The organism is Burkholderia sp. YHN3-13, from assembly GCF_055810675.1.
Map to the genome: position 1 here is coordinate 112,500 of NZ_JBVVNQ010000015.1, position 55,037 is coordinate 167,536.

Below are 55,037 nucleotides of genomic sequence, written 5' to 3' on the forward strand. Positions count from 1 at the left end.
GGGCGCGGCGAGCCGGGTCGCGACGAACGCGTCGGCGACGGCCGCCGGCGCGTCGCGGCGCAGCAGGCACGCCTGCGCGACAAGCGCGAGCCGCTGCGCGAACACGCGGGCCGATGCTTCGAGCGTGTCGGCCGGCGCGGCGAGCATCGCGCGCAGCGCGTCGAGCGCCGCGCGGATGCGCGGTTCGCCCGCGCCTAGGTCGGCGAGTTCGTCGAACAGCGCGGCGGCCGCGTCGGGCTCGCGCGACACCGCGCGCAGCACGTCGAGGCACATCACGTTGCCCGAGCCCTCCCAGATCGAGTTGACGGGCGCCTCGCAGAACAGCCGCGCGATCGGGCCGTCGTCGACGTAGCCGTTGCCGCCGAACACTTCCATCACCTCGCCGGTCAACTCGACCGCGCGCTTGCAGACCCAGAATTTCGCGGCGGGCGTGACGATCCGCTTCCATGCGCGCTCGCGCGGCGAGTCGTCGCGTTCGAACGCGTCGGCCAGACGCATCGCGAGCGACAGCGCGGCTTCGCTTTCGAGCGCGAGATCGGCGAGCACGGTGCGCATCAGCGGCTGCTCGGCGAGCGCGCGGCCGAACGCGTGGCGCTGGCGCGTGTACGCGATCGCCTGCACGACGCCCTGACGCAGCATCGCCGCGCTGCCGAGCACGCAGTTCAGCCGCGTGTAGGTGGCCATCTCGATGATGGTCGGAATGCCGCGGCCTTCGTCGCCGAGCATGATGCCCCACGCGTCGTTCAGCTCGATCTCGCTGCTGGCGTTGCTGCGGTTGCCGACCTTGTTCTTCAGCCGCTGGATCTCGACCGCGTTCTTCGTGCCGTCCGGCCGCCAGCGCGGCACGTAGAAGCACGACGGGCTGCCGGCCTCGGTGCGTGCGACGACGAGGTGCGCGTCGCACATCGGCGCGGAGAAGAACCACTTGTGGCCGCGCAACCGGTATTCGGCGCCGCGCCCGCCCGCGCCAACCGGCGTGGCGAGCGTCGTGTTCGCGCGCACGTCGGAGCCGCCCTGTTTCTCGGTCATGCCCATGCCGAACCAGATCGAGCGCTTGTCGGCGACCGGCACGTCGCGCGGATCGTAATCGTCGTTATAGAGCTTGTCGCGCAGCAGGCCCCACAGCGCCGGTTCCTTCTGCAGCACGGGAATCGCGGCCTGCGTCATCGTGGCCGGGCATAGCGTGCCGGCCTCGATCTGGCCGTGCAGGTAGAAGCCGGCGGCGGTCGCGGCCCAGCGGCCGCGGCGCGACTCGCGGAACGCGAGCGACACGAAGCCTTCGTGGCGGTACTGGCCGAGCAGCGCGTGCCAGGCCGGGTGGAAATCGACGCGGTCGATGCGGCGGCCGCGCCGGTCGAACGTGTTCAGTTCCGGCCCGTGGCGGTTCGCTTCGTCGGCGAGCCGCGCGGTGTCGGCGCGGCCGAGCCACGCGCCGTACGCGTCGAGCTGCGGCATGGCCCAGTCGGCGCCTGCCCGGGCGAGCGCGTCGCGTAGCGCGAGATCCGTCGCGAAGAGGTTATAGTCGACCAGTTCGTCGACCTGGTTCGTGACGGCGTGAGTCGATTCGGTCATCGCGTGTGTCTCCGGTCTCATGCTTCGCGGGCAGCCGGCGCCATGCCGCGCGGCGCGCGCTTCGGCACGGCTTCGGGCGCCCGGTAAAACGTATTCCCTGCCGATTTCAGAGTAGCAAATATGCCGCCGCGACATGTTCAGGTTCCGGCGCCGCCCGGCCAGCCGGCGGCGCAACCCGCGCCCGCATTGCGCCGCCGGCCGCGCCAGTCGCGCGCGCAGGCGAGCTCCGATGCGCTGCAGCAGGCGTTCGTTCAGCTTTTGCTCGAACGCGGCTATGCAAAGGCGACGATCCGCGAGATCGCGGCCGTCGCGGGCGTGAGCATCGGCACCTTCTACGAGTATTTCGGCGACAAGCAGAGCCTTGCGGCGCTCTGCATCCACCGTCGCGTGCAGGCGCTGGCCGACCGGCTGCGCGATGCGGCCGAGCGGCTGCGCGGCGCGCCGCGGGCCGAACTCGCCGCCGCGCTGGTCGACCTGCAGGTCGACGCGATCGCCGCCGATGCGGCGCTGTGGGGCGCGCTGTTCGTGCTGGAGCGGCAGGTGTCGCCGCTGGCCGCGTACCGCCGGCATTACGACGCGTATGTCGCGCTGTGGCGCGACGCGCTGGCCCAGGCGGCCGATCCGCCGCCGGCCGCGCGGCTCGACGGGCTCGCGCGGATGGCCCAGACGATCTGCTACGGCGGGCTGTCGCAGGCCTTGCTGACGCTCGGGCCCGCGCTCGATTTCGCCGCGCAGCGCCGCGAACTGCGGGCCGTGCTGCTCGCGTACCTGGCGGCGGCGGATGCGTAGCGCCACGGGAAATGCCTGATTCGCATGTCGGGCCCGCCCACCAGCCTTGCCGTTGCGTGCTTCTCCCGGTGAGCCATGAGGAAAATGCATGGACGCCATGACGAACTTTCGATTGTCCGCCGATATTGGCTCGGGCTAAATCATGCGGCAGACGGAGGGCCGCGCGTGACGCGGGCCCGCCCGAAGGACATCAGAAGGAGGAGTCATGCGAAGCGCCACCGCGCCCCGTTCGAAACTGCCCGACGTCGGGACGACGATCTTCACGGTGATCGGCCAACTGGCTGCCCAACACGACGCGTTGAACCTGTCGCAGGGCGCGCCGAATTTCGCGCCCGATCCGGCGCTCGTCGAAGGCGTCGCGCGCGCGATGCGCGACGGGCACAACCAGTACGCGCCGATGGCCGGCGTGATGGCGCTGCGCGAGCGGCTCGCCGAGAAGACGGAAGCGCTGTACGGCGCGCGCTACGACCCGGCGACCGAGGTCACGGTGATCGCGAGCGCGAGCGAGGGGCTCTACGCGGCGATCAGCGCGCTCGTGCATCCGGGCGACGAGGTGATCTACTTCGAGCCGTCGTTCGACAGTTATGCGCCGATCGTGCGGCTGCAGGGCGCGACACCGGTCGCGATCAAGCTGTCGCCCGAGCATTTCCGCGTGAACTGGGACGAAGTGGCTGCCGCGATCACGCCGCGCACGCGGATGATCATCGTCAACACGCCGCACAACCCGACCGCGACCGTGTTCTCGGCCGACGATCTCGACCGGCTCGCGCAGCTCACGCGCGATACGGGCATCGTCGTGCTGTCCGACGAGGTCTACGAGCACGTCGTGTTCGACGGCGCGCAGCACCAGAGCGTCGCGCGCCACCGCGAGCTGGCCGAGCGCAGCGTGATCGTGTCGTCGTTCGGCAAGTCGTTCCACGTGACCGGCTGGCGGGTCGGCCATTGCCTCGCGCCGGCCGAACTGATGGACGAGATCCGCAAGGTCCACCAGTTCATGGTGTTCTCGGCCGACACGCCGATGCAGGTCGCGTTCGCGGAGATCCTCGCGCGGCCGGACAGCTATCTCGGCCTGTCGGCGTTCTACCAGGCCAAGCGCGACCTGCTCGCGCGCGAGCTGGCCGGTTCGCGTTTCGAACTGCTGCCGAGCGAAGGCTCGTTCTTCATGCTCGCGCGCTTCCGTCACTTCTCGGACGAAAGCGACAGCGATTTCGTGCTGCGCCTGATCCGCGACGCGCGTGTCGCGACGATTCCGCTGTCGGCGTTCTACACCGACGGCACCGATGCCGGCGTGATCCGGCTCAGTTTTTCGAAGGACGACGCGACGCTGGTCGAAGGCGCGCGGCGGCTGCGTTCGCTGTAGGAAAACCGGCGACGGGCACCCGGCGACGGGCCCGTCGCATCGACCAGACACTGGAGATCACGATGAAGCACACGGCCACCCTGAAACTCGCGTTCGCACTTGCTTGCGCAATCGGCTCCGGCGCGGCGCTCGCCGACGCGCAGACGCTGCGTTTCGGCCTTGAAGCGCAATACCCGCCGTTCGAATCGAAAGCGCCGAACGGCGACCTGCAGGGCTTCGACATCGACGTCGGCAATGCCGTCTGCCAGACGGCGAAGCTGTCGTGCAAATGGGTCGAGACGTCGTTCGACGGGCTGATTCCCGCACTGAAGGGCCGCAAGTTCGACGCGATCAATTCGGCGATGAACGCGACCGAGCAGCGGCGCCAGGCGATCGACTTCACGACGATCATCTATCGCGTGCCGACCCAGCTGATCGCGCGCACCGGCAGCGGCCTGCTGCCGACGCCCGAATCGCTGAAGGGCAAGCGCGTCGGCGTGCTGCAGGCATCGATCCAGGAAACCTTCGCGAAGGCGCACTGGGAACCGGCGGGCGTCGCGATCGTCGCGTACCAGGACCAGAACCAGGCGTACGCGGATCTCGTGGCGGGCCGCCTCGACGCGACGCTCGTGCTCGCACCGTCCGGCCAGCGCGGCTTCCTGTCGCGCCCGGACGGCAAGGGCTTCTCGTTCGTCGGCCAGCCGGTGCACGACGACAGGATCCTCGGCAGCGGGATCGCATTCGGCCTGCGCAAGGGCGACGACGCACTGAAGGCGAAGCTCGACGCGGCGATCGACAAGCTGAAGGCGGACGGCACGGTGAAGTCGCTCGGCCTGAAGTATTTCGGCGATATCGACATTTCGACCAAGTAAGCGGGCCGCACGATGCAGAACCGGGAGACGGCGGCCGCGGGCGGCGAACCGCGCGGCGGCGCGCAGCCGGGCGAGGCGCCCGACGCCGTGCTCGTCGCGGAACTGGGCGATGCGCTGGTTACGCGTTCCGCCGAGATCGATCCGCGTTACTTCACCGCGTACAACGAGCCGGCCGGCGTGCGGCCGCGCGTGCTGGTGCGCCCGCGCAGCGTCGACGACGTGTCGCGCACGCTCGCGCTGTGCACGCGGCTCGGGCTGCCGGTCGTGCCGCAGGGCGGACTGACCGGGCTCGCGCGTGGCGCGGTCGCGCTCGGCGGCGAGGTCGTGCTGTCGATGGAGCGGTTTGCCGGTATCGAAGCGATCGACGCGGCGTCCGGCACGATGACCGTGCGCGCCGGGACGCCGCTGCAGACGGTGCAGGAAGCCGCGGAAGCAGCGGGCTTCACGTTCGGCGTCGATCTCGGCGCGCGGGGTTCATGCCAGATCGGCGGCATGCTCGCGACCAATGCGGGCGGCACGCGCGCGATCCGCTACGGGATGATGCGCGAGCAGGTGCTCGGGCTCGAAGCCGTGCTCGCGGACGGCACGATCGTCTCGTCGATGAACCGCATGCTGAAGAACAACGCGGGTTATGACCTGAAGCAGCTGTTCATCGGCAGCGAGGGGACGCTCGGCGTCGTCACGCGCGCGGTGTTGCGGCTGCACCCGCTGCTCGCGGCGCCGGCCACCGCGCTGTGCCGCGTGCGCGACTACGACGCGGTGGTCGAGCTGTGGAACCGCGTGCGCACGCTGCCGGAAGTCGTCAGCTTCGAGGCGATGTGGCCGGCGTTCTACGACTACGTCGCGCGTCACACGCCGGACGTCACGGCGCCGTTCGCGGGCGAAGGCGGCTTCGCGGTGCTGATCGAATGCGCGACGAGCGCGCCGGGCGGCGATGCGCGCCAGGCGCTGGAATCGGGCCTCGCGGCGGGGTTCGACGCGGGGCTGGTGGACGACGCGGTGCTCGCGATGTCGGAGCGGCAGGCGCGCGACCTGTGGACGTTGCGCGAAGGCCTGGCGATCGATGCGCTGCCGCATCTCGTCAATTTCGACGTGAGCTTGCCGACGGGCGAGCTCGGCACGTTCGCCGGGCGCTGCGAGGCGGCGCTGCGGGCGCGCTGGCCGGACGTCACGTGCCTGTTCTTCGGTCATGTCGGCGACGGCAACGTGCATATCGGCGTATCGCTGGCCGGGATGACCGCGGCGGACCTCGAGGCGCTCGATCACGGCGTGTACGCGGTGGTGCGCGACATGGGCGGCTCGGTATCGGCCGAGCACGGGATCGGCGTGCTCAAGCGCGCTTATCTCGCGCATACGCGCAGCGACGCGGAAATCGGGCTGATGCGGCGCCTGAAGGCCGCGCTGGACCCGCACGGCCTCCTCAATCCCGGCAAGGTGCTTTGACGCGGTCGATTCCCGTGACCGACGGGAAGCGACCGGCGAGATAGGTACGTCAGCCGTCCACCCAGCGCAGCGCGCCGATCTTCAGGTGTTCGACGACGCTGCGCGTCCAGTCGAGCTCCGCATTGAGCAACACCAGCGCATGTTCGTTCTGCAGCAGGAACAGGCGCGGCACCTGGTCGGCCTGCGCGGTGGCCCGCAGCCCTTCCAGCCGTTCGCGCTCGGCGTCGAGCCGCGCGATCCGCAGCTCGAGCTGGTGGCGCGCGTCGTCGGCGTCGAGCAGCGGCAGGAACGCGAGACCGGCGCCGAACACCGGGAATTCGCGCGCGGGCTCCGCGAGCAGCGCATGCAGCCACGCCTGCCCCGCCGTGTGCCCGGCTTCGGTCAGCGCATACAGCGTGCGTTCCGGAAATGCCCCGTCGCGCTCGGTGTCGTGCACGGCGATCAGCCCGTCGCGCAGCAGCCGGTCGATCGTCTGGTAGAGGCTCGTGCGCTGCCGCACGTTGACGACTTCGTCGTATCCGCGGGCCTTCAGTTGCTGCAGCATCCCGTACGGATGCATCGGCGTTTCGGTGAGCGTCGCAAGGACGGCCAGCGCGAGCGGGGACGGACGACTCGTAGACATGAATAGTTCATTTATATCTAGTCAGAATATAACTATTCTCAACCAGACTATCTTATTTCACAAGGGTTTCAGCCGAGGTGCGATCGCTTCGCGGCCGGCGCGACGGTTTCCATCGTCGCGAGACCATGCACGATGCCGCAATCCTCGACCGAATGTTCGCCGACGCACTGGCGGCGCAATTCGGTGAGCTGGTCGCGCAGATGCGTGAGTTCCGCGAGGCGCGCATCGACGTGTCCGATGTGATCGTCGAGCAGCGAATTGATCGAATCGCAGCGGTCGGCCGGCGTGTCGGTGAGCCGCAGCAGCGCGCGGATTTCGTCGTGCGCCATGTCGAGCGCGCGGCAGTTGCGGATGAAGCGCAGCCGTTCGACGTGCACGTCGGTGTAGTTGCGGTAGTTCGAGTCGGTGCGCTCCGCATCCGGCATCAGCCCCTCTTTTTCGTAGAAACGGATCGTCTCGGGGGTGCAGCGGGCCGCTTTGGCCAGTTCGCCAATCTTCATGCCTTTCTCCCGTGTAAGGGTTGACCTTGTAGTGGCTTCAGGGTGTTAACTGTACTCCGTCAAGCCATTGAAAGCTATTGAGGAGGTTGTCATGACCGACGCCCAGCGTACCCGCGACCCGCGACACCGTCATGCCGGCGGCGCCGATGCATGCTGCGCCGACCCGCGCGACACGCAGACGGCGACCGTTGCCGATGCGGCGCCGGCGGCCGGCGAGCGCGCGCACGGCGAGGTTGCCTCGCGCGGCCGCGACCATGATCACGATCATTCGCACGACGACGCGCATCAGCACGGCGCGACGTGTTCGCACGACCACGCCGCGCATGACCATGCCGGTCACGACCACGACCACGACCACGACCACGCGGCCGGCGACTGCTGCGCGCCTGCCGCGCTGACGCTCGCGCCGCTGCCGGTCGCGCAGGCGACCGCGTCGGGTCATGTGCGCTCCGCGTTCCGGATCATGCAGATGGACTGCCCGACCGAGGAAACGCTGATCCGCAAGAAGCTCGGCGGGATGGACGAGGTGTCGGCGCTCGAATTCAACCTGATGCAGCGGATGCTGACCGTCGAGCACGTGCCCGGCGCGCAGCCGGCGATCGAAAGCGCGATCCGCACGCTCGGGATGACGCCCGAGGCCGCGACGGCCGGCGCACCGGCGCCGCGCGTCGCCGACGCGCCCGCGAAGCCGTGGTGGCCGCTGGCGCTGGCCGGCGTCGCCGCGATCGCATCCGAAGGCGCGACGTGGGCCGGGCTGCCGGTATGGCTCGCGGCGGTGCTCGCGCTCGCCGCGGTGCTCGCGTGCGGGCTCACCACGTACAAGAAGGGCTGGATCGCGATCCGCAACGGCAACCTGAACATCAACGCGCTGATGAGCATCGCGGTGACGGGCGCGATGGCGATCGGCCAGTGGCCGGAAGCCGCGATGGTGATGGTGCTGTTCACGATCGCCGAATTGATCGAGGCGAAGTCGCTCGACCGCGCGCGCAACGCGATCCAGGGCCTGATGCAGCTCGCGCCGGACACCGCGACCGTGCGGCAGGCCGACGGCGCGTGGCGCACGATCGAGGCCGCGCAGGTTGCGCTCGGCGCGGTCGTCCGCGTGAAGCCGGGCGAGCGGATCGGGCTGGACGGCGAGGTCGTCGCGGGCCGCTCGACGGTCAACCAGGCGCCGATCACCGGCGAGAGCCTGCCCGTCGAAAAGGCGACCGGCGACGCCGTGTACGCGGGCACGATCAACGAATCGGGCTCGTTCGAATACCGCGTGACGGCCATCGCGGCGAACTCGACGCTCGCGCGGATCATCCACGCGGTCGAGGAAGCGCAGGGCGCGAAGGCGCCGACGCAGCGCTTCGTCGACCAGTTCGCGCGCGTCTACACGCCGATCGTGTTCGCGGTTGCATTGCTGGTCGCGGTGGTGCCGCCGATCGTCATGGGCGGTGCGTGGCAGGACTGGATCTACCGCGCGCTGGTGCTGCTCGTGATCGCGTGCCCGTGCGCGCTGGTGATCTCGACGCCGGTGACGATCGTGTCGGGGCTCGCGGCGGCCGCGCGGCGCGGGATTCTCGTGAAGGGCGGCGTCTACCTGGAAGAAGGGCGCAAGCTCGCGTGGCTCGCGCTCGACAAGACCGGCACGATCACGCACGGCAAGCCGGTGCAGACCGACTTCGACCTGCATGCGGACGACGCCGATGCGGCGCGCGTGCGGCATCTCGGCGCGAGCCTCGCGGCGCGCTCCGATCACCCGGTGTCGCAGGCGATCGCGGCCGCGGCGCGCGATGCCGGCACGACGGCCTTCGCCGATGTGCAGGACTTCGAAGCGATCGTCGGGCGCGGCGTGCGCGGCACGATCGACGGCACGCGCTACTGGCTCGGCAACCATCGGCTCGTCGAGGAGCTGGAGCGTTGCTCGACGGCCCTCGAAGCGAAGCTCGACGCGCTGGAGCGCCAGGGCAAGAGCGTCGTGGTGCTGGTCGACGACGTGCGCGTGCTCGGCATCTTCGCGGTGGCCGACACGATCAAGGACACGAGCCGCGAAGCGATCGCCGATCTGCACGCGCTCGGCATCCGCACCGCGATGCTGACGGGCGACAACCCGCACACCGCGCAGGCGATCGCGCAGGAGGCCGGCATCGACGACGCGCGCGGCAACCAGTTGCCGGAAGACAAGCTCGCGGCGGTCGAGGCGCTGTCGGCCGGCGGCGCGGGCGCGGTCGGGATGGTCGGCGACGGGATCAACGATGCGCCGGCGCTCGCGCGTGCCGACATCGGCTTCGCGATGGGCGCGATGGGCACGGACACCGCGATCGAGACGGCCGACGTCGCGCTGATGGACGACGACCTGCGCAAGATTCCCGCATTCGTGCGGCTGTCGCGTGCGACGCACCGCGTGCTGGTGCAGAACATCGGCTTCGCGCTCGGCGTGAAGGTCGTGTTCCTCGGCCTCACGGTCGCGGGGCTCGGCACGATGTGGATGGCGGTCTTTGCCGACGCGGGCGCGAGCCTGATCGTCGTGGCCAACGGCTTGCGGCTGCTGTCGTCCTCCGGGGCGTTCGGCGGCGCACCGGCCAAGCGTTGAGGAGCGGGCGATGAGCTTTCTGAAACGGATCCTGGGCGGCCACGGCAGTGGTCATGGCGGCGGGCACGGCAGCGGTGGCCACGGCGGCGGGCATCACGGCGACCAGCGTCGTGACGGGCACGGCGGCCACGATGCACGCGGCCGGGATCGCCACGGCTGGGGCTGGCAGGCGGCCGATGCGACCAACGGCGGCCAGGGCGGCCAGGGCGGCAACCTGCCGCTGAGCCAGCTCGCGTGCGCGGGCTGCGGCGCGCTGAATGCGGCCGATGCGCGCTTCTGCGCGCAGTGCGGCGCGGCCCAACGCAGCCGGGCCTGCAGCCGTTGCCACACGGCGCTGGCGGCCGACGCGCGTTTCTGTTCCGGGTGCGGGACGCAGGCGACTTAACACGCCTGCGCGCATGATCGTCGGCCGGCGCGCGTCGTTTCACGGCGGGCCCGGCGGCCTGTCGATCAGCGCAACGGCAGGTAGATCTCGGTGCGCAGGTCGGCCGGCGCCGCATCCATCGGCGTGTTGAGGTACAGCTCGAACGGCGGCGCGTCGGCGGCTTCGCGGCCCGAGTGACGCAGCCAGTCGCCGTAGAGCCACTGGTAGGCAGTCTTCAGGTCCGCATACGGCCCCGTATGCAGCAGCACCGCGTACTCGCCGCCGGCCACTGTCGCGCGTTCGACCGGCGGCGCGGGCTCGACGTCCGGCGCGCCGTCGGCCGGCATGAAGCACGCCTTCGCGCGCAACTGCGCCTCGGGCGTCGTGTCCGGGTCGTCGTAGAAAATGCCGATCATCTTCGCGCCCGGGCCGATCAGCCCGTGCTGCGCGACCCATGCGCCGATCCGCCCGAACGCATCGCCGACCTTCAGGTAAGCGCCGGTGTGCGCGACCGCGTAGCCACGCAGTTCCGGCAGGCGCCGGATCTCGACCTCATGCTTGAACATGTCTTCCTCTCCTCTCTGTAGCGGGTAGATCGGCCGGTGCTGCGCGGGCGCCACGCCGTAGGCGTCGCGGAATGCCCGCGCGAACGCGTGCGCCGAACCGTAGCCCGCGCGCCGCGCGATCTCGTCGATCGGCCGCGCGGTGCACACGAGATCCTCGGACGCGCGCACGATGCGCATCCGCCGTACCGTCAGCACGATCGACTCGCCGTACAGCGCGCGGTACACGCGTTGCCAGTGATACGGCGACAGGCACGCGACTTCGGCGAGCCGGTTCAGGTCGAGCGGGCCATCGAGGTGCGCGAGGATGGTTTCGTGAACGCGCGCCACGCTTGCCGCATAGCGGCGCCACGCGGGGCGGTCGGTTTTCGTTTCGGCTGTCATCGACGGGTCCGGGGCGAGAACGGAAACCACGGTAGCACGGGCGCGATGGACAAATCTTGCGGAAATGCGTAGCCGCCCTGAATCCGCCCCTTTTTATTTTCGCCGAAATGGGGTCTTGCCCCTCCGCAATCAATGACTAAAGTTAAAGACGGTGAAATCGGGTGATCGCGTCATTTTTCTCGGGTAAGTTGCTCAGACAGGGCCGCACGCTTTTCGAAGTACGCAGGTAGTTCGTCGATGTTCAATCGCAACACCACGTTTTCGGGAGAAGAAGAAATGGATGCTTCCAGCTTCATCACGTCGCTGCAGAGCACGCTAGGCGGATACCTGCCCAAGATCGCCGGCGCGATCGGCATCCTGGTGATCGGCTGGCTGATCGCGGTGGTGGTGCGGGCCGGCGCGCTGCGCCTGCTCAGCGCGCTGAAGGTCGACAAGCGGATCAGCGACAGCACCGGCCAGGGCGCGTGCGTCGAGCGCATCATCGCCGGCGGGCTGTTCTGGCTCGTGCTGCTCGTCACCGCGGTGGGCATCTTCAACGTGCTCAACCTGTATGCGGTTTCCAATCCGTTCTCGCTGCTCGTCACGCACATCGTCAACTACCTGCCGAACCTGATCGGCGGCGCGGCGCTGACGCTGATCGCGTGGCTCATCGCGTCGCTGCTGCGCAGCCTCGCGAACCGCGCGCTGAAGGCCAGCCGGATCGACGACAAGCTGTCCGAAGGCGCCGGCATGCAGCCGATGAGCGGCTATCTCGGCGATGTGCTGTTCTGGCTCGTGATCCTGATGTTCCTGCCGGCGATCCTCGCGTCGTTCGCGCTGTCGGGGCTGCTGTCGCCGGTGCAGGGGATGGTCGACAAGCTGCTCGCGATCGTGCCGAACCTGTTCGCGGCCGCGGTGATCGGCTTCGTCGGCTGGGTCGTCGCGCGCGTGCTGCGCGGCCTCGTGACGAACCTGCTGGTCGCCGCCGGCGCCGATCGCCTCACGCAGCGCCTCGACAGCCCGACGCCCGTGCGCGTGTCGAGCCTGATCGGCACGATCGTCTACGTGTTCGTGTTCGTGCCGACGTTGATCTCCGCGCTCGACGCGCTGAAGATCGAGGCGATCTCGATTCCCGCGACCAACATGCTGAACCAGTTCCTCGGCGCGGTGCCGGACATCGTCGCGGCGATCGTGATCGTGGTCGTCACGTTCTACTTCGCGCGCTTCGTCGCGTCGCTCGCGCAGAAGCTGCTCGAAGCCGCGGGCGCCGACGGGCTGCCGGCGGTGCTCGGCGTCGAGCGCGTGTTCTCGGGCATCCTGCAGCCGTCGGTGCTGGTCGCGCGGCTCATCGTGTTCTTCGCGATGCTGTTCGCGTCGGTCGAAGCCGCGAACCGGCTCGGTTTCTCGCAGGTGCGCGACGTCGTCACGCTGTTCATCGAATTCGGCGGCCACGTGCTGATGGGCGGCGTGATCCTCGTGATCGGCGTGTGGCTCGCGGGCCTCGCGCGCCGCGTGCTCGAGCAGGCCGACCGCGAACACAGCGTGCTGTTCGCGCGCATCGCGCAATTCGCGATCCTCGGCCTCGTGTTCGCGATGGGGCTGCGCGCGATGGGCATCGCGAACGAGATCGTCCAGCTCGCGTTCGGCCTCGTGCTCGGCGCGATCGCGGTGGCCGTGGCGCTGTCGTTCGGCCTCGGCGGCCGCGAGGCGGCCGGCAAGCTGCTCGACCGCTGGTTCAACCAGCGCGGCGGCGGCCAGTAAGCACGGGCGATCCGGCCCGCGTCGTGCGGCCGGATCGCCGTTGCAACCCGCGCGGCCGGCGTTTCCGTCAGCGAAATGTCAGCCGCGATCTTTGCCGAATTTCGATAACACGTCGTTTAATGACTCTCTAGCATCGATTCTCAGTCGCGCGGGCCGGCAAGGCCCGGCGCCCTTGAGGAGAATGTCCGATGAAAGCAGAGTCGAATGGCCGGCCCGCCGCCGGCGCCAAGTCCGGCCAGCCCGCGCTGCAGCAGACGCTCGGGACCTGGCAACTGTGGGGCATCGCGGTCGGCCTCGTGATTTCCGGCGAATACTTCGGCTGGAGCTATGGCTGGGCGAGCGCCGGCACGCTGGGCTTCGTCATCACCGCACTGTTCGTCGCGGCGATGTACACGACCTTCATCTTCAGTTTCACCGAGCTGACGACGTCGATCCCGCATGCCGGCGGCCCGTTCGCCTATGCGCGCCGCGCGTTCGGCCCGACCGGCGGTTATCTCGCCGGCGCCGCGACGCTCGTCGAGTTCGTCTTCGCGCCGCCCGCGATCGCGCTCGCGATCGGCGCGTACCTGCACGTGCAGTTCCCCGGCCTCGAGCCGAAGCACGCGGCGATGGGCGCGTATCTCGTGTTCATGGCGCTGAACATCGTCGGCGTGCAGATCGCGGCGACCTTCGAGCTCGTCGTCACGCTGCTCGCGATCTTCGAGCTGCTGGTGTTCATGGGCGTCGTGTCGCCGGGCTTCGCGTGGAGCAACTTCGCGAAGGGCGGCTGGTCGGGCGCCGATCATTTCAGCGTGGGCGCGTTCCACGGGATGTTCGCGGCGATCCCGTTCGCGATCTGGTTCTTCCTCGCGATCGAAGGCGTCGCGATGGCCGCCGAGGAAGCGAAGAACCCGAAGCGCTCGATTCCGATCGCGTACGTCGCCGGGATCCTGACGCTCGTTGCGCTCGCGATCGGCGTGATGGTGTTCGCCGGCGGCGCGGGCGACTGGACCAAGCTCGCGAACATCAACGATCCGCTGCCGCAGGCGATGAAGTACATCGTTGGCGCGAACAGCGGCTGGATGCACATGCTCGTGTGGCTCGGGCTGTTCGGGCTCGTCGCGTCGTTCCACGGGATCATCCTCGGTTATTCGCGCCAGATCTTCGCGCTGGCCCGCGAGGGCTACCTGCCCGAATGGCTCGGCAAGGTCCATCCGCGCTTCAAGACCCCGCATCGCGCGATTCTCGCGGGCGGCGTGGTCGGCATCGCGGCGATCTACAGCGACGAGCTGATCCAGTTCGGCGGGCAGACGCTGACCGCGAACATCGTGACGATGTCGGTATTCGGCGCGATCGTGATGTATATCGTGAGCATGGCGTCGCTGTTCAAGCTGCGCCGCACGCAGCCGAACATGGCGCGGCCGTTCCGCGCGCCGATGTACCCGATCTTCCCGGCGTTCGCGATCCTGGCCGCGCTCGTCTGTCTCGGCACGATGGTGTATTTCAACGGGCTGGTCGCGCTGGTGTTCGTCGGCTTCCTCGCGGTCGGCTACGCGTACTTCCTCGCGACGCGTTCGCAGCGGGCGAGTGCGCCGGGCGACGCGCTGCTGGAGGAGTGAGCAGCGTGAAGATGGCAGGCCGTTTCTGACGGCATCCGGCGCGCCCCGTCGAACGGGCGCGCCGTCGGCTTTTGGCAAGGATGGGCAAGGAGGCTCGCAGATGTCCTATACGGAGACGATCGGTCCGCGCACGTACCGCTTCGCGGACCTGAAGACGCTGCTCGCGAAGGCGAGCCCGCTGCGTTCCGGCGACCAGCTCGCCGGCGTCGCGGCGGCGAGCGAGGAGGAGCGCGTGGCCGCGAAGATCGCGCTCGCGGGCGTGCCGCTGAAGGCGTTCCTGAACGAGGCGGTGATTCCGTACGAAGACGACGAGGTCACGCGCCTGATCATCGACGATCACGACGCGCAGGCGTTCGCGGAAATCTCGCACCTCACCGTCGGCGATTTCCGCAACTGGCTGCTGTCGCCCGCGGCCGACGGCGCGGCGCTCGAACGGATCGCGCCGGGCCTCACGCCCGAGATGGTCGCGGCCGTGTCGAAGCTGATGCGCAACCAGGACCTGATCGCGGCCGCGCGCAAGCGCCGCGTCGTCACGCGCTTTCGCAACACGGTCGGGCTGGCCGGCCGGATGTCGGTGCGGCTGCAGCCGAACCACCCGACCGACGACGTGAAGGGCATCGCCGCGTCGATGCTCGACGGGCTGATGTACGGCTGCGGCGACGCGATGATCGGCATCAACCCGGCCACCGACAGCCTCGCGGCGATCGTCAAGCTGCTCGCGATGATCGACGCGTTCCGCGAACGCTACGGCGTGCCGACCCAGTCGTGCGTGCTCACGCACGTGACCAACACGATCGCGGCGATCGAGAAGGGCGCGCCGGTCGATCTCGTGTTCCAGTCGATCGCGGGCACGGAGAAAGCGAACGCGAGCTTCGGCATCTCGCTGGCCCTGCTCGGCGAAGCGCGCGAGGCCGCGTTGTCGCTGAAGCGCGGCACCGTCGGCAACAATCTGATGTATTTCGAGACGGGCCAGGGCAGCGCGCTGTCGGCGAACGCGCACTTCGGCGTCGACCAGCAGACCTGCGAAGTGCGCGCGTATGCGGTCGCGCGCAAGTTCGAGCCGTTCCTCGTGAACACGGTGGTCGGCTTCATCGGCCCCGAATACCTGTACGACGGCAAGCAGATCATCCGCGCGGGGCTCGAGGATCACTTCTGCGGGAAGCTGCTCGGCGTGCCGATGGGTTGCGACATCTGCTACACGAACCACGCGGAAGCCGACCAGGACGACATGGACACGCTGCTGACGCTGCTCGGGGCGGCCGGCATCAACTTCATCATGGGGATCCCGGGCGCGGACGACGTGATGCTGAACTACCAGAGCACGTCGTTCCACGACCAGCTCTACGTGCGCGAGGTGCTCGGGCTGCGCCGCGCGCCGGAATTCGAGGAATGGCTGGAGACGATGGAGATCGCCGACGCGCACGGCGTGCTGCGCACGGCGACGGCACGCGTGCCGCTGCTCGCGGGGGCGAACGACTGGATGGGGGTGTCCGCATGAGCGACGCCGTCGAGAAGAATCCGTGGGCGCAGCTGAAGTCGTTCACGAACGCGCGGATCGCGCTCGGCCGCGCGGGCAACAGCCTGCCGACCGCGCCGCTGCTGGCCTTCAACCTGTCGCATGCGCAGGCGCGCGACGCGGTGCACCAGCCGCTCGATGCGGACGCGCTGCGGCGCGAGATCGAGGCGGCCGGCCTGCTGCCGACGCTCGGCGTGCAGAGCGCCGCGCCGGATCGCGACCATTACCTGCGCCGGCCCGATCTCGGCCGCAAGCTGTCGGACGACAGCCGCGGGTTGCTGGCCGGCTACGGCGCGGCGCTCGACGAGGCGCCGGACGTCGTGTTCGTGGTCGGCGACGGGCTGTCGGCGTTCGCGGCCGCGAAGCAGGCGCTGCCGCTGCTGCAGGCCGTGCGGCCGCGGCTCGACGCGGACGGCTGGCGCGTCGGGCCGGTGGTGGTCGCGAAGCAGGCGCGCGTCGCGCTCGGCGACGAGATCGGCGAGCTGCTGCGCGCGAAGGTCGTCGCGATGCTGATCGGCGAACGGCCGGGGCTCAGTTCACCGGACAGCCTCGGCGTGTACCTGACGTGGGCGCCGAAAGTCGGCTGCCACGATGCGCTGCGCAACTGCATCTCGAACGTGCGGCCCGAAGGGCTGCCGCATGCGGCAGCCGCGCACAAGCTGCATTACCTGATGACGCATGCGCGCCGCCTCGGGCTCACCGGCGTGGGGCTGAAGGACGACAGCGATGCGCTGCCGCCGCCGGCGGAAGCCGGGCGGATCGGCGCGGCGTGACTACCTGAACAGCCGCTCGCACAGGAAATCGACGAACACGCGCAGCTTCGGCGACAGTTGCCGGCTCGACGGCCACACGATCGAGAACTGCCCCGGCGCGATCCGGTAGTCGTCGAGCACGGTGACGAGCGCGCCGTGTTCGAGTGCGTCGCGCGCGAGGAAGTCGGGCATGTAGCCGATGCCGAGCCCCGCGAGCACGGTGCCGCGCAACGCCTCCATGTTGTTGCAGGTCATCGCGGTGCGCAGCTTCAGCGGCGTGCCGTCGTCGGCCGCGAGCGCCCAGTCCTGCAGCTTGCCGGTGGTCGGGAAGCAGTAGCGTATGCAGTCGTGCGCCTCGAGGTCGCGCGGCGTGCGCGGCGTGCCGGCCTGCGCGAGATACGCGGGCGTCGCGCACAGCACGAACGCGAACGGGCCGAGCCGCCGCGACATCAGGCTCGAATCGGACAGCGGGCCGCTGCGGATCACCGCGTCGAACCCGCCCTCGACGACGTCGACCATCCGGTCGTTGAAATCGAGATCGAGCTCGACGTCCGGATAGCGCTGCCGGAATTCCGGCAGCACGGGCAGCAGGAAGCGGTAGCCGATCACCGGCAGGCTCACGCGCAGCCTGCCGCGCGGGCGCTGCGCGGACGCCGTCACGGCCGCTTCCGCATCGCGGAAATCCTCGAGGATCCGCTGGCAGCGTTCGTAGAAGTGTCGTCCCTCGTCGGTGAGCGTGACGCGTCGCGTCGTGCGGTTGAACAGGCGCACGCCGAGCGACTGTTCGAGTTTCGCGATCGTCTTGCCGACCGCCGACGCCGAAATGCCGAGCGCACGGCCGGCCGCGACGAAGCTCAACGCTTCGGCGGTGCGGACGAACGCGACGATGCCGGAGAGGTTTTCCATCGTTCCATCGAATCGAAGGGCACAAGACGACGCTCGCGCCACGGGAATTACGGAATTTTAGTCCGTTATATGCGGAGCTTTGCGTAGTTTTTCGCGGATTGAATCGGATTTATCTTCTGTCGCTCTGACGGCGCAGCCGCGCCGGCTTTTCGAGGAGCGATGATGGATCACCCTGTATCAGCCGTTTCGGCCCAGTCGGCGCGCCGGCGCGCATGGGTGCTGGCCGCCGTCTGCATGGCCGCCGTCGCGCTGCCGCTGTCGTTTTCGGGCGGCGCGGTCGCGACGCCGGCCATCGGCCGCGATCTGCACGGCAGCCCGGTCGCGATGAACTGGATCACCAACGCGTTCATGCTCGCGTTCGGCAGCTTCCTGATGGCGTCGGGCGCGCTCGCCGACCAGTTCGGGCGCAAGCGCGTGTTCGCGATCGGCGTCGGCGGCTTCACGCTGATGTCGGTCGCGCTCGCGTTCGCGCCGTCGATGCTCGCGGTCGACCTGCTGCGCGCCGCGCAGGGGCTCGCGGCCGCCGCGGCGCTCGCCGGCGGTACCGCCGCGCTCGCGCAGGAGTTCGACGGCGCGGCGCGCACGCGTGCGTTCAGCCTGCTCGGCACGACCTTCGGCATCGGGCTCGCGTTCGGGCCCGTGCTCGCCGGCGGCCTGATCGGGCACTACGGCTGGCGCGCGATCTTCATGACGAGCGCGGTGGCCGGCGTGTTGTCGCTCGTGTTCGGCCTGCCGCGCATGCACGAGTCGCGCGACCCGCACGCGACGGGGCTCGACTGGCCGGGCACGGCCGCGTTCACGGCCGCGCTGACGCTGTTCACGTTCGGCGTCATCGAGGCGCCCGCGCGCGGCGGGTCGAGCGCGCTCGTGATCGCGCTGCTGGCCGGGGCGGCGCTTGGCGCGGCTGCGTTCGTGACGATCGAGACGCGTGTCGCGCGGCCGATGCTCGACCTGTCGCTGTTTCGCATCGCGCGCTTCGTCGGCGTGCAGGTGCTGCCGGTGTCGACCTGCTGCTGCTACATCGTGTTGCTCGTCGTGCTGCCGCTGCGCTTCATCGGCATCGACGGCTTCAGCGAGATCGACGCCGGCTGGCTGATGCTCGCGATCTCCGCGCCGATGCTGGTCGTGCCGTTCGTCGCGGCGACGCTCACGCGCTGGCTGTCGGCCGGCGTGATCTCGGGGCTCGGGCTCCTCGTCGCGGCGGCCGGGCTCGTGTGGCTGGGCATCGCGTTGCGCGGCGGCGCGGGGCCCGCAGCGATCGCGCCGATGCTCGCGATCGGCGTCGGCGCCGGCATGCCGTGGGGGCTGATGGACGGGCTGTCGGTGAGCGTCGTGCCGAAGGAGCGCGCGGGGATGGCGACGGGCATTTTCAGCACGACGCGGGTGGCCGGCGAGGGGATCGCGCTGGCGATCGTCGGCGCGGTGCTGGCCGCGCTCGCGCGGACCGGGCTGACGCAGGCGGCGGGCGCGGCCGGCACGCCGGACGCGACGCTGCGGGCGGCCGCACGGCTCGCGACCGGCGATCTCGCGGGCGCGGCCGCCGCGTTGCCGGGCGTCGGGCACGCGGCGTTGATCGCGAGCTACGCGCATGCGTTCGACCGGCTGCTGACCGGGCTGGCCGTCGTTACCGTGTTGTGTGCCGCCGTGGTGTTCGCGTTTCTCGGCGGGCGGCCTGCCGTGGCTGAAACGCCTGAAGCGGATGACGGCGCCGGCGCGCCAGTGCGCGGCCGGATCGAACCGGCCTGCGCGGAAACGCACGGACGTTGAGCGTTGCGTCGTCGTCGCGCGTGGCGGTGCGGATGACGGCAAGCCGCGCGCCGGCCTATTCCGTCGCGCGTGGATCACACGCGACGCGTCATGCGAGCACGAGCGGCGGCAGCGCCGCATCGGCCCGCGCCTGTGCCCGTTCCACGTCGACCACCACATAGCGCAATGCATCGGGCCACAGGTGCGCGCGGCTTCCCGCATCCTCGTCGATCGTCGCGCGTCCCTGCACGAGCCAGGTCGTCTGGCGCACGAAATCGACGAACAGCAGCGCGATCGCGGGATTCACGAGCAGGTTGCCGATCGTATTGAAGAGGTTGTTGCCCGCGAAGTCGGGCAGCACGAGCGTGCGGCGGTCGGGCAGGTGGACGAGCGGCTCGAACGAGCCGTCGCCGCGCGGCTGGCGGCCGCGGTACGAGCAGTCGCCGTTGCCGGCCGCGTCGGCGGTCGCGACGATCAGGAAGGCCTGCTCGCGGATGAACGCGATGGCGTCGTCGGTCAGCGGGCACGGGTCGTTCATGGTGTCGGGCGGTGCGAAGGCCGTTGCGTATCGATCGTCGGGTTGCACGCAAGCGACATGCCACGCGGCGCGGCCCGCATCCGCGTGCAACGCCGTGCCGCGCACTGTGGAAATTTCGAACACCGGCCGCGCCGCTGCGCAATCGCGGTGTTCAGAATCGGCGCACCGGTCGTGCTTCACGCGTGAACACCGCACGGTGCGCACACGGGCCGGCGGTGATCGACGTGGTCATGTCCTGTTTGGCACGCATGTTGCGTAAACGGATGCAGCGCATTCCAACCGGCGCTGCATCCACACAAAGCACGATGAACAGGAGACATGTATGAACCCGTTTGACCTGAAGCAACTGGGCCTCGACGTCGAATACCCGTACCGTCAGCAGTACGACAACTACATCGGCGGCAAGTGGGTCGCGCCGGTGAAGGGCGAGTATTTCGAGAACGTGTCGCCGATCAACGGCCAGCCGTTCTGCCGCGTGCCGCGCTCGGGCGCCGACGACATCGAACTGGCGCTCGACGCCGCGCACGCCGCGCGCCGCAAGTGGGGCAAGACGTCCGTGGCCGAGCGCGCGAACCTGCTGCTCGCCGCCGCCGACCGGATGGAAAAGAACCTGAAGCTGCTGGCCGTGGCCGAGACGATCGACAACGGCAAGCCGCTGCGCGAGACGATGGCCGCCGACCTGCCGCTCGCGATCGACCACTTCCGCTACTTCGCGGGCTGCATCCGCGCGCAAGAGGGCGGCATCTCCGAGATCGACGACAACACCGTCGCGTACCACTTCCATGAACCGCTCGGCGTGGTCGGCCAGATCATCCCGTGGAACTTCCCGCTGCTGATGGCCGCGTGGAAGCTCGCGCCGGCGCTCGCGGCCGGCTGCTGCGTCGTGATGAAGCCGGCCGAGCAGACGCCCGCGTCGGTACTGGTGCTGATGGAGCTGATCGGCGACCTGTTCCCGGCCGGCACGATCAACATCGTGAACGGCTTCGGCAAGGAAGCGGGCGAAGCGCTCGCGACCAGCAAGCGGATCGCGAAGATCGCGTTCACGGGCTCGACGCCGGTCGGCAAGCACATCCTGCGCGCCGCGGCCGAGAGCCTGATCCCGTCGACGGTCGAACTGGGCGGCAAGAGCCCGAACATCTTCTTCGCCGACGTGCTCGACCAGGACGACGCGTTCCTCGACAAGGCGCTCGAAGGGCTCGCGATGTTCGCGCTGAACCAGGGCGAAGTGTGCACGTGCCCGTCGCGGATCCTGATCCAGGAATCGATCTACGAACGCTTCATCGAGAAGGCCGTCGCGCGCGTCGAACGCATCAAGGCCGGCCACCCGCTCGACCTGCAGACGATGATCGGCGCGCAGGCGTCGCAGCAGCAGCTCGACAAGATCCTGTCGTACATCGACATCGGCCGCGGCGAAGGCGCGCAATGCCTGACGGGCGGCGAGCGCACGGCGCCGGCCGCGGAACTCGGCACGGGCTACTACGTGAAGCCGACGATGCTGCTCGGCAACAACAAGATGCGCGTGTTCCAGGAAGAGATCTTCGGGCCGGTCGCGTCGGTGATGACGTTCAAGGACGAGCAGGAAGCGATCGAACTCGCGAACGACACGTTCTACGGGCTCGGCGCCGGTGTGTGGACGCGCAACGGCACGCGTGCGTACCGGATGGGCCGCGAGGTCGAGGCCGGCCGCGTGTGGACCAACTGCTATCACCTGTACCCCGCGCATGCGGCGTTCGGCGGCTACAAGCAGTCGGGGATCGGCCGCGAGACGCACAAGATGGCGCTGTCGAACTATCAGCAGACGAAGTGCCTGCTGGTGAGCTATCAGGCCGAGGCGCTCGGGTTCTTCTGATCGCCGACACGGGGGCAAGCGCCGGGACGCACCGGCCGGCAGCGCAACGCCGGCCGGTGCGGTTGCCGGTCTTTCACGGCGACGCGCGCAGCGCATACGGTGCCGGGCGCGCTCGCGCGGCGCCTGGCCCGTTTCGATTTCGACATTCGGCGCCGGCGCTGCATCGTCGCATCCGGCACCGGAGACGACACCGGCGGCCGCCCGTTCGCGGCGGCACGGTGCGCTCACGCGCTTAACAAGAACCAGCATGGCAGAACCGCCCCGATCCTTTCCGCGTCACCCGGTATTTCATGCGGGTGAACTCGACGCGCAGCACCGCTTCGGCGTCGCCGACGAAGCCGAGCGGATGAGCGACGTCGTGACGACGCGCCTGAGCATCGGCGTGCGGCAGTTCGTCGAATCGCAGCCGTTCATGTTCGTCGGCGCAGCGGGCGGCACCGGCGGTGTCGTGACCTGCGACATCGTGCAGAGCCTGCGCGATGCGAACGGCGATCTGCTGCCCGTCGTTCGCGTGATCGACACGAAGACGCTGCGGTTCGCGTTGGCCGCACATGACGGCGGCGGCCGGATCGCGTCGGCCGTGTACGACGGCAGCGGTGTCGGGTTGCTGTTCGTCGATTTCGTGCGCGGGATCCGGTACCGGATCAACGGCCGCGCCACGTTGCGGGCCGATCAGCCCGAAGCGGACGCGGCGCCGTGGGCGGCGGGCAGCACGATCGTCGAGCTGGCGGTCGCGCAGGCGTACGGCAACTGCGGCACGCGGGTCGTGCGGCTGAAGCCGGCCGGCTAGCCGGTGTGCGGGAGCCGGTCGCGGCACGGATGCGCGGTCGCGGCGCATGTTGCACCGCGTATCGCACCGGCGGCGTGCGCGCGCCGCCGCCTTCGGGTGCGCCCGCATGGCGCGTATCGGCCGGACAGCGTGCAATGGCGGGCGATTCGCCGGGCCATGCGGTTCGGCACGGGACTTGCGTGACAGGCGCGGTTCCGCGCAGGTGAGGGAGGACACGATGGATCAATACGTGGCGTGCAGGGAAGAACCGACCGCCGAAGACACGCGGCGCAATGCGCAGGGCGACGATGCGCTGGCCGGGCAGGCGGTCGTCAGCGTCGCGCACGATGCGGACGAGCAGGCGCGCAACCTGATCGGCTGGCGGCAGACCTACGACCAGCTCGCGGCCGGCCGCTTCGTCGGCACGCTGACCGAGCTGCCGCTCGACACGATGAAGCTGTTTCGCGAATCGACGAGCCACCTGCTGCGTCAGGCGTGCGAAGTGCGCGGCGACGCGTACTGGTTCGGCATTCCGCTCGTGTCCGACGGCACGGCGCGCGTCGATGCGTGCCGCATCGGGCCAGGTGCGCTCGCGTTCCGGCCCGGCAACGTCGAATTCGAACTGGTGACGCCCGCGCAGTTCTCGATCTACGGCGTCGTCGTGCGCGGCGACGTGCTGCGCCGCTACGCGCAGGAGGTCGAACGCCGTGCGCTCGACGAGCGGCTGTTCACGCAGTGCGTGATGCAGGTCGGCGGTGCGCGGCTCGCGCGCCTGTGCGCGCTGCTCGGCCGCCGCCTCGACGGTGCGGTGGCAATGGCCGGCCCGCTGCCCGATGCGCAGCGCGACGACCTGCAGGCCGACGTGCTGGCCGCGCTGTTCGACGTGTGCGCGCACCCGGCCGACGACGGCAGCGGCGCCGCGCCGTCGACGCGGCGCTGGATCGTCGATCAGGCGCGCGACTACGTGCTCGCGCACCGCACGCGCCCGGTCGGCGTGCCGGAATTGTGCGAGCAGTTGCACGTGAGCCGGCGCACGCTGCAGTACTGCTTCCAGGACGTGCTCGGGATGGCGCCCGCGACCTACCTGCGCACGCTGCGGCTGAACGGCGCGCGGCGCGACCTGTGCGGCCGCGCGGCCGGCTCGGTGCAGGATGTCGCGGAGGCATGGGGCTTCTGGCACCTGAGCCAGTTCGCGACCGATTACCGGCGCCTGTTCGGCAAGCGGCCGTCGGAGACGCTGCGCGATCGCGCGGTGCGAGTCGGCGCGGGGTGACGAAGGCGGCGGGGGCGACGTCCCGACTCGCTGCCGCGCCCGGGTTCCTTATCCGGTGGCCGCCGCCGCATCGCGCGGTGCGGGCCACGGCAGCCCATCCCAGTCGACGTTCCGGTAAGCGGCTTCGACCGCCGCGAGATCGTCCGGCCGCTCGCTGCGGTGCAGCCCGCGCAATTCGGCCGGCAATTCGAGTTCGACCGGTACGCAATGCGGATAGTCGCGCACGCGCAGCGCCGGCCCGATCGTCGTGAAGCACGCGAGCGTCGGCACGTCGAAACCGTCGGCGAGATGCAAGGCGGCCGTGTCGGGCGCGAACAGCAGGCGGGCGCCCTTGACCCACGAGATGAAGCGCGCGGTGTCGGTGGCGTCGCCGCTCACGTCGACGTAGTCGGGATGCGCGACCGGGCCGAAACCGGCCACCGGCAGCCCGTAGCGCTGCACGAGCCGATCCACGAATGCCGCGCGCAGCGCGGGCGGCACGCTGCGCACGGCGGTGCTCGCGTTCGGGCAGAACAGGACGTACGGCCGCTGCCACGCGGCCGGCAGCGCGGGCAGCGGCAGCCGGGCGAGCCAGCGGTTGCGCTTCGCGGCGGCCGGTACGGCGGCCGGGTCGACGCCGAGCGCATCCAGGAAGAAATCGATCATCGGCAGCCGCGCGAATGCGGGCCAGTACAGGTGATTGCCGACGTCGATGCATGGCGCATCGGCGGGCAGCGCGTCGACCGGGCACGGCAGCGTGCGCGACGGCGCGACGACGTCGGCCGCGAGCGCATACAGCGTGTCGACATAGCGCGGCGCGCGGGCCGGCCGGTACAGCGTGAAACGCAGGCCCGGGTGGGCCGCGCGCAGCGCGGCGACGGCCGTCAGCCCGATCACCGAATCGCCGAGCGTGACGCCCATTCCGTTGATCACATGCACGTGCCGCGCGTCGTCGTAATCGAGCCGGAACGGCCGATGCGCGGCGTGCAGCAGGCCGAGCGCGGGCGCGGCCGGCACGTGGCCGTCGGCACGCAGGTTGCCGGACTCGAGGTCGTACGGCGCGACGAGCGCGCCGTCGGGCGCGAGCAGCGTGCCGGGGCAGGCCAGCGCGTCCTCATGCGACAGCCCGGCGCCGGGCGGCGCGGTGTGCGTGTCCACCGTCACCCGCCGCGCGCCCGGCGGCCTTGCTCGCGGATCTGTTCGAGCGTCGCGGCCGGCGTGCTGGCGTCCTGCGGGATGCGGATCTCGATCACCGCGGGCAACCCGCAGGTCAGCGCGCGCTCGAGCGCGGGCGCGAATTCGGCGGTGCGCTCGACCGTCTCGCCATGCGCGCCGAATGCACGCGCATAGGCAGCGAAATCGGGATTCGTGAGCCCCGTGCCGTGCACGCGGCCCGGATAGTTGCGCTCCTGATGCATGCGGATCGTGCCGAAATGCCCGTTGTTGACGACGATCGCGACGATGTTCAGCCCGTACTGCATCGCGGTCGCGAGTTCGTTGCCGGCCATCATGAAGCAGCCGTCGCCCGCCAGCGCGACGACCGCGCGCGACGGGTACAGCGACTTCGCGGCGAGCGCGGCCGGCAGCCCGTAGCCCATCGCGCCGCTGGTCGGCGCGAGCTGCGAACGGAAGTGCCGGTACGCGAAGTGGCGATGCAGCCAGATCGCATAGTTGCCGGCGCCGTTGGTCAGGATCGCGTCGTGCGGCAGGCGCTCGCGCAACTGCACCATCACGTCGCCGAGCTGGACGTCGCCGGGCATCGGCAGCGGCGCATGCCATTCGCGGTACGCGCGATGGGCGTCGGCGGCCGCGCCGGCCCATGCCGGACGGGCGGGCGGCTCGAGCGCGGCAAGCGGCGCGGCGATCTCGGGCATTCCCGACACGATCGGCAGGTCGGCCGCATACACGCGGCCGAGTTCGTCGGCGCCCTGGTGCACGTGGATCAGCGTCTGGCGCGTTTTCGGGATGTCGAGCAGCGTATAGCCGCCGGTCGTGGCTTCGCCGAGGCGTGGCCCGATCACGAGCAGCAGGTCGGCGTCGCGGATGCGCTTCGCGAGCGCAGGGTTGATCCCGAGGCCGACGTCGCCCGCGTAGTTCGGGTGCGCGTTGTCGATCGTGTCCTGGAAGCGGAACGCGCACGCGACCGGCAGTTGCCAGCGTTCGACGAAGGTGCGCAGGTTCGCGCACGCGTCGGGCGTCCAGCCGCTGCCGCCGACGATCGCGAACGGCCGCTGCGCGCGCGCGAGCCGCTCGCGCAGCTCGTCGAGCTGCGCGGCCGACGGCGCGGCCGCGACGCGTTTCGCGGCCGGCACGACGGGTTGGGACGCGCACGCTTCGGACAGCACGTCCTCCGGCAGCGCGAGCACGACCGGGCCGGGCCGGCCCGACGTCGCGACGTGAAACGCATGGCTCAGGTATTCGGGGAGGCGGCGCGGGTCGTCGATCTGCGCGACCCATTTCGCCATCTGGCCGAACATCCGGCGGTAGTCGATTTCCTGGAAGGCTTCGCGGTCGAGGTGCTCGCGTGCGCACTGGCCGACGAACAGGATCATCGGCGTCGAATCCTGGAACGCGGTGTGCACGCCGATCGACGCATGGGTCGCGCCGGGCCCGCGCGTGACGAATGCGATGCCGGGACGGCCGGTCAGCTTGCCGACCGCTTCGGCCATGTTCGCGGCGGCCGCCTCGTGTCGGCAGACGACCGTCTGGATGCGCGCGGTGTCGTCCGCCAGCGCATCGAGTACGGCGAGGAAGCTTTCGCCCGGCACGCAGAAGACGCGTTCGACGTGATTGGCGAGCAACGCATCGACGAGCAGTCGCGCACCGGTGGTGGCGCGCGGCTCGAGATCCTTGGCATGCGACATGGGCTGCCGTCTCCCTGGGTAGCGGGACGTACAGCTTACGCCCGTTTGCCGGGCGCTGAAAAGTGCCGCGGGCAAGCGGGGTGGCGCTGCTTGACCCTCGCGCTGTACTGGAATCCCAAGGCGCGCGAGGATCGCGCCGCGATCATGGACCATATCGGCCAGGACGATCCGCTGGCCGCGCTCGAACTGGACGAACTGCTGGAGGAGAAGGCAGCGGCGTTGCCGGCGCGCGCGGAACTGTATCGGCGAGGGCGCGTGGCAAGTACGCGCGAACTGGTGATTGCGCCGAACCATGTGCTCGTCTATCGCATTCGACCCACCGAGCACATCGTGGCAATTCTTCGCGTGTTGCATGCGCGACGGCAGTGGCCGTGATGGCGTCATGCGGATACCTGGCTTGCATCGAGCCTGTCGCGGTGTGCATGAACCCCGCCCGCGAGCGGAAGAAGATCATCCCGACAAACCGATCGCCGCTCACGCTGTGCCGCTCGACGTCGTGCTCGTGACCCACAACGAGCGGGACTTCGCCGGTTATCCGGGCTTGCGGCTCGAGAGCGGGTTGAACGACTGATGCACGCCCGTTAGCGCCCGGCGGCCATGCGGGACATCGTGACCCGCGTGGCCGCCGGAACCCGCATCAGCACTCGACGATGTTCACCGCCAGCCCGCCGCGCGACGTTTCCTTGTATTTCGTCTTCATGTCGGCGCCGGTCTCGCGCATCGTCTTGATCACGGAGTCGAGCGACACGTAGTGCGAGCCGTCGCCGCGCAGCGCCATGCGCGCCGCATTGACGGCCTTCACCGACGCCATCGCGTTGCGCTCGATGCACGGGATCTGCACCATCCCGCCGACCGGGTCGCAGGTGAGGCCGAGGTTGTGTTCCATGCCGATCTCGGCCGCGTTCTCGACCTGCTGCGGCGTGCCGCCGAGCACGGCCGCGAGCGCGCCGGCCGCCATCGAGCACGCGACACCCACTTCGCCCTGGCAGCCGACTTCCGCGCCCGAGATCGACGCGTTGAGCTTGTACAGAATGCCGATCGCGGCGGCCGTCAGCAGGAAGTCGATCACGCCTTGCTCGTTCGCGCCGGGCGTGAAGCGCGTGTAGTAGTGCAGCACGGCCGGGATGATGCCGGCCGCACCGTTGGTCGGCGCGGTGACCACGCGGCCGCCGGCCGCGTTTTCCTCGTTGACCGCGATCGCATACAGGTTGATCCAGTCGATCATCGACAGCGGATCCTGCAGCGCGCGCTCCGGGCTGCCGGTCAGCGTGCGGTACAGTTGCGGCGCGCGGCGCTTGACCTGGAACGGGCCGGGCAGGTTGCCGTCGGCGTCGGGGTTGCCGATCCCGCAGCCGCGCGACACGCACGATTGCATCACGGCCCAGATCTTCAGCAGCCCGTCGCGCGTTTCTTCCTCGGTGTGCCACGCGCGCTCGTTTTCCCACATCAGCTGCGCGATCGACTTGCCGGTCGATGCGGTAAGCGCGAGCAGCTCGGCGCCGGTGCGGAACGGGTGCGTCATCTGCTCGGCCGCACTCAGCACCTTCGTGTTCGGCGCGCCGGCCGTCACGACGAAGCCGCCGCCGACCGACAGGTAGGTGCGCTCGACCAGTACCGCGCCGTTCGCGTCGCTCGCGCGCAGCTTCATCCCGTTCGGATGCTCGGGCAGCGCCTGGCGGTAGAACGCGATGTTCTCCTTCAGCACGAACGGCACCGGATGCGTGCCGAGCAGCGCGAGTTTCTTCGACTGGCGGACGTCTTCCAGCCGCGCGTCGATCGTGTCGGGATCGACGGTGTCGGGCGCGTCGCCGAGCAGGCCGAGCATCACGCCGCGGTCGGTGCCGTGGCCCTTGCCGGTCGCGCCGAGCGAGCCGTACAGCTCGACCTTCACGTGGGTCGTCGCGTCGAGCAGCCCGTCGCGCTCGAGGCCCTGGACGAACATCAGCGCCGCGCGCATCGGCCCGACCGTGTGCGAACTGGACGGACCGATGCCGATCTTGAAGAGGTCAAACACGCTGACTGCCATTTCGATACCTGCCTTGCTTTAAGAGTAGTGCTAGCGCGCCTGCAATGGCAGGCACGCGGCGAGCCATGCGGGCGGCGTTGGGGAAAGCTGCTGCGCGACGCGGGCATAGCGCCCGTCGAGCCGCGCGGCCAGATGGAAGAGTTCGGTGGCGTTTTTCGGGTCCCACTGCCCCGTGTAGCCCGGCAAGCCGGCCTCGCGGCGCTTCGCGTCGAACGGCACCGGCGAATTCACGAATTCCTCGTGGGTTTTCTCGCCGAGCGCGTACGGCACGAGCCAGTCGAGCGCCGCCGCGAGCGTCGCGCCGTTCGCGCCGCGTTCGCGCAGCCAGTTGCGGTTGAAGCGGCGCGCGGCGAGCGCGGCCGTCACCAGCGGCTGCAGGTCGTAGACCGCGTAATGCAGCGCATCGCGTTCCTCGAAGTCCCATGTCTTGCCGTCCGGGCCGATGTTGTCGGCGAGATGCTCGACGAACAGCCGTTGCGCGGCGTTCATCATCTTGCGGTCGCCGAGCGTGAACGCGGACAGCGCGATCAGCTTGATCCGGTGGCTCTGCCAGTTGTTGCGCCAGGTGCCGGTGAGCGGGCGCTTCTGCGCGTCGATCTGCGCGACGTAGCCGGCGCCGAGCTTCGCGATGAACGCGGCCGTCGCGTTGCGCGTTTTTACCGGCAGCGCGCTCGCGGTCATGTCGTACGCGACGATCAGGCTCTCGAAGCGCGTTTCGTCGATCGGATTGAAGCTCGGCTGGTAGGTCGAGACCCACGCGGACAGGAAGCGGTCGACGAGCTGCAGGTAGCGCGGCGCGTTCGTCACGCGCCACGCGAGCGCCGCGTCGCGCATCAGGTCCATGTCCTTCAGCGCGGCCGCACTCTGGTCGTAGATGCCTTCGTGCGGCAGCGTGCCCTCGGTGTGCACGCGCGCCATCGCCTTCGGCTGCTCGCCGATGCGCGCGTCGACGCTGCGGATCAGCGCCTGCACGCCCGGCTCGGCCTGCGTCGTCTCGCTCGCCTGCAGCGCCGGCGCCGCGCAGAAATTCATCGCCGCGCGCGCGCCGCCGGACGCGCCGAGGCCGGCGGCGGCAAGCGACAGCGAGGCGACGAGCATCGGCACGAAACGACCGGCACGCGCGTGCGGCCGCGTCCTGTTTGCACCATGGCCCGGAAACATCGGACGCACCATGCGGAACTCCTTCATTGGCTGGATCGCGTGTGATGTTAGCCGGATTGGCGGGGGAACGTGAACCGGTTCGCCCGGCGAACGCAAAAACCGCACGCAACCCCGGGTTGCGTGCGGTGCGGTCATGGTCGGGCGGCGCCGGGGCTGGCGTGCGTTACGCGTATTCCGACATCGGCACGCACGAGCAGAACAGGTTGCGGTCGCCGTACGCGTTGTCCGCGCGGCCGACCGGCGGCCAGTACTTGTTCGTGCCGAGCGACGCGACCGGGTACGCAGCCTGCTCGCGCGAGTACGCGTGCGGCCATTCGTTCGCGGTGACGACGGCCGCCGTATGCGGCGCGTGACGCAGCGGGTTGTCCTCGCGATCGGCGCGGCCTTCCTCGACCGCGCGGATTTCCTCGCGGATCGCGATCATTGCGGCGATGAAGCGGTCGAGTTCTTCCTGCGATTCCGATTCGGTCGGCTCGACCATCAGCGTGCCCGGCACCGGGAAGCTCATCGTCGGCGCGTGGAAGCCGTAGTCCATCAGGCGCTTCGCGACGTCGTCGACGCTGATGCCGCTCGACTCCTTGATCGGGCGCAGGTCGAGAATGCACTCGTGCGCGACCAGCCCGCCCGGGCCCGAATACAGCACCGGGTAGTGGGGCGCGAGGCGCTTCGCGATGTAGTTCGCGTTGAGGATCGCGGTTTCCGTCGCGGCGGTCAGGTTCTTCGCGCCCATCATCGCGATGTACATCCACGAGATCGGCAGGATCGACGCCGAGCCGTACGGGGCGGCCGACACCGCGCCGATGCCTTCTTCGCCGCGCGCATAGCCGGTCGAACGCTGGTTCGGCAGGAACTTCGCGAGGTGCGCGCCGACCGCGACCGGGCCGACGCCCGGGCCGCCGCCGCCGTGCGGGATGCAGAAGGTCTTGTGCAGGTTCAGGTGCGACACGTCGCCGCCGAACTGGCCCGGCGCGGTCAGGCCGACCATCGCGTTCATGTTCGCGCCGTCGACGTACACCTGGCCGCCGTGCGCGTGCACGATCTCGCAGATCTCGCGGACGTTCTGCTCGAACACGCCGTGCGTCGACGGATACGTGATCATGATCGCCGCGAGGTCCTTCGAATGTGCTTCGGCCTTCGCCTTCAGGTCGGCGATGTCGACGTTGCCCTGCGCGTCGCAGGCGACGACCACGACCTTCATGCCGGCCATGTGCGCCGACGCCGGGTTCGTGCCGTGCGCGGATGCCGGGATCAGGCACACGTCGCGATGCGCTTCGCCGCGCGATGCGTGGTACGCGTGGATGATCAGCAGGCCCGCGTACTCGCCCTGCGAGCCGGCGTTCGGTTGCAGCGACACGGCCGCGTAGCCGGTGGCCGCGACGAGCATCTGCTCGAGCTGGTCGATCATCTCGCGGTAGCCGACGGTCTGCTCGGCCGGTGCGAACGGATGGATGCCGCCGAACTCGGGCCACGTGACGGGCAGCATTTCCGACGTCGCGTTCAGCTTCATCGTGCACGAGCCGAGCGGGATCATCGAGCGGTCGAGCGCGAGATCCTTGTCCGACAGGCTGCGCAGGTAGCGCAGCATTTCGGTTTCGGAATGGTGGCGGTTGAACACGTGGTGCGTCAGGTACGCGCTCGTGCGCTCGAGGCCGGCCGGCAGCGCGGCGACGCCGGCGAGGCCCGCGTCCAGCGCGTCGACGGCCGGTGCGGTGCCGCCCGCGGCCTGCGCGAACACGTCGAGCAGGTCGGCGAGGTCGTCGCGCGTCGTGGTTTCGTCGACCGACACGCCGACTTGCGTGTCGCTCACGCGGCGCAGGTTGATGCGCTTGGCTTTCGCGAATTCATGGACCTGCGCGGTGCGCGTGCCGGTGTCGACCGTCAGCGTGTCGAAGAACGTGTCGTTGACGGTCGCGAAACCGAGCTGCTTCACGCCGGCGGCGAAGAGCGCCGCGATGCGGTTCACGCGCAGCGCGATCGTCTTCAGGCCATGCGGGCCGTGGTAGACCGCGTACATGCTGGCCATGATCGCGAGCAGCGCCTGCGCGGTACACACGTTCGACGTCGCCTTCTCGCGGCGGATGTGCTGTTCGCGCGTCTGCAGCGCGAGGCGCAGCGCGGGCTTGCCCTGTGCGTCGACCGTCACGCCGACGAGGCGGCCCGGCATCTGGCGCTTGAATTCGTCGCGCACCGCGAGATAGGCGGCGTGCGGGCCGCCGAAGCCCATCGGCACGCCGAAGCGCTGCGTGTTGCCGATCGCGACGTCCGCGCCCCATTCGCCGGGCGGCGTCAGCACGGTCAGCGCGAGCAGGTCGGCCGCGACGACCACGTGGCCGCCGGCCGCATGGATCGCTTCGGTGAGCGCGCGGTAGTCGCGCACGTCGCCGTTCACGCCCGGGTATTGCAGCAGCACGCCGAATGCGTTCGCCTGCGCCGCGTCGGCGGCCGGGCCCGTCCTGACCTCGATGCCGACCGGCAGCGCGCGCGTGCGGATCACTTCGAGCGTTTGCGGCAGCACGTCGTCGGCGACGTAGAACACGTTCGACGCCGGCTTGCCGGTGCGCTGCAGCAGCGTCATCGCTTCGGCCGCGGCGGTCGCTTCATCGAGCAGCGACGCGTTCGAGATCGCGAGGCCCGTCAGGTCGGCGACCATCTGCTGGAAGTTCAGGAGCGCCTCGAGGCGGCCCTGGGAAATTTCAGGCTGGTACGGCGTGTAGGCCGTGTACCACGCCGGGTTTTCGAGCACGTTGCGCAGGATCACGGCCGGCGTGTGCGTGTCGTGGTAACCCTGACCGATATACGAGCGGAACACCTGGTTCTTGTCCGCGAGAACCCGCAGCGCGGCGAGCGCTTCGGCCTCGCTCTTCGGCTGCGCGAACGGGCCGAGCGGCAGCGTTTCGGCGCGGCGGATCGAGGCCGGGATCACGGCGTCGATCAGGGCGGCGCGCGACGCGAAGCCGAGCGTGTCGAGCATGGCCTGCTGGCTGGCGGCGTCGGGGCCGATGTGGCGTTCGGCGAACGCGTCGTGCGTTTCGAGCGCGGCGAGCGAGAGGGGCGTGCGGTTCATCAGGCGGTCCGGGTGTTCGAGCTTCATGGCGTGACTCTGGTCCCGCGCGGGCCGAGGTCGGCGCCGCGCGGTTCGGGTAGGGAAATTAGTCGATCAGCTTGCCGTAGGCGGCTGCGTCGATCAGCTTGTCGGTCGATGCGCCGGCCGCGAGCTTGATCTTGAAGAGCCACACGCCGTACGCGTCGCTGTTCACTGCTTCCGGTGCGTCGGTGGCTTCTTCGTTGATGGCGATGATTTCGCCGGACACCGGCGAGTAGATGTCGGATGCCGCCTTCACCGACTCGACGACGCCGACGGCATCGCCTTCCTTCACTTGCTTGCCGACTGCCGGCAGTTCGAGGAACACGATGTCGCCAAGCGTGTTCTGCGCGTGATCGGTGATGCCGACCGTCAGCGTGCCGTCTGCCTCGGTGCGGATCCACTCGTGTTCGTCGGTGTATTTCAGCTCGGCCGGGACGTTGCTCATCGGTTGCTCCTGGATAAAAGGGTGTGATTCGTTCTTCTGGCGCGCCGCCATGGCACGCCGGGTAGGGTTGCGCCGGGCGCCATCTCCCGGCTTACCGGGAGGCACGCCTCCCGGCCGTTACGCAGCGAGGACCTTGCCGTTGCGTACGAACGGCAGTTTTACCACGCGCGCGGGAAGATTCTTGTCTCGAATTTGCACCTGGATCAGGTCGCCGATCTGGACGGCGGCCGGCACGCGCGCGAACGCGATCGATTCCTGCATCGACGGCGAGAACGTGCCGCTCGTGATCTCGCCTTCGCCGTGCGGCGTGACGACCTTCTGGTGCGCGCGCAGCACGCCGCCCGCCTTGCCGTTTTCCTTCTGCAGGATCAGGCCGACGAACGCGGCGCGCGTGCCGTTGGCTTCCAGTGCGGCGCGGCCGACGAAGTCGCGCGGCGCGCTGAGGTCGACCGTCCACGCGAGGCCCGCGTCGAGCGGGGAGACGGTGTCGTCCATGTCCTGGCCGTACAGGTTCATGCCGGCCTCCAGGCGCAGCGTGTCGCGCGCGCCGAGCCCGCACGGACGCACGCCGTTTTGCTGCAGCGCGGCCCACAGCGCTTCGACGTGCACGGCCGGGACGATCACTTCGAAACCGTCTTCACCGGTATAGCCGGTGCGGGCGATGGTGAGGTCGCCGAACGGCGTGCCGGCGACCTGCGCGGCGTTGAACGGCTTCAGCTCGCTGGTCGCGGCGCGTGCGGAAGGCACCGTCGTCCACACCTTTTCGCGCGCGTTCGGGCCCTGTACGGCGACGATCGCGAAGTCGCGGCGCGGCGCGATCGTGAGACCGAAGCCGCCTTGCTCGTTCAGCTGTTTGAACCACGCGATGTCTTTCTCGGCCGTGCCGGCATTGACGACGACGCGGAAGAATTCCTCGGTGAAGTAATAGACGATCAGGTCGTCGATGACGCCGCCCTGCGGGTTGAGCAGGCACGAGTAAAGCGCCTTGCCGGGCGTCTTGAGCTTGCCGACGTTGTTTGCGATCGCGTGCTCGAAGAACGCGCGCACGCGGCTGCCGGTGAAATCGATCACGCACATGTGCGACACGTCGAACATGCCGGCGTCGGTGCGCACGGCTGCGTGTTCTTCGATCTGCGAGCCGTAGTTGACGGGCATGTCCCAGCCGCCGAAGTCGACCATGCGGGCATTGAGCGCGCGGTGCGCGGCGTTGAGCGGGGTGTGATTCAGTGCAGTCATCGAGGCCTCAGGCAAGGCGCTTGCGCGCGGATCAGAACGGCCATGTGCCGACCGCCGCGGCCGATGGCCCGAGCGATCCGGTACATGCCCCTCTGTCCTCGATACCTGAGAGATTGCGCGGCGGGCAAAGCCCGGCCGGCGCGCGCCCCTTCGGTGGGCAGCCTGCCCGCGCAACCAGTGCGCTGCGGGCTACTGCCGCTCTCCAGAGTGCGGGGAGCGTATGGCCCGCGCAGTGCGCGGACGCGATTCCCCGACGCGGTCGGTCCTTTTGCCTGAGAGTTTGCGGGTGTGCCCCTTCGGCGGCGCAACCGGTGTCGAAACCACCCGGTTACACGCTCTCCCGACGCGTGCGGGCGACTGTACGCGAGCAGATGGGCATTGTCAATTTGGGCAAAATAATGTCGCTTCGCGACAAGCGGCGGCGTGAGGGGCCGCCGCTTTCGCCGACACCGGGAAGGGGCGGCGCTGCCGGGATTACTCGCCGATCGCGCGTGCGGCGGTGTCGAGTTCCTGGTTCAGCACGCGCTGCTCGTCGCCGGACAGGCCGCCGTTGTGCTGGGCCGACATGTCGTTCGCTTCCTGGCGGATCACGTCGAGGCGGTGGTGCAGTTGCGCGCCGTACGGCGGCGGGTAGTAGCCGTTGTTGACGCGCGCGTCGATCCGGCGGTGCAGGTTGTCGATCCGGCCCTGGACCTCCTGCATGCGGTCGTTCGCGACGACCTGCGGATTCGGTCGCGGCGGAGGCGGCGGTGCCTGCCGGACCGGTCGCTGCGGCTGCACGATACAGGCCGCGAGCGTGGAAACCAGGACGCAGCATGCCGCTGCGCGAATCAACCGTTGCATCACATTCTCCTGACGGTTTGGTGTCGGATCGACTTTTTGAGAAACGCGTCAGACCGGACGACCGCTGACTTTCGTTCCCGCACCATTTGTAACGGAATGTTCCGGACCGTGCCGGCGGGCTGGCGTGGCAGCCCGCGCAGGGCCGCTGCCCGCGAGCGACGCGGGACGGTGGCTGCGGCCGGGGAGGTGCCGGCCCGGCGCGGCCCGTCAGATAGTGCGGCGCACGAATGGTACCCGGCGGCCGTCATGCTCGCTTTGTGCGGCAAGCTCGATGACGGTCATCACGTCGACGGCGTCCTGCGCGGTGACGGGGAACGGCGCGCCGTCGCGGATCGACGCCGCGAGCGCGCGGTAGAACTCCGCGTACTGGCCGTCGAGCGTCGGGATCGGGCGCTCGACCTCGACGTCGCCGTCGAGCACGCGCAGCAGGCCGGGCGGGTTGCCGCCGCCGAATTCGACGTCGTCCGCGGTGAGACCGGCCTTGAGCTGGTCTTCCTGCGTGTCGAGCCCGAACTTCTGGTAGCTGCCGCGCGTGCCGTGCAGCGTGAAGCGCGCGGGCTCGATCGCCGACAGCGCGCTCGCATGCAGCGCGACCTCCTTGTCCGGATAACCGAGCAGCAGGTGGACGAAATCGGGCGCGGTGCCGTCGTCGCGGCGCGTCTTGACGGTCGCGCTCACCGTTTCCGGCAGGCCGAACAGCGCGAGCGCCTGATCGATCAGGTGCGGGCCGAGGTCGAGCAGCAGGCCGCCGCCGCGGGCCGGTTCCTCGCGCCAGCGCGTGCGCGGCGTCGGCCGGAAACGGTCGAAGTGCGACGCGAAATAGGTGAGGCGGCCGAGCTCGCCCGATTTGACGATGTCGCGCACGGTGAGGAAATCGCCGTCCCAGCGGCGGTTGTGAAACGGCGCGAACAGCCGGCTGCGCGCGTTCGCGAGCCGCGCGAGCGCGAGCGCCTCGTCGGCGGTGAGCGTGACGGGCTTGTCGACGACCACGTGGCGGCCGGCCTCGAGCACCTGGCGTGCGAGCGTGAAGTGCGTGTCGTTCGGCGTGGCGATCACCACGCACTCGATATCGTCGAGGCCGAGCAGCGCGTCGAGGTCGGGGACCACGCGCGCGCCCGGATACGCGGCCTGCGCGCGATCGGGCTGCCCCGTCGCGATCGCGGCGACTTCAGTGCGGCCGCTCGTGGCGATCACCGGCGCGTGAAACGTCGCGCCGGCGAAACCGAAACCCATCAAACCAATCCTGAGCAATGACGACATGGCAATTCCTGGCTGCGAAGGAAACTAAAGGATGGCGCGCCGAAACGGCGCGAAGACGACCGGCTATTTTGGCATGGCGCCGCCGCTTGCACAGGCACGTTGGGCGAAATGCGCGACGCGACGCAGCACATGCGCAAGGAAGGCCGGCATTTTGCGCGAGGCCGTGCGCCGCGTGCGGCATCGCGGGCTGCCCGGCTGAGCGGTGAACGGGCGGCGTGCGGCCCACACACCGCGTCATGCGGCTGCCCGTTGCCGCACGGCCGTTGCGACCTGAGAAGCCCACGCCGCGCACGCGGCTTCACCGGGATGGAAGCCGTCGGCGGCCATCAGGTGGCGCTCGAGCGGCAGGTCGACCCGCAGGAACGTGCAGTGCGGCTGCGTGCCGGCCCAGCCGGCGAGCGCCGCATTGAGCCGCTTCGCGCGCAGCCCGAGATACCACGCGAGCGGCTGCGGCAGCGCCGGGAAGCGCTCCATCGGCGGCACCGCCGACAGGATCGCGTGCCCGACCCGGAAGCGGGCGGCGAGCAGCCGCACCAGCTCGGCCTGCTGCGCCAGCCAGCGCGCGGGCGCCACGCCGCCCGTCACGTCGTTGACTCCGAGCGACGTGACGGCCACGTCGAACAGCTCGGCCGGCTCGGCGGCGAGCCACTCGACGAGCTCCCGGGTGGTGAGGCCCGTGCGCGCGAGCAGCTTCCAGCTCACGCGGTGCGTGGCCGCCAGCGCGTGCGCCAGTTGCCCGGCGAGCGCGTCGCGCTGCGTGGCGACGCCGACGCCCGCGGCGGCCGAATCGCCGACCACCAGCACGCGCAGCGGCGGGCCGTCGCCGGCCACGCCGTCGCGCGGGCCGGCCGCTTCGGGCAGCCGGGGCGTGACGCGCCGCACGTAGCGCCCCTGCGCGAACAGCAGCGGGCCGAGGGCGGCGGTGGCGAACGGGTAGCCCATGAGGTCGATCCGGTGGTTGGTTCAGACGAATGAAATCGGACCGGCGCGGGTGGCGCCGGGGAGTAGGTATTGTGTCCGATCGCCGCGCGAACGGGGCCGGATTGGCCGAACGGGCAGGGACGACCGCGCCGGACGGACAGGGGGTGCCCGTCCGGCGGCATGCCCGAAATGCGCGCCGCCGACGTGTTAACATGCGCGTCCTGCCCGCGTGTCCGCCTGCTTCGCCAGCCTGTCGCGCACGGCATCCTCCCGGCGTTCCGCCGTCAACCGCAACACCATCCGTCATCATGTCCGCAGGCCTCAATCCCGCCCAGAACGAAGCGGTGCGCTACCTCGACGGTCCCTGTCTCGTGCTCGCCGGCGCGGGCAGCGGCAAGACCCGCGTGATCACGCAGAAGATCGCGCACCTGATCGAAGCGAAAGGCTTCGAGCCGCGCCATATTGCCGCCGTCACGTTCACGAACAAGGCGGCCGCCGAAATGCGCGAGCGCGTGTCGAAGCTGCTCGAGGGCAAGACGCTCACCACGCCCGGCAAGGAAGGCCGCAAGGTGCCCGTCAACCAGCTCACCGTCTGCACGTTCCATTCGCTGGGCGTGCAGATCCTGCGCCAGGAGGCCGAGCACGTCGGGCTGAAGCCGCAGTTCTCGATCATGGATTCGGACGACTGCTTCGGGATGATCCAGGAGCAGCTCGGCACGACCGACAAGGGGCTGATCCGCAAGATCCAGAGCATCATCTCGCTGTGGAAGAACGGCCTGATCATGCCCGACGAGGCGATGGCGATCGCGGCGAACGAGGACGAGCACCAGGCCGCGCTGGTCTACCGCAACTACGTCGCGACGCTGCACGCGTACCAGGCGGTCGACTTCGACGACCTGATCCGCCTGCCGGCCGAGCTGTTCGCGAAGAACGAGCAGGTGCGCGACCGCTGGCAGAACAAGCTGCGCTACCTGCTGATCGACGAGTACCAGGACACCAACGCGTGCCAGTACGAGCTGCTGAAGCTGCTCGCCGGCCCGCGCGCCGCGTTCACGGCGGTCGGCGACGACGACCAGGCGATCTACGGCTGGCGCGGCGCGACGCTCGAGAACCTCGCGCAGCTCGGCAAGGATTTCCCGAAGCTGCACGTGATCAAGCTCGAGCAGAACTACCGGTCGACGGTGCGGATCCTGACCGCCGCGAACAACGTGATCGCGAACAACCCGAAGCTGTTCGAGAAGAAGCTGTGGTCCGAGCACGGGATGGGCGATTCGATCACCGTCACGCCGTGCAACGACGAGGAGCACGAGGCCGAATCGGTCGTGTTCCGGCTGTCGGCGCACAAGTTCGAGCGGCGCGCGCAGTTCCGCGACTACGCGATCCTGTACCGCGGCAACTTCCAGGCGCGCATCTTCGAGCAGGTACTGCGGCGCGAGCGGATCCCGTACGTGCTGTCGGGTGGCCAGTCGTTCTTCGACAAGGCCGAGATCAAGGATCTGTGCGCCTACCTGCGGCTGATCGCGAACGCCGACGACGATCCCGCGTTCATCCGCGCGGTCACGACGCCGCGCCGCGGGATCGGCAACACGACGCTCGAGGCGCTCGGCTCGTTCGCGGGGCAGGCGAAGGTATCGCTGTTCGAGGCCGTGTACATGGGCGGGATCGAGGCGCGGCTGTCGGCGCGCCAGATCGAGCCGTTGCGGATGTTCTGCGACTTCATCCAGCGCCTGACCGAGCGCGCGGACAAGGAGCCCGCGACCGTCGTGCTCGACGACATGATGGAGGCGATCCACTACGAGGCGTACCTGTACGACGCGTTCGACGAGCGGCAGGCGCAGTCGAAGTGGCAGAACGTGCTCGAATTCCTCGAATGGCTGAAGCGCAAGGGCACCAAGCCCGAGACGGAAGCCGTCGACGGCGAGGCCGAAGGCTTCCACAACGCGGACGGGCTCGCCGATACGGGCAAGAACCTGCTCGGCCTGATCCAGACCGTCGCGCTGATGTCGATGCTCGAGGGCAAGGACGAGGATCCGGACGCGGTGCGGCTGTCGACCGTCCATGCATCGAAGGGGCTCGAGTATCCGCACGTGTTCCTGGTCGGCGTCGAGGAAGGCATCATGCCGCACCGCGGCGGCAGCGAGGACGACGGCCCGATCGACAGCGAGCGGATCGAGGAGGAGCGCCGGCTGATGTACGTCGCGATCACGCGCGCGCAGCGCAGCCTGCACCTGAACTGGTGCAAGAAGCGCAAGCGGGCCCGCGAGACGGTCGTGTGCGAGCCGTCGCGTTTCATCCCGGAGATGGGGCTCGACGAAGCGCCGCCGCCGACGCCGGAAGAAGCGCCGATGTCGCCGAAGGACCGGCTCGCGAGCCTGAAGGCGCTGCTGCAGAAGTAATGCGGTAGTCCGGCGGACCGGAAAGACAAAACCCCCGCGATGCGTGTGCGTCGCGGGGGTTTTTTACGGATGGCCCGGCGCGATTACTTCGACGCGTTGACCATGTAGTCGACGGCCGCCTTCACGTCGGCGTCCGACGCGGTCGACCCGCCCTTCGGCGGCATCGCGCCCTTGCCGTGCAGCGCGTAGTTGTAGACCGTGTCCATCGAGTCCTTCAGGCGCGGCGCCCAGTCCTCCTTGCTGCCGAACTTCGGTGCGCCGAGCACGCCGGCCGCGTGACAGGCTTGGCAGGTCGACGTGTACAGCGCCTTGCCGGCCGTTGCCGCATCGGCACTGGCCGGCGCGGCCGCGGGTTTTTCGCCGGCCTTCGGAATCGCGGCGATCGCGGCCATGGCGGCGGCGGCCTGCGCGTTCGACGCGTCGGCGCCCGATGCGGCGGCGCCGGCGGCGGGCGCGGCATTGGCGGCCGGGGCGGCCGGTTCGGGGAAGTTCGCGCCGTCGTTGTTCGCCATGTAGACGATCGCGCGGGCGATTTCATAGTCGCTGACGTCGTCGGGGCTCGTGCCGCCGCGCGGCGGCATCGCGCCCTTGCCGGCGAGGGCCGTCTTCAGCAGCGTGTCGAAGCCTTGCGAGATGCGCGGCGCCCAGTCGTCCTTGTTGCCGAACTTCGGTGCGCCGGCGGCGCCGGTGCCGTGACAGGTCACGCAGACGGCCTTGTAGACCGCCTCGCCGGTCTTGTACGTGCGGGGCGCGTTGGCGTCCTTCACGTCGACCTTCGCGAGTGGCGCGATGCGCGCGGCGACCTGCTCGTCGGACAGCGCATCCGTGCCGGCGCCGGAACGGAACGCATGGTTCGCATAGTTGGCGAACAGGACGATCAGGATGATCGGAATCGCGAACGACGCGATGATGACGGCAATCAGCTGCCCGGGGGTTTTGACGGGAGATTCGTGGGGTGCTTCGCTCATGCTTGCCTCGTCTCCATGAATAGGAATTGTGAGCGCGGTGCAACGGCAAAATGGCAGTCCAATGAAGCACGGACGATTATAGACGGAACGTTTACATCACGGCGAGCGATGCGATGGCGCGTGTTTACCCGCACGCAGCAAGGCCCGGCGGCCATTCGGCGGGTAAGGTGGACGCGTCATGGGAAACCGGGTATCCTTGCCGTCTTGCCAAACGTGGGCGGCCTGTATATGGGGTCGCTTCACTGTCTCACGCGCCCGTAGCTCAATGGATAGAGTACTGCCCTCCGAAGGCAGGGGTTGCTGGTTCGATCCCAGCCGGGCGCGCCAAGCCTAGTAAGGCTCTCAGCAGTTTCGCTACTTCATCGGTTTCTCCCACTTCAGTGAAATTACAGTCAGCCGGCGACGACGTGCAGGTCGGCGGCCTGCGTGTGCGACTGCACCCACTGCGTCAGGTGGTCCGCTGACAGGTGCGCGTAGCGCTGCACCATTTCCAGCGTTTCCCACCCGCCCAGCTCCTTCAACACCTGCAGCGGCGTGCCGCGCTGCACATGCCAGCTCGCCCAGGTGTGGCGAAGGTCGTGCCAGCGGAAGTCCCGGATGCCGGCGCGTTTCAACGCCTTGCGCCAGGCTTCGGTCACGGTCTGATATACCGGCCGGCCGTGGTAGACGAACACGCTGTCGACGAACTCGGGCGCGCGCTTCTTCGCCCGCTGGCGCAGCAGCACGGCGATCGCCGTGTCGGACAGCGGCACGGTGATCGCCTTCTTCGCCTTCGCCTGGTCCGGATGGATCCAGGCAACGCGCCGCACGATGTCGACCTGTGACCACTGCAGCCCGGTCACGTTCGAGCGGCGCAAGCCGGTCTCGAGCGCGAAGCGCGCCATGTCCGCCAGGTGATCCGGCAGTTCGGCGAGTAACCGTTCGGCCTCGGCCGGCGTGAGCCAGCGAATCCGCTTCTGCACGACCTTCGTGCGCTTCGTGGCCGGCACGCGGTCCAACCATTCCCACTCGACGGCCGCATTCAGCACGGCTTTCAGCACGCCGATTACGCGCGTCACGGTGCCGGCGCTGACGCACTCGTCGGTGGCCACGAGCCCGTGCTTCGTTCGGATCACCTTCGGTTCCCTCCGTTTGGCGAGGGCGATCGCGTCGATGCGGTTGCGGTCGATGTCGGCCAGCGCGACGCCGGACAGGTGTTGGTCAAGCCAGCGCAGGTGCGTTTTCGACGTTTCCAGGCTCGACAGCCCCTCGCGGTCGCTGACGTAGCGCACGACGGCGTCGTTCCAGGTGTAGCGCGGCTTGTGGCCGAGCCTCGCCTGGTTCCACAGATCGACTTTCAGCCGATCGTGCAGTTCTTTCGCCTGGGCTTTGTTGCTGGTGCCAGTGCTGCCTTGTACGACCGGACCGCCGCCAGGCGGGGTGAGACGGTAATACCAGTTGGGACTGTTACTGCGTTTATAGAGCGACATGATTCAAATTTCTCCTGCGGGTCGCCCTGCACAACTCGCGGAATCCATTCTCCGGCGAGGTAACGCTGCAGGGCAACCGTCGAAAACATCCAGCGCTTGCCGACCTTCCGCCCAGGCAGCGCGCCGGCCTTCGCTTTCAGGCGCACCGTTTCGGGGTGCGCGCCGAGCAGCGTAGCGGCTTGTTCGAGGTTCACGGTGTTCATCGGGCTATCCCCCGAGCGCGACGCGGCGGGGGGAGGGGCAAAACAACTCGTGGATTCGTGGCACCCCCTGCTTTTCATGGGTAACTGGCTGATTTGTAAGGTTTTTGCTTGCCATCATTTGCCACGAAAAACTCGTGGCACCCCCTTCCGACTCGTGGCCTAAAAAATAGGCAGCGTCCGCGACTCGTGGCAAAACGCGCCCGACTCGTGGCACGGCTTTTCGGCTGACTTCTTGCCCTTCTTCGTATTCTTTCTTCTTCTTTTTCAATGAATTAGAGAGAGGAGAAAAAGGGACGGCGGCGGCCGGCGAAAAAACCGGACTAGTGGCAAAAACACCTCGACTAGTGGCAATTCGAATGCGATTCACGGCGGCACTCTTCTCAACAATCAAAGACTTACGAGCGGACAGACCCGAAAACCACGATTCACGTGCGCTGCCTGCCCGTTCCCTGTGAAAAAACGGGCTCGCGCGGCCCCCCTTCTTCAAGGCGAGCGCAGTTCCCCGGCCGTTTCGACTTGCGGGGGGGACGGGGGGAACCGGACAGCACGGCGGCCGTGTGACAGCGTGCGCCGACTGCTGCGCGCATCGACGCACGCACCGGAAACCCGAATACAGGGCCGCTACGCGGCCGGAAGGAATGAGGGAAGGGGTACGGCCGCACGGCGGCCGCGTCGGCTGAGAGGGCGTCACGCTGCGACCCCTTGCCGTGCGTCGGTCGCCAGGTCCTCACGGATCGACACGTGCAGCCCGAAGCCGGCCAGGCGGTCCAGCGAGATCGGGGTGAGGTACGGGACGCGCCGGGTGTAGATTCGCCGCTCGACTTCCTTCTCGCCGACCACGACGCCGGCGTGCTTGAGCTGCGCCTTGAACACGCGGTCGGATTTGACCGGCAGGCCGTTCCATTTGTCGCGCAGCGCGCTCGTGTGGGCGATGTGGTCCATCACATGCCCGGTGCGCAGCAGCAGGCAGAACTCGCCGTCGACGGTATCGAAGGTGAACGGGTGCTTGTAGTTGCCGCCGTCGATCTCCGACAGCACGGTTTCCATGATCCAGACCCACGGCTCGCGATCGGCGCTCGTCTCGGCGATGTGGCCGTTCATTTCGGCGAGCAGGTCGCGCGGGAAGTCCCCCTCGGTCGGGTCCATGCCGGCGAACTCGCACAGGTAGCGCCAGGCGAGAGCGACGGCCGCATAGTTGCCAGCCATCCGCTTCGCGCCGTCGTCCTCGCCGCTCGCGCGGCAGTTGGCCAGCGCCTTGTCGCGCAACGTCGTGTACTGGTCGGCCACGGCGCGCTTGTCCAGGCCGGCGAGGAATTCGAGCCACTGGCGAACCGGGAAGCGCGGCAGGTCGTCCGGCATCAGCGGACCGCGCTTGCCGGTCAGCGTCGTACGCACGAGCTTGCCGAGCAGGCTGCGCACGGGCACGTCCTCGCCGGCCAGCATGACGGGCGCGCACAACAGGTATTCCGTCATGTCGGTGCCGCGCCGTGTCACGGTGTACTGGTAGTTCTCCTGCAGCAGGCCGACGGCCTTGTCGATCACGTCTTGCCGGCGCGCCGACAGCTCCTCCCATCCGACCGGGTGGCTCGTGTGGCTGATGCTGGTCAGCAGGCGGAACTCGGTCTGCAGCGACTGCCCGGAAAACATCGTGAACGCGAGCGTGCGCTCGAGGCGCTTGATGAGCGTCGACTTACCCGCCCCCTTGTTCGCCTGGATCGTGATGTGCGGCCAGAAACCGAGCAACGCCTTCAGGTGGCCGCCGAGCGCCCAGACGAGCGGGATCGTCGCGGCGTTCTGCTTGAACGTCGCCTGGTACGCGGTGATGACGCGGCGCGCGTCGCTGGCCGGCCCGGTCGGGAAGGTGAGGTTGTGATACGGGCACTGCTTGTCAGCTTCGGTGAAGTAGCAATCGGGGCCTTCGTTGACGATCAGACGGCCGTCGCGCCAGGCGAGCCCGACGAAGTTCGCCGCCTGGCGCGCGCCGAGGTCTGCGCCGCGTTCCAGGATGTTCACCATGCGCTTGAACGGCGCCGGCGCCCAGATCGGGCCGAACTTGCCCCACTGGTCGACGTTGTGCAGCTGATCGTCGAGCATGACGCGACGCGTGAGCTGCGCGCCGTGGCGCGGCGCCTGGACCGACACTGCGAAGTAGACGGTGGGCGCCTGGTCGGCGTCGCCCGTCATCGTCGACGTCGCGCTCGCGACCGACACGCGGCTGATGCCGGCAATACGGAAACCGCACAGATCCGTTATGACCGGCGTTTCGACGCCCGATTCTTCGTTACGGTCCATCTTCGTGATGTAGCTGGTGAAGTCCGGCCGGACGCGGAAGCGCCAGTACTGCGCAAAGTCGTGTGAGGGCAGGAAGATGCGCGGCCGGCCGCGACGCGAGGCGTCGCCGGCGAGGCCCGCGATGAGCCAGGGCTCGAGCTGCTCGAGCGCCCGCGACAGCTCGAGCGGGCCGCGCAGCTGCAGGTAGTCGTTGACGTCGTTGATCGGTTTCGCGGTTTTCTCGCCGTCCGCGAGGTCGGCCAGCCAGCCGGCCTGGTCGACGAGCATCGCGCTGATGTTCAGCGCCGTCAGTCGTTCGTAGAGCGCCCACGCAGCCTCGGGACCAGGACGGCGGCCGGCGCGCGGGTGACCGTCCGCGAACGGCTCGTCGTTGTCCAGGCAGATCACGACCTGCTTGCCGCGCAGGAACGTGAAGTCGATGCCGTCGACGTTCGCCAGGCCGCGTAGCGCCAGGGCAGCGGCGCCAGGGATCGCGCACGTATCGATCGACAGCGCATTGATCGCGCTTTCGACGATGAACACGCGCTTCGCCTTGTCAAGCCGGCGAAGGTCGGCGGTCCAGCCGTAGCCGGCCTTGTCGCCCTGGGTCTGCGTCTTGACGCCGCCGTTGAGCGCCGGATCGACGTAGCGCATGTCCACGGCGACGACCCGCGCGTCGCCCGGTGCGCGGACGATGAATGCAGCAGCCGGGCCGGCGTGACCGACTTCGCCGACGGCGACCTTGGAGCTTGTCCACGTATTGAAACCGAGCGCACGCGTGGCGATCGCCGCGTCGATCGCGGCGGCGGAAATGCCACGGCCGCCGAGGTAGTCACGCACCTGGTCGCGCTCGGCCAAGCACCGATCGGCGATGTATTCGACGGTCGTTTTCTCGCGGCGCTCGGCCGGCGCCGGCCGATCGAGCGGAAAGCCGTACGCGTCGTGCAGGTAGCGCACCGCGTCGGCGACGGTGCCGCCGCGCGCGTGAATGACCAGGTCGATACACGAGCCGCCTACGTCGGCACTGTGGTCGCGCCAGCCGGTGCCATGCTTGGGGTGGTTCACGTAGATCGACAGGGACGGGCTCTTGTCGTCGTGCTGCGGCGAGTGGTACAGCGCGCGGTCGCCGCCGCGACCTCGCTTCAAGCCGAGGCGGTCGGCGAGGTCGTGCAGGTCGATGCGTTGTTTCAGTTCGTCGATCGTGGCCATCGTTATTGCTGTTGCGATTGATGCAGGGAAAGAGCGGCCGGGTTGCCGGGTGTCGCGGGGCTGTCGACGAGCGCGCGCAGCGCGCCGGCCGACGCCGGGAAGGCGAGCGCCAGGCGATCGCCTAGCACGCTGACGAACAGCGCGAGCACCGCGACGCGCTGCAGGCCGCCGGGTTCGTGGTCGAAGCGGAGCGCGTCGGCCGCTGCCGCGATGGAGGCCGCGAGCGCGGCGTCGTGAGGGGTAATGGTGTGCGTCATGCTGCGGCGCCTCCGAGGATGTCGTGGTGGTTCTGCTGAAGGCGGTAGACCGCGTGCTGCAGCTCGTAGCGCGAGACCGTCGCTTGCTCGAGGATTTCGCGCAGCCGGCGCCGATTGCGATCGACGTTCGACGTCGCGTTCGCGAGCGCCGCAGTGCGCGTCGCGCCGTGGCCGATGCGCATGCCCGATATCAGGTGTGTGACGATCCACTTTTCGGGATGGCCGTCGTGCAGGTGCGACTCGGCATGGATGCCGAACGTCGCATCGGCGCAGTTCGGGATGACGACGTGATCCCCGGCAACCGTGCGCAGGCCGGCCGGCGTCAGCAACTCGTAGCGGATGGTGGCTTCGTGCTTCACGGGTCACCCCTCCTGGCCGGGAAACAATGCGCCGACGATTGCGTCGGCCAGCGCCACCCAGGCACGGGCGCGCGGGCTCTGCAGCTCGAGGACGTCCTGGTTCGGATTGGTCTGCGCGTAGCCGGCGTACGCCATGAGCTTCCCGACGACGATGCGGACGCGCTGCTCGCGATTCAGCGTCGGCAGGAAGGGGCTCGTGCGCCGTACGGCGGCCCAGAATTCACGAGCCGCGGCGTCGACGGTCAGGTGGTCGGCGATCGTAATGCGGCCGTCGTGGTGGATGGTGAACAGCACTTCGCCGTAGGCGGCGCTGACGAACCGGAAAGAGGACTGCTTTGCGTTGGACGTCATCGCATTACCCCCGTGGCGGAACGGACCAGGCCAACGCTGCGACCAGGACGATCATCGCGACTGCGCCGATCACGAAAGCGATCGAACGGGCGTATCGAACGTCGAACAGACGCAGCACGTCGGCAGCCAGGCTGTATGCGCCAGTGAGGGAGAAGGAGAGCATCAGCAGCACGCCGATGCCGAAAACGTAGGGCTTCATGGTGTGATTCCAGGTGTGTGCGCCGGCGGCCGGCGCGGATGGGTCAGTCGAAGTCGTTTGCAGCGCGGCGTTTCCCGTCGACGGGCGGGGGCGCGGGCTGTCGATCGCGCCACACGCTCGCCGTGCATTCGAAGGCGCGGCGAGCGGCCGGGTGAAGTGAGTCGAAGTCGCCGACCATGTGCAGGCGGTGCCATGTCGCGCGCAGCTCGAGCTCGGTGAGGGCGGGGCGCATCGCGTGGACGGTCAGTGCAGCCATGCGAGGATCGGCGTGCCGTTCGCGTGGTCCCAGGTGACGCGGAACCCGAGCGCGGTCGCCGAGCGCACGAACACGTCGGCGCGCACGTCGGCGACGGAGATCTTCTTGAGGTAGGCGACGCGTTCGTCGTAGGACATCGATGCAGCGAGCGCGGCGAGCGGGACGTGGATCAGCGTTTGCATACGGCCTCCAAGAAATTTCAGGCAAAAGGAGTCCCTCACGCCCGCAGAGCGGGCGTGATGGGTGTTCAGCGAAACAGCGGGTTAGGGCTTAGGCGTCGAGCAGCGGGAGCTGTCGCGAATCGGTCGGAAGCCGATCAACCTTGCCGATCGGCACGTACACGTGCGGATTCGGGTTGAGGCTCGGCGCGATCGTATGGACGGTCGCGACGTGGATCTTGTAGGTCGTCGCGCATTCGATGTTGGTGCACTGGCAGTACGCCTCGCGAACGAGAGCGGACAGCGTGCGGCTGGTTCGAATGACGGCGCGGCTGCCGCAGTGGTGACACTTCAATTTCATCGTGACTTCCTGTCGGAGACTGCCGCGTTAGTTACGGCTGTTGGTTACGGCGTAAAGCGCCCGGTTTCGTCCGGTGAGGCGACGCGCACCGTTGCGCAGTCGTCGCTTCACGAGCCATTCGGCCGCTTGCTGGATCGTCGCAAGACCTTCCTGCTGTCGGACGCGTTCGAGTAGTTCGGCTTCTTGCTCGGTGAATGTGAGTTCGATTTCGGGCATTGGATCGGCTGCTCTAGGGCTGCTGTTTTCAGCCGTGCTCGTGGGCTACATTGCACGCTGGTATCAGAGCCTCAGCGGCTTCGCGCAAAACCATCTGGCGAATCAGCGTTGCGGCGGCCTCGCCTTGGTAGTTGGCGAGCGCGGTGATGAGGGCGTATTCGTAGTCGTCGAACCGCACCATTAGGCGGTTGTCGCGGACGCGTTTGGGATCCGGATACATGGTGGTCACCTCGGGTTCAGCTTGCGGAAACGTTGCCCGTGGTGTCCTCAAACGAGGACATCTTGGCGAGGTAGAGGGGGAGCCCTTCGAGATAGATGAGACGCGCGAGGCTCGACAGCGAACGCCGTTCTTGGCGGCCGAGCTGCTCGAGCTGGGCACGCTCTGCGGGAAGGAGGCGCAGCGAAACGGTCTTGCTGGACATGACGCCCGGCGGCGCACGCCGCGGGCCTTTGTGGGTAGTCATGGCGGGTATACTCAATTTCGATAGTGCTTCACTAGGGATAAGTGAAGTGTAAGTTACTCAAAACGATTACGCAAGATGTCGGATACAACAATCGGATTACGACTGAGAGAGGAGCGGATGCGCATTGGCATGAGCCAGGCGGAATTCGCTGCGCTCGGCGGGCTCGGAAAACAGGCAGAGTTCAACTACGAAGCCGATGCCCGATCGCCCGATGCGAACTACCTGGCGGCGCTTTCGAAGGTCGGGGTCGACGTGCTGTACGTCATCACCGGCGAGCGCACACAGGGGGCGCCGGTCCCAGACGATGAGGCCGAGCTGCTCGACGGCTTTCGCCAGTTGAACGACATCGGCCGCACGGCCGTTCAGGCGTCGATCAATGGCTTCCTGCTTGCGGGCACGATGACGATCTCGGGCGCGCCGGCGAAGCGGCTTCCGCGTCTTGCTGAAAATCGAGCAGCGAAATTGGATGCTGCGGCGCTGCAGGCGCTCAAAGATGCACAGGCAGACGCAGTGCGCACGAAGGGCGCGCGTTCGCCGCGTAAGAGCGGTATGAAAGATCAGGACTGACGGAGTGTCTCTGCGGCGCGCTCAAGCGCCGCCATCGCTGTTTCGACTTCGCCCAGCACGTCGATCGTCGTCATGCCGATCGATTCCTCACGGGACAGTTCGCACAACGCACCGAGTTCAAGGTCAAACCGGGCTACGACGGCGCGGAGCTGCGCGCCGAATTCCGTCAGCCGAAACCCATCACTTCCGGAACGACGCTCCATCAGCGACCGGCCTAGTGCGCGCTCGAGTTCAGACACTTTCTCGCTGACGGTCGGTCGCTGCACCCCCATAGCCTGCGCCGCTTCCGAAATGCTGCGATAGCGCGTGATCTCACTGTATGCGCGCAACAGATTCCAGTTGAGCCGAGGGGAAGTCGTCCGGGAAACCATGATTCGAGCGGTAGTTGTTGTTGCCGTAATGCGCGCGTCGCAGTGGCGGGGACGAGTGGTCGGGAGAAAGGCCGCGAAAGTTAGGCGTTTTCCTAACTTTCATCGGGCTTTCTCCTTCATTCCATTTGTCTGAAAAAAACATGAAAATGGGGCCGCGTTACAGCACGCGTGAATGCCGTTTCACGTCGTAGCGCCTCTCAAAATATCCGAAGAGGAAGCCGTTGTGAGTAACAAGCCGCAAGAGCCGCAATTCCGAAATGAAACAGCCGAGGACGGGGTAATCCGACGCTGTACCGAAGCCACGATAGCCGCCCAATGTGGGCGCGCCAGCTCAACTGTATCCGGGAACCGCGAGGCGCGCGCAGTGCGCGACTTGTCGGCCGGTGAGCGAGCGGCGCTGCTCGCGCAGGTGACAAGTGCGATGTTGAGCCTATCGAACATCCGCGACCTGCTACTGACGTAACGTCAGCCCGCCTCCGGGGTGTCGATCTCCGGCACCTCGCTGGCCTTGACCTCTAGGTCGAGGTCCGATGTAAATCCGCCGTTACCGTCGATCGAATGTGTAACGCGCGCAATGATCCAGTTGCAATCATCAATGACACGTTTGTAACCGCGCACGGTTACAGGTAATTCGGTCATCAGCTCGGGGCGGCCGAGCGCCAGCACAATGCTGAATTCAGCAACGCCGCGCTGCAACTTCTCCCACTCCGCCTTCGCCGCGCGCGTCGCGTTCGCCTTGTTCGCGTACGTGTGCCGCAACGTCTTCACGTTCTCGGCCGTGCCGAACAACACGTCGCCGCTCTTGTCGATCGGCTTCTTCTTCGCTGTCGTGCGACGCCGACGCCGCTTCACGGTGGTCGACTGCTTCTTCGCGGTGCGCGTGTTCAGGTAGAACGCCTGCACGCCCGAGTACGTGTCCCGATCGGCGACGCCGAACTCGTGACGGTCGCCGACGTCGCGCGTGATCGTGACGGCCGGCAGCGGCTTGCCGCTCGCCGTGGTGGCCTCGCCGGCCTTGATGAAGAGCAGCAGCCCGTTCTTAACGGTGGCGATCGCGTCGAACATCTTCGCCAGGCGCGACAGCAGATTGGCGTCGGACTCGGCCGTCTGGTCGATGTGGTCGACGAACTGCCCGTCGAGCGCCTTGCTGATGCGCGCCTCGACCTTGTTCTGACTGGCGATTGCGCGCACTATCGCGCCGACCGTCTGCCGGTGCCAGGAGCGCTCCTTCTTGATCGACAGGCCCGCGCGCAGATCGACGCTGCGTGCGCGGATCGTCAACACGTCCGGCGTGCCGGTGTGCCGAACCTCATCGACCATGAATTCGCCCTTGTCGACCAGGCCGTTCGCCGCGCCGGCCCAGCCGATCGCCAGCTTCAGCGTGACGCCGCGACTCGGGATCTCGAGGGCGCCGTCAGCATCGTCGAGGCTGATATCGAGCTGGTCCGCTTCGAAGCCGCGGTTGTCCTGCAGCGTCAGCGAGATCAGCCGGCCGTCGAACTTCTTCGTGATGTTCTTGCCGTTGAGCGTGATCGAGTAGATCGCACGCGGTACGCGATCGTCGGCGATCACGACCTTCTGCACCAGGTCGGCGCCAGGGATGTCCGACAGGTTCATAGCGAGATCGCCCCCTTGATGGCGTCGGTCACGATGCCGAGCATGTCGAGATCGTCGTTGCGCGTCAGGGCAATGATGAACTCGATGCGCCGCGCGGTGCCGTCGTCGAAAAACAGCGTGCGTGTCGTCTCGATGTTGTCGATCGTGAACATGCCGTAGATGTGGCCGGTGCCCTCGATCAGCGGCCAGGCGGTGTGCTGGTCGGCCATCGCTTCTATGACGGCGAGTGACATATCGCCGCCCGTCAGCTCGGGCAGCAGCACGCCCGATAGGCTGATGGTTTCGTCGTCCTCGCCGACGTACTGCCGCGCGGGCTTTTTGCCGACGCGGTTGTTGCTGGCGAAGCGCCAGCCGCGCCGGCGCTTCAGCTCCTGGTAGGGCAGGGTCGACAGGCTGAACACGAACAGCCCGAGCGCCATCATCATGCGAACCTCTCCTTCAATCCCGATCGCGCAGTCGCGAGCGCTCGCGCGCGGCCTGCGTGGCCTGTTCCTGGCGCATCACCTGCAGCACCTTCTGCGCGAGCGCCTGTTCATCCATGCCGGGCGCCGCATACACCTGGATCGTGATCGGCGCCGGCGCGGCCGGCGCGCGGGCAGCGGCCGACGCAACCGTGAGCGGCGGGCGGTTGTCGACCGTGAGCGGTGCGCCGCCGGCGAGCGCCGCGCCCGTGATGCCGATGCCAGCGCCGGCGGCAACGATCCGCTTGCCGACTTCCAGCACGGTCGACAGCGGCCCGTCCTGGCCCTCGCGCAGGCCCTGCTCGAGGCCGGCCATCGTGAAGCCACCGAGCGCTTCGAATACGCGGCTCGGCGAATGGATGCCGAGCCTTTCCTTGAACCAGCCAATCACGCTGCCGCCGGCCGACTCGATCGCATCCTTCACCGCGCCCAGGCCGTTCTTGATGCCGTTGACCAGACCGGACATCAGGTTCGCGCCGAAGTCGACGAAGCGCGCAGCAGCCTGCGCCGCGACAACGACGACATCCGCGAGCCACGCGCCGAACCCCCTGCCGGCGCTGGCCGCCGCGTCGAGGCTTTTCTTGCTTGCGTCGACCGGTCCCAACAGACGCGTGATCCAGTCCCATGCGCTCTTCACGGCACCGACCAGCCAGTCGAACACAGGCTTCAGAGGCGAGAAGGCCGCGCCGAGCGTCGCGAGCACGCCGCTGAAGATCGGTGCGAGCGGACGCAAGCCGTCCGTCAGCCCCTGCCAAAAGCCCGAGAAAAACGCCTTGATCGGCTCCCAATACTTGATGACCAAGAGCGCGGCGAGCGCGATGCCGGTGATCACCAGTCCGATCGGATTCATCATCGCGGCGCGGCCGACGAACAGCAGCGTCTGCGCGAGCCCGCCGAGCGCCGCGCGCACGCCGTTGATCGCGCCCATCGTGCCGCCCTTGACCAGGTTGAAGCCGCCGCGCGCGGCGTCGCCGGCAATGCCGGCCGCACCGCGCCGGCCGACGTACTGCCGGGCTGCGGTCCAGCGCGACGCCGCAGCCGCGCGTGCCGCAGCCGCCTGCGCGGCGACGGCGCGCCACACCTGGACGGTGTACTGCCGCGCGGCGCCGGCGCCATCCTTCATCGCGGTCGCGGCCGACACGCCCCATTGCTTGATCGACGCCATCGCGGCCCGGCACGCGGCCGGCACGCGCTGCGCGAGCGACGCGATGTAGGCGCGCAGCGACGACGCAGCAGCACGAGGCGACGACGCCTGCCATGCGCTCGACAGTGCCGTGCGGATGCGCCCGGCTGCGGACTGCGTGCCCTTGCCGGCGGACGTGACACTGGCGGCTGCGCCGGACGCCGCGCGGGAAATGCCGCGCAGCGCGCCGGCGCCGGCGCCGAGCGCGCGGACGAAGGCGCCGCCCTGGATGCCGAGCATCGACATGCTGAAGCGCACGATCGCCAGTGGCCCGAGGATACCCGCGAGCGCGATCGTCAGCGTGCCTAGTACGGCGAGCAGCACGCCGAGGCCGGCCGCGCCGATCGCGACCGCACGAGTGAAATTCGGGTATTCCTTCGCGAAGCCGAGCAGCCGCTCGAGCACGCTCGTCGTCAGCTCGAGCGCGCGGTTGTACACGGGCAGCACCTGCTCGCCGATGACGGTGCGCAGGTTGCGCACCTTCTCGAGAGCGATCAGCTCCTTCCCTTCGGTTTGCTTCTGCCCCAGCTCGTGCAGCTTGTCGATGCCGTACGCGCCACGGTTCAGCTTTTCATTCTTGTGAATCTGCTCGCGCTGCATGTACATCGTGGCGAACAGGTTCGCGCCGTTGCCATTCGTCATGATCGTGGAGAATTCCTCCAGGATCTTCGCGTCGGACGTGATGCCCTTGGCCTTCAGCTTCGGCAACAGCACTTTCTCCAACCACTCGAACGGCGATGCGTTGAAGAGGTCGCCCTGGATCAACGCGCCGGGCTTGATGCGCTTCACGTTGCCGATCGTGTTGTATTCGACCGATTTCTTATCGACCAGGCCCAGCTCGACCAGGCGCTTCGCGGCACGCACGGTCGTCTTGCCCTGCATCAGGTTGCTGTACGCGGCTTGCACGCCAGTGCCGGCCGCATGCCCGCCCATTTCCTGGATCAGCGGTTCCATCTGGTAGTAGAACGCGTCCTGGCGCATCTGCTTCGCCGCGACCTTGCCGGTCTGGATGAAGTTGCGCCACTCGTCGCCGCCGACGCGGCCGCCCGTGGCGGTCAGCACCTGCTGGACCATGTTCGCTTCGCCCTTGAACGCTGCCTCGCTTTTCGTGCCGCCGCGCAGCTCGATCACCTTCAGCATGTTCATGAACTTTTCTTCGTTCTCGTGCCCCTGGCCGGCACCGAACATCGCCTCATTCGCGAACTTCATCTTCGCGAGCGTCGGCATCACCATCTGCGCGTGATGCTCGTCCGCGAAGATGGACATCGCGTCGCGCATCAGTGTCATGTTTTCTGCGATCGCCACGCCTGGCGATTTCATCGCGCGGACGTAGCGCTCGGCATCCTGCGTCGCACGGTCGCCGAGGCCGAGCCCCTGGATGCGGCCGCGTTCGTTCTGGACCTTCTTCGCCTCGGCGAGCGGCTCGCGCAAATCATTGAGGATGTGCGAGCCGGTCGCACGCGCGGCATATCCGCCGATCGCCATTTCTGCCGCTGCGCCGCGCGCGGCGCCCATCTTGGCGCGCGCGTCCGCGATGCGCTTCTGGCGGATGTTCAGCGCGTCGAGCCGGCGCGATTGGGCGTCGATCGCGCCGGTCGTTGCGGCGATGTCGGTCCGCAGCGTGCGCTCGTGCTGGGAGAGCTTGCCCGTGTCGACGCCGGCGCGGGTCAGCCGCGTGCGCAGCTCGTCGACGCTGGCGGATTGCTTCTTGAACGCGGCGCCCAGCTTCGACGAGGCTTGCCGCGCCTTCGCCAGCTCGGCAACCATCTGTTGCGACGGCGGCCCGTACGCTCGCAACGAGGTCGCGAGTTCCTTGACCTTCTTCTGTGCGTCCGCGAGCTTCGTCGCGGTGTTGGCGAGCCCCGTGCGCATCTCGCGGAACTCGCCGACGCGCCGCTGCGTATCGTTGAGTTCCTTGAGCCGCGCGCGGGAGTCCCGCAGCTCCTTCACGAGCGTGCGGTTCTTGGTGGCGATCTCGCGGATCGGCCGGCTCGCCTGGTCGAGCGCCTTGAGGACGACCTCGAGGCGCAGGGAACGGTCACTCATTCATCGCCCCGTTCGTAGCGGACGCGCGCGTGCTCGCGCCAGGTCATCAGTTCATCCAGCGACATGGCGTTCATCACGTCAGGCGTCCAGTGGAAAACGAGGGCGATGTCGGCCATCACTTC

At 68.5% G+C, this 55,037-nt stretch carries 52 protein-coding genes, 1 tRNA gene, 2 pseudogenes and 2 riboswitches (2 of these 57 cut by a window edge); of the genes and pseudogenes, 19 read left to right on the forward strand and 36 right to left on the reverse strand.

Features of this window, described 5'->3' with window-relative positions:
- Window positions 1-1,572 carry the 5' portion of an acyl-CoA dehydrogenase family protein gene (locus tag AC0KUR_RS27820; RefSeq protein WP_473376671.1) on the reverse strand. It extends 81 nt beyond the left edge of the window, so only the first 1,572 of its 1,653 coding nucleotides appear in the window; it begins with the start codon at window positions 1,570-1,572; the stop codon falls past the left edge of the window.
- Window positions 1,573-1,692: 120 nt separating this feature from the next.
- Between AC0KUR_RS27820 and AC0KUR_RS27825 the strand changes: the two genes are divergently transcribed.
- The 4 genes from AC0KUR_RS27825 (at window position 1,693) to AC0KUR_RS27840 (ending at window position 6,015) form a co-directional block, all read left to right on the forward strand.
- Window positions 1,693-2,361, forward strand: coding sequence for a TetR/AcrR family transcriptional regulator (locus AC0KUR_RS27825; RefSeq protein WP_059559466.1), 669 nt, complete (start codon window positions 1,693-1,695; stop codon window positions 2,359-2,361).
- 205 nt (window positions 2,362-2,566) lie between these two features.
- Complete coding sequence (locus tag AC0KUR_RS27830; protein WP_473376672.1) at window positions 2,567-3,721, forward strand: methionine aminotransferase; 1,155 nt, start codon at window positions 2,567-2,569, stop codon at window positions 3,719-3,721.
- 62 nt (window positions 3,722-3,783) lie between these two features.
- Entirely contained in the window at window positions 3,784-4,572 is a 789-nt protein-coding gene (locus AC0KUR_RS27835; RefSeq protein ID WP_059559462.1) for an ABC transporter substrate-binding protein, read from the forward strand.
- A gap of 12 nt (window positions 4,573-4,584) precedes the next feature.
- On the forward strand, window positions 4,585-6,015 hold the full coding sequence (locus AC0KUR_RS27840) for an FAD-binding oxidoreductase (RefSeq protein WP_124608615.1): 1,431 nt from the start codon (window positions 4,585-4,587) through the stop codon (window positions 6,013-6,015).
- Between the two features lie 49 nt (window positions 6,016-6,064).
- Here the strand turns inward: AC0KUR_RS27840 and AC0KUR_RS27845 are convergent, their stop codons facing one another.
- Both AC0KUR_RS27845 and cadR read right to left on the reverse strand, forming a co-directional pair.
- Window positions 6,065-6,637, reverse strand: coding sequence for a PadR family transcriptional regulator (locus tag AC0KUR_RS27845; protein WP_059559456.1), 573 nt, complete (start codon window positions 6,635-6,637; stop codon window positions 6,065-6,067).
- Window positions 6,638-6,705: 68 nt separating this feature from the next.
- Window positions 6,706-7,137 carry a Cd(II)/Pb(II)-responsive transcriptional regulator gene (gene cadR / locus AC0KUR_RS27850; RefSeq protein WP_006477300.1) on the reverse strand — a complete coding sequence of 144 codons (432 nt, stop codon included), beginning with the start codon at window positions 7,135-7,137 and terminating at the stop codon, window positions 6,706-6,708.
- 91 nt (window positions 7,138-7,228) lie between these two features.
- Between cadR and AC0KUR_RS27855 the strand changes: the two genes are divergently transcribed.
- Both AC0KUR_RS27855 and AC0KUR_RS27860 read left to right on the forward strand, forming a co-directional pair.
- On the forward strand, window positions 7,229-9,715 hold the full coding sequence (locus AC0KUR_RS27855) for a heavy metal translocating P-type ATPase (protein ID WP_473376673.1): 2,487 nt from the start codon (window positions 7,229-7,231) through the stop codon (window positions 9,713-9,715).
- Window positions 9,716-9,725: 10 nt separating this feature from the next.
- Entirely contained in the window at window positions 9,726-10,100 is a 375-nt protein-coding gene (locus tag AC0KUR_RS27860) for a zinc ribbon domain-containing protein (RefSeq protein WP_226229738.1), read from the forward strand.
- Window positions 10,101-10,165: 65 nt separating this feature from the next.
- Here the strand turns inward: AC0KUR_RS27860 and AC0KUR_RS27865 are convergent, their stop codons facing one another.
- On the reverse strand, window positions 10,166-11,026 hold the full coding sequence (locus AC0KUR_RS27865) for an AraC family transcriptional regulator (protein ID WP_473376674.1): 861 nt from the start codon (window positions 11,024-11,026) through the stop codon (window positions 10,166-10,168).
- A gap of 276 nt (window positions 11,027-11,302) precedes the next feature.
- Between AC0KUR_RS27865 and AC0KUR_RS27870 the strand changes: the two genes are divergently transcribed.
- The 4 genes from AC0KUR_RS27870 (at window position 11,303) to eutC (ending at window position 16,653) form a co-directional block, all read left to right on the forward strand.
- Window positions 11,303-12,766 carry a mechanosensitive ion channel gene (locus AC0KUR_RS27870; RefSeq protein WP_069705858.1) on the forward strand — a complete coding sequence of 488 codons (1,464 nt, stop codon included), beginning with the start codon at window positions 11,303-11,305 and terminating at the stop codon, window positions 12,764-12,766.
- Between the two features lie 188 nt (window positions 12,767-12,954).
- Window positions 12,955-14,364 carry an ethanolamine permease gene (gene eat, locus AC0KUR_RS27875; protein WP_034188150.1) on the forward strand — a complete coding sequence of 470 codons (1,410 nt, stop codon included), beginning with the start codon at window positions 12,955-12,957 and terminating at the stop codon, window positions 14,362-14,364.
- A gap of 100 nt (window positions 14,365-14,464) precedes the next feature.
- Entirely contained in the window at window positions 14,465-15,862 is a 1,398-nt protein-coding gene (locus AC0KUR_RS27880) for an ethanolamine ammonia-lyase subunit EutB (protein ID WP_034188149.1), read from the forward strand.
- Window positions 15,859-16,653, forward strand: coding sequence for an ethanolamine ammonia-lyase subunit EutC (gene eutC, locus AC0KUR_RS27885; protein ID WP_034188148.1), 795 nt, complete (start codon window positions 15,859-15,861; stop codon window positions 16,651-16,653). The genes AC0KUR_RS27880 and eutC overlap by 4 nt, the downstream gene beginning before the upstream one ends.
- On the opposite strand, the gene AC0KUR_RS27890 is transcribed toward eutC, so the two are convergent.
- Entirely contained in the window at window positions 16,654-17,538 is an 885-nt protein-coding gene (locus AC0KUR_RS27890; protein WP_059559446.1) for a LysR family transcriptional regulator, read from the reverse strand.
- A 162-nt stretch (window positions 17,539-17,700) separates the two neighbouring features.
- On the opposite strand from AC0KUR_RS27890, the gene AC0KUR_RS27895 reads away from it, so the two are divergent.
- A complete protein-coding gene (locus AC0KUR_RS27895; protein ID WP_473376675.1) occupies window positions 17,701-19,305 on the forward strand; it encodes an MFS transporter in 1,605 nt (534 codons plus the stop codon).
- Window positions 19,306-19,393: 88 nt separating this feature from the next.
- Here the strand turns inward: AC0KUR_RS27895 and AC0KUR_RS27900 are convergent, their stop codons facing one another.
- Window positions 19,394-19,822: a pyridoxamine 5'-phosphate oxidase family protein gene (locus AC0KUR_RS27900; protein WP_059559541.1), complete on the reverse strand. Its 429-nt coding sequence runs from the start codon at window positions 19,820-19,822 to the stop codon at window positions 19,394-19,396.
- Window positions 19,823-20,144: 322 nt separating this feature from the next.
- On the opposite strand from AC0KUR_RS27900, the gene exaC reads away from it, so the two are divergent.
- The 3 genes from exaC to AC0KUR_RS27915 all read left to right on the forward strand — a co-directional run bounded on the left by exaC (window position 20,145) and on the right by AC0KUR_RS27915 (window position 23,713).
- Complete coding sequence (exaC, locus tag AC0KUR_RS27905; protein WP_034188145.1) at window positions 20,145-21,671, forward strand: acetaldehyde dehydrogenase ExaC; 1,527 nt, start codon at window positions 20,145-20,147, stop codon at window positions 21,669-21,671.
- Window positions 21,672-21,918: 247 nt separating this feature from the next.
- Entirely contained in the window at window positions 21,919-22,461 is a 543-nt protein-coding gene (locus AC0KUR_RS27910; protein ID WP_069705860.1) for a hypothetical protein, read from the forward strand.
- Between the two features lie 217 nt (window positions 22,462-22,678).
- Window positions 22,679-23,713 (forward strand): helix-turn-helix domain-containing protein, encoded by a 1,035-nt coding sequence (locus AC0KUR_RS27915; protein ID WP_069705861.1) that lies wholly within the window; start codon window positions 22,679-22,681, stop codon window positions 23,711-23,713.
- Window positions 23,714-23,761: 48 nt separating this feature from the next.
- Here the strand turns inward: AC0KUR_RS27915 and AC0KUR_RS27920 are convergent, their stop codons facing one another.
- Both AC0KUR_RS27920 and AC0KUR_RS27925 read right to left on the reverse strand, forming a co-directional pair.
- The gene (locus AC0KUR_RS27920) at window positions 23,762-24,856 is read right to left on the reverse strand and encodes a glycosyltransferase family 9 protein (protein ID WP_175029223.1); all 1,095 of its coding nucleotides are present in this window, start codon (window positions 24,854-24,856) and stop codon (window positions 23,762-23,764) included.
- Complete coding sequence (locus AC0KUR_RS27925; protein WP_473376676.1) at window positions 24,853-26,556, reverse strand: thiamine pyrophosphate-binding protein; 1,704 nt, start codon at window positions 26,554-26,556, stop codon at window positions 24,853-24,855. The genes AC0KUR_RS27920 and AC0KUR_RS27925 overlap by 4 nt, the downstream gene beginning before the upstream one ends.
- Window positions 26,557-26,646: 90 nt before the next feature.
- Here AC0KUR_RS27925 and AC0KUR_RS27930 point away from each other — a divergent pair, with 90 nt between their 5' ends.
- Both AC0KUR_RS27930 and AC0KUR_RS27935 read left to right on the forward strand, forming a co-directional pair.
- Window positions 26,647-26,931, forward strand: coding sequence for a type II toxin-antitoxin system RelE/ParE family toxin (locus AC0KUR_RS27930; RefSeq protein WP_059559433.1), 285 nt, complete (start codon window positions 26,647-26,649; stop codon window positions 26,929-26,931).
- A 73-nt stretch (window positions 26,932-27,004) separates the two neighbouring features.
- Window positions 27,005-27,127: pseudogene (locus AC0KUR_RS27935) on the forward strand (VapC toxin family PIN domain ribonuclease); the annotation flags it as partial.
- A 66-nt stretch (window positions 27,128-27,193) separates the two neighbouring features.
- Here AC0KUR_RS27935 and AC0KUR_RS27940 read toward each other — a convergent pair.
- The 8 genes from AC0KUR_RS27940 to AC0KUR_RS27975 all read right to left on the reverse strand — a co-directional run bounded on the left by AC0KUR_RS27940 (window position 27,194) and on the right by AC0KUR_RS27975 (window position 37,554).
- Window positions 27,194-28,582, reverse strand: coding sequence for an L-serine ammonia-lyase (locus AC0KUR_RS27940; RefSeq protein WP_473376677.1), 1,389 nt, complete (start codon window positions 28,580-28,582; stop codon window positions 27,194-27,196).
- A gap of 30 nt (window positions 28,583-28,612) precedes the next feature.
- Window positions 28,613-29,755, reverse strand: coding sequence for an alginate lyase family protein (locus AC0KUR_RS27945; protein WP_034188244.1), 1,143 nt, complete (start codon window positions 29,753-29,755; stop codon window positions 28,613-28,615).
- 151 nt (window positions 29,756-29,906) lie between these two features.
- A complete protein-coding gene (gene gcvP, locus AC0KUR_RS27950; RefSeq protein WP_034188138.1) occupies window positions 29,907-32,834 on the reverse strand; it encodes an aminomethyl-transferring glycine dehydrogenase in 2,928 nt (975 codons plus the stop codon).
- A 58-nt stretch (window positions 32,835-32,892) separates the two neighbouring features.
- On the reverse strand, window positions 32,893-33,273 hold the full coding sequence (gene gcvH, locus AC0KUR_RS27955) for a glycine cleavage system protein GcvH (RefSeq protein WP_034188137.1): 381 nt from the start codon (window positions 33,271-33,273) through the stop codon (window positions 32,893-32,895).
- 117 nt (window positions 33,274-33,390) lie between these two features.
- The gene (gene gcvT, locus AC0KUR_RS27960) at window positions 33,391-34,509 is read right to left on the reverse strand and encodes a glycine cleavage system aminomethyltransferase GcvT (RefSeq protein WP_473376678.1); all 1,119 of its coding nucleotides are present in this window, start codon (window positions 34,507-34,509) and stop codon (window positions 33,391-33,393) included.
- 82 nt (window positions 34,510-34,591) lie between these two features.
- Window positions 34,592-34,725: riboswitch (glycine riboswitch) on the reverse strand.
- 34 nt (window positions 34,726-34,759) lie between these two features.
- A riboswitch (glycine riboswitch) is annotated at window positions 34,760-34,862 on the reverse strand.
- A gap of 121 nt (window positions 34,863-34,983) precedes the next feature.
- The gene (locus AC0KUR_RS27965; protein WP_034188135.1) at window positions 34,984-35,352 is read right to left on the reverse strand and encodes a hypothetical protein; all 369 of its coding nucleotides are present in this window, start codon (window positions 35,350-35,352) and stop codon (window positions 34,984-34,986) included.
- Between the two features lie 207 nt (window positions 35,353-35,559).
- Entirely contained in the window at window positions 35,560-36,612 is a 1,053-nt protein-coding gene (locus AC0KUR_RS27970; protein ID WP_124608606.1) for an oxidoreductase, read from the reverse strand.
- A 234-nt stretch (window positions 36,613-36,846) separates the two neighbouring features.
- Window positions 36,847-37,554: an SGNH/GDSL hydrolase family protein gene (locus AC0KUR_RS27975; protein WP_473376679.1), complete on the reverse strand. Its 708-nt coding sequence runs from the start codon at window positions 37,552-37,554 to the stop codon at window positions 36,847-36,849.
- Window positions 37,555-37,841: 287 nt separating this feature from the next.
- On the opposite strand from AC0KUR_RS27975, the gene AC0KUR_RS27980 reads away from it, so the two are divergent.
- The gene (locus tag AC0KUR_RS27980; RefSeq protein WP_473376680.1) at window positions 37,842-39,929 is read left to right on the forward strand and encodes a UvrD-helicase domain-containing protein; all 2,088 of its coding nucleotides are present in this window, start codon (window positions 37,842-37,844) and stop codon (window positions 39,927-39,929) included.
- Window positions 39,930-40,012: 83 nt separating this feature from the next.
- Here the strand turns inward: AC0KUR_RS27980 and AC0KUR_RS27985 are convergent, their stop codons facing one another.
- Window positions 40,013-40,897, reverse strand: a complete 885-nt coding sequence (locus AC0KUR_RS27985; protein WP_034188131.1) for a c-type cytochrome — start codon at window positions 40,895-40,897, stop codon at window positions 40,013-40,015.
- Window positions 40,898-41,148: 251 nt separating this feature from the next.
- Here AC0KUR_RS27985 and AC0KUR_RS27990 point away from each other — a divergent pair.
- A tRNA-Arg gene (locus AC0KUR_RS27990) sits at window positions 41,149-41,224 on the forward strand.
- 65 nt (window positions 41,225-41,289) lie between these two features.
- On the opposite strand, the gene AC0KUR_RS27995 is transcribed toward AC0KUR_RS27990, so the two are convergent.
- The 13 genes and pseudogenes from AC0KUR_RS27995 to AC0KUR_RS28055 all read right to left on the reverse strand — a co-directional run bounded on the left by AC0KUR_RS27995 (window position 41,290) and on the right by AC0KUR_RS28055 (window position 48,670).
- Entirely contained in the window at window positions 41,290-42,366 is a 1,077-nt protein-coding gene (locus AC0KUR_RS27995) for a tyrosine-type recombinase/integrase (RefSeq protein ID WP_277562821.1), read from the reverse strand.
- Window positions 42,367-42,479: 113 nt separating this feature from the next.
- Window positions 42,480-42,647: pseudogene (locus AC0KUR_RS28000) on the reverse strand (MerR family transcriptional regulator); the annotation flags it as partial.
- Window positions 42,648-43,256: 609 nt separating this feature from the next.
- Window positions 43,257-46,049 (reverse strand): toprim domain-containing protein, encoded by a 2,793-nt coding sequence (locus tag AC0KUR_RS28005; protein WP_069245881.1) that lies wholly within the window; start codon window positions 46,047-46,049, stop codon window positions 43,257-43,259.
- Window positions 46,050-46,051: 2 nt separating this feature from the next.
- On the reverse strand, window positions 46,052-46,306 hold the full coding sequence (locus AC0KUR_RS28010) for a hypothetical protein (RefSeq protein ID WP_473376681.1): 255 nt from the start codon (window positions 46,304-46,306) through the stop codon (window positions 46,052-46,054).
- Entirely contained in the window at window positions 46,303-46,665 is a 363-nt protein-coding gene (locus AC0KUR_RS28015; protein ID WP_447085637.1) for a hypothetical protein, read from the reverse strand. The genes AC0KUR_RS28010 and AC0KUR_RS28015 overlap by 4 nt, the downstream gene beginning before the upstream one ends.
- Before the next feature lie 3 nt (window positions 46,666-46,668).
- The gene (locus AC0KUR_RS28020; protein ID WP_473376682.1) at window positions 46,669-47,016 is read right to left on the reverse strand and encodes a hypothetical protein; all 348 of its coding nucleotides are present in this window, start codon (window positions 47,014-47,016) and stop codon (window positions 46,669-46,671) included.
- Window positions 47,017-47,020: 4 nt separating this feature from the next.
- On the reverse strand, window positions 47,021-47,215 hold the full coding sequence (locus tag AC0KUR_RS28025) for a hypothetical protein (protein WP_069245885.1): 195 nt from the start codon (window positions 47,213-47,215) through the stop codon (window positions 47,021-47,023).
- 43 nt (window positions 47,216-47,258) lie between these two features.
- Window positions 47,259-47,447, reverse strand: coding sequence for a hypothetical protein (locus AC0KUR_RS28030; RefSeq protein ID WP_043226340.1), 189 nt, complete (start codon window positions 47,445-47,447; stop codon window positions 47,259-47,261).
- Between the two features lie 11 nt (window positions 47,448-47,458).
- The gene (locus AC0KUR_RS28035) at window positions 47,459-47,653 is read right to left on the reverse strand and encodes a hypothetical protein (protein WP_017923635.1); all 195 of its coding nucleotides are present in this window, start codon (window positions 47,651-47,653) and stop codon (window positions 47,459-47,461) included.
- An 88-nt stretch (window positions 47,654-47,741) separates the two neighbouring features.
- Window positions 47,742-47,990 carry an Ogr/Delta-like zinc finger protein gene (locus AC0KUR_RS28040; protein ID WP_006757081.1) on the reverse strand — a complete coding sequence of 83 codons (249 nt, stop codon included), beginning with the start codon at window positions 47,988-47,990 and terminating at the stop codon, window positions 47,742-47,744.
- A gap of 27 nt (window positions 47,991-48,017) precedes the next feature.
- The gene (locus AC0KUR_RS28045) at window positions 48,018-48,206 is read right to left on the reverse strand and encodes a hypothetical protein (protein ID WP_017923636.1); all 189 of its coding nucleotides are present in this window, start codon (window positions 48,204-48,206) and stop codon (window positions 48,018-48,020) included.
- A 28-nt stretch (window positions 48,207-48,234) separates the two neighbouring features.
- Complete coding sequence (locus AC0KUR_RS28050; RefSeq protein ID WP_012327650.1) at window positions 48,235-48,426, reverse strand: hypothetical protein; 192 nt, start codon at window positions 48,424-48,426, stop codon at window positions 48,235-48,237.
- 16 nt (window positions 48,427-48,442) lie between these two features.
- Window positions 48,443-48,670, reverse strand: a complete 228-nt coding sequence (locus tag AC0KUR_RS28055) for a hypothetical protein (RefSeq protein ID WP_257757078.1) — start codon at window positions 48,668-48,670, stop codon at window positions 48,443-48,445.
- Window positions 48,671-48,745: 75 nt separating this feature from the next.
- Here AC0KUR_RS28055 and AC0KUR_RS28060 point away from each other — a divergent pair, with 75 nt between their 5' ends.
- Complete coding sequence (locus tag AC0KUR_RS28060) at window positions 48,746-49,237, forward strand: helix-turn-helix domain-containing protein (protein ID WP_017923638.1); 492 nt, start codon at window positions 48,746-48,748, stop codon at window positions 49,235-49,237.
- On the opposite strand, the gene AC0KUR_RS28065 is transcribed toward AC0KUR_RS28060, so the two are convergent.
- From AC0KUR_RS28065 to AC0KUR_RS28090, 6 genes are all read right to left on the reverse strand, one after another.
- A complete protein-coding gene (locus tag AC0KUR_RS28065) occupies window positions 49,228-49,608 on the reverse strand; it encodes a LysR family transcriptional regulator (RefSeq protein WP_473376683.1) in 381 nt (126 codons plus the stop codon). The two genes, AC0KUR_RS28060 and AC0KUR_RS28065, sit on opposite strands and share 10 nt — an antisense overlap.
- Window positions 49,609-50,073: 465 nt before the next feature.
- Entirely contained in the window at window positions 50,074-51,225 is a 1,152-nt protein-coding gene (locus AC0KUR_RS28070; protein ID WP_343726527.1) for a phage late control D family protein, read from the reverse strand.
- Entirely contained in the window at window positions 51,222-51,650 is a 429-nt protein-coding gene (locus tag AC0KUR_RS28075) for a phage tail protein (protein WP_473376684.1), read from the reverse strand. Before AC0KUR_RS28075 ends, AC0KUR_RS28070 begins: the two co-directional genes overlap by 4 nt.
- Before the next feature lie 13 nt (window positions 51,651-51,663).
- Window positions 51,664-54,915, reverse strand: a complete 3,252-nt coding sequence (locus AC0KUR_RS28080; protein WP_473376685.1) for a phage tail tape measure protein — start codon at window positions 54,913-54,915, stop codon at window positions 51,664-51,666.
- Window positions 54,912-55,031, reverse strand: a complete 120-nt coding sequence (locus AC0KUR_RS28085; protein WP_014724666.1) for a GpE family phage tail protein — start codon at window positions 55,029-55,031, stop codon at window positions 54,912-54,914. The genes AC0KUR_RS28080 and AC0KUR_RS28085 overlap by 4 nt, the downstream gene beginning before the upstream one ends.
- Window positions 55,031-55,037, reverse strand: the final stretch of a protein-coding gene (locus tag AC0KUR_RS28090) for a phage tail assembly protein (RefSeq protein ID WP_226158280.1). It continues 305 nt past the right edge of the window; the window shows 7 of its 312 coding nt (coding positions 306-312); its start codon lies beyond the right edge, outside the window; the stop codon is at window positions 55,031-55,033. The genes AC0KUR_RS28085 and AC0KUR_RS28090 overlap by 1 nt, the downstream gene beginning before the upstream one ends.

What these genes read in the sequence shown, in the direction of transcription:
- AC0KUR_RS27825 (WP_059559466.1), top strand. Translation starts at nt 1,693, where the DNA reads ATGCCGCCGCGACATGTTCAGGTTCCGGCGCCGCCCGGCCAGCCGGCG.
- AC0KUR_RS27830 (WP_473376672.1), top strand. Translation starts at nt 2,567, where the DNA reads ATGCGAAGCGCCACCGCGCCCCGTTCGAAACTGCCCGACGTCGGGACG.
- AC0KUR_RS27835 (WP_059559462.1), top strand. Translation starts at nt 3,784, where the DNA reads ATGAAGCACACGGCCACCCTGAAACTCGCGTTCGCACTTGCTTGCGCA.
- AC0KUR_RS27840 (WP_124608615.1), top strand. Translation starts at nt 4,585, where the DNA reads ATGCAGAACCGGGAGACGGCGGCCGCGGGCGGCGAACCGCGCGGCGGC.
- AC0KUR_RS27845 (WP_059559456.1), bottom strand. Translation starts at nt 6,637, where the DNA reads ATGTCTACGAGTCGTCCGTCCCCGCTCGCGCTGGCCGTCCTTGCGACG.
- cadR (WP_006477300.1), bottom strand. Translation starts at nt 7,137, where the DNA reads ATGAAGATTGGCGAACTGGCCAAAGCGGCCCGCTGCACCCCCGAGACG.
- AC0KUR_RS27855 (WP_473376673.1), top strand. Translation starts at nt 7,229, where the DNA reads ATGACCGACGCCCAGCGTACCCGCGACCCGCGACACCGTCATGCCGGC.
- AC0KUR_RS27860 (WP_226229738.1), top strand. Translation starts at nt 9,726, where the DNA reads ATGAGCTTTCTGAAACGGATCCTGGGCGGCCACGGCAGTGGTCATGGC.
- AC0KUR_RS27865 (WP_473376674.1), bottom strand. Translation starts at nt 11,026, where the DNA reads ATGACAGCCGAAACGAAAACCGACCGCCCCGCGTGGCGCCGCTATGCG.
- AC0KUR_RS27870 (WP_069705858.1), top strand. Translation starts at nt 11,303, where the DNA reads ATGGATGCTTCCAGCTTCATCACGTCGCTGCAGAGCACGCTAGGCGGA.
- eat (WP_034188150.1), top strand. Translation starts at nt 12,955, where the DNA reads ATGAAAGCAGAGTCGAATGGCCGGCCCGCCGCCGGCGCCAAGTCCGGC.
- AC0KUR_RS27880 (WP_034188149.1), top strand. Translation starts at nt 14,465, where the DNA reads ATGTCCTATACGGAGACGATCGGTCCGCGCACGTACCGCTTCGCGGAC.
- eutC (WP_034188148.1), top strand. Translation starts at nt 15,859, where the DNA reads ATGAGCGACGCCGTCGAGAAGAATCCGTGGGCGCAGCTGAAGTCGTTC.
- AC0KUR_RS27890 (WP_059559446.1), bottom strand. Translation starts at nt 17,538, where the DNA reads ATGGAAAACCTCTCCGGCATCGTCGCGTTCGTCCGCACCGCCGAAGCG.
- AC0KUR_RS27895 (WP_473376675.1), top strand. Translation starts at nt 17,701, where the DNA reads ATGGATCACCCTGTATCAGCCGTTTCGGCCCAGTCGGCGCGCCGGCGC.
- AC0KUR_RS27900 (WP_059559541.1), bottom strand. Translation starts at nt 19,822, where the DNA reads ATGAACGACCCGTGCCCGCTGACCGACGACGCCATCGCGTTCATCCGC.
- exaC (WP_034188145.1), top strand. Translation starts at nt 20,145, where the DNA reads ATGAACCCGTTTGACCTGAAGCAACTGGGCCTCGACGTCGAATACCCG.
- AC0KUR_RS27910 (WP_069705860.1), top strand. Translation starts at nt 21,919, where the DNA reads ATGGCAGAACCGCCCCGATCCTTTCCGCGTCACCCGGTATTTCATGCG.
- AC0KUR_RS27915 (WP_069705861.1), top strand. Translation starts at nt 22,679, where the DNA reads ATGGATCAATACGTGGCGTGCAGGGAAGAACCGACCGCCGAAGACACG.
- AC0KUR_RS27925 (WP_473376676.1), bottom strand. Translation starts at nt 26,556, where the DNA reads ATGTCGCATGCCAAGGATCTCGAGCCGCGCGCCACCACCGGTGCGCGA.
- AC0KUR_RS27940 (WP_473376677.1), bottom strand. Translation starts at nt 28,582, where the DNA reads ATGGCAGTCAGCGTGTTTGACCTCTTCAAGATCGGCATCGGTCCGTCC.
- AC0KUR_RS27945 (WP_034188244.1), bottom strand. Translation starts at nt 29,755, where the DNA reads ATGGTGCGTCCGATGTTTCCGGGCCATGGTGCAAACAGGACGCGGCCG.
- gcvP (WP_034188138.1), bottom strand. Translation starts at nt 32,834, where the DNA reads ATGAAGCTCGAACACCCGGACCGCCTGATGAACCGCACGCCCCTCTCG.
- gcvH (WP_034188137.1), bottom strand. Translation starts at nt 33,273, where the DNA reads ATGAGCAACGTCCCGGCCGAGCTGAAATACACCGACGAACACGAGTGG.
- gcvT (WP_473376678.1), bottom strand. Translation starts at nt 34,509, where the DNA reads ATGACTGCACTGAATCACACCCCGCTCAACGCCGCGCACCGCGCGCTC.
- AC0KUR_RS27965 (WP_034188135.1), bottom strand. Translation starts at nt 35,352, where the DNA reads ATGCAACGGTTGATTCGCGCAGCGGCATGCTGCGTCCTGGTTTCCACG.
- AC0KUR_RS27970 (WP_124608606.1), bottom strand. Translation starts at nt 36,612, where the DNA reads ATGTCGTCATTGCTCAGGATTGGTTTGATGGGTTTCGGTTTCGCCGGC.
- AC0KUR_RS27975 (WP_473376679.1), bottom strand. Translation starts at nt 37,554, where the DNA reads ATGGGCTACCCGTTCGCCACCGCCGCCCTCGGCCCGCTGCTGTTCGCG.
- AC0KUR_RS27980 (WP_473376680.1), top strand. Translation starts at nt 37,842, where the DNA reads ATGTCCGCAGGCCTCAATCCCGCCCAGAACGAAGCGGTGCGCTACCTC.
- AC0KUR_RS27985 (WP_034188131.1), bottom strand. Translation starts at nt 40,897, where the DNA reads ATGAGCGAAGCACCCCACGAATCTCCCGTCAAAACCCCCGGGCAGCTG.
- AC0KUR_RS27995 (WP_277562821.1), bottom strand. Translation starts at nt 42,366, where the DNA reads ATGTCGCTCTATAAACGCAGTAACAGTCCCAACTGGTATTACCGTCTC.
- AC0KUR_RS28005 (WP_069245881.1), bottom strand. Translation starts at nt 46,049, where the DNA reads ATGGCCACGATCGACGAACTGAAACAACGCATCGACCTGCACGACCTC.
- AC0KUR_RS28010 (WP_473376681.1), bottom strand. Translation starts at nt 46,306, where the DNA reads ATGACGCACACCATTACCCCTCACGACGCCGCGCTCGCGGCCTCCATC.
- AC0KUR_RS28020 (WP_473376682.1), bottom strand. Translation starts at nt 47,016, where the DNA reads ATGACGTCCAACGCAAAGCAGTCCTCTTTCCGGTTCGTCAGCGCCGCC.
- AC0KUR_RS28025 (WP_069245885.1), bottom strand. Translation starts at nt 47,215, where the DNA reads ATGAAGCCCTACGTTTTCGGCATCGGCGTGCTGCTGATGCTCTCCTTC.
- AC0KUR_RS28030 (WP_043226340.1), bottom strand. Translation starts at nt 47,447, where the DNA reads ATGCGCCCCGCCCTCACCGAGCTCGAGCTGCGCGCGACATGGCACCGC.
- AC0KUR_RS28035 (WP_017923635.1), bottom strand. Translation starts at nt 47,653, where the DNA reads ATGCAAACGCTGATCCACGTCCCGCTCGCCGCGCTCGCTGCATCGATG.
- AC0KUR_RS28040 (WP_006757081.1), bottom strand. Translation starts at nt 47,990, where the DNA reads ATGAAATTGAAGTGTCACCACTGCGGCAGCCGCGCCGTCATTCGAACC.
- AC0KUR_RS28045 (WP_017923636.1), bottom strand. Translation starts at nt 48,206, where the DNA reads ATGCCCGAAATCGAACTCACATTCACCGAGCAAGAAGCCGAACTACTC.
- AC0KUR_RS28050 (WP_012327650.1), bottom strand. Translation starts at nt 48,426, where the DNA reads ATGTATCCGGATCCCAAACGCGTCCGCGACAACCGCCTAATGGTGCGG.
- AC0KUR_RS28055 (WP_257757078.1), bottom strand. Translation starts at nt 48,670, where the DNA reads ATGACTACCCACAAAGGCCCGCGGCGTGCGCCGCCGGGCGTCATGTCC.
- AC0KUR_RS28060 (WP_017923638.1), top strand. Translation starts at nt 48,746, where the DNA reads ATGTCGGATACAACAATCGGATTACGACTGAGAGAGGAGCGGATGCGC.
- AC0KUR_RS28065 (WP_473376683.1), bottom strand. Translation starts at nt 49,608, where the DNA reads ATGGTTTCCCGGACGACTTCCCCTCGGCTCAACTGGAATCTGTTGCGC.
- AC0KUR_RS28070 (WP_343726527.1), bottom strand. Translation starts at nt 51,225, where the DNA reads ATGAACCTGTCGGACATCCCTGGCGCCGACCTGGTGCAGAAGGTCGTG.
- AC0KUR_RS28075 (WP_473376684.1), bottom strand. Translation starts at nt 51,650, where the DNA reads ATGATGATGGCGCTCGGGCTGTTCGTGTTCAGCCTGTCGACCCTGCCC.
- AC0KUR_RS28080 (WP_473376685.1), bottom strand. Translation starts at nt 54,915, where the DNA reads ATGAGTGACCGTTCCCTGCGCCTCGAGGTCGTCCTCAAGGCGCTCGAC.
- AC0KUR_RS28085 (WP_014724666.1), bottom strand. Translation starts at nt 55,031, where the DNA reads ATGGCCGACATCGCCCTCGTTTTCCACTGGACGCCTGACGTGATGAAC.